Here is a 57,671-nt window from a genome sequence, read left to right on the forward strand (position 1 = left end):
ATGCCCAAGAAAATCGCGTCTTTTGGTCTAAATTTTATCCGCAGTGCTCGGGCAAAAGTACTGCTGATCCTTTTTTTTCTCAATTTATTGATTTGCATCGGCCTGACAGCCAGTATTTACCAGCAATTATCCCAAGCTCTTTTTTCTGAGCTTGATGGTCGCTTGCAAACTGCAGCCGATGCCATTCCTTACATTCTACCCGATCATTATATTGAGGCTGCCACCGACACCCCGCCACGGCAGCTGGGCAACTATCTGGAAAATACGGCCCGCCTGCACCAGTACGCGCAAAATTCCGGTTTGCGTTACTTATATGTGCTCAGCCTGGATGCGCACGGTCAGGTTGTCTATCTGGCCGATTCGGCATCGCCCGCAGAAATCGCCAAGCAGCACTTTGGCCACTTTTATCAACGCTATCAAGATATTGAACAGCACACCCTGAACGCATTAAAAACGGGAGAAACCCGCTACGGCCAGCTTAAAGACCAATATGGCCATTTTCGTTCCCTGTCACTGATACGCCAAACCAGCAATGGAAAAAACTATCTGCTGGGCGCAGATTTGGCCTCTAGCACGGTCAATCAACAGTTGTGGGATATCCTCTCCAAGACTTTGTGGCTGGGCTTTGCCCTGTTGATGATAGGCTCGATAGTCTCCTGGCTTTTGGCATCCAAGCTGACAGAGCCGCTACGCCGTTTTAGCCATGCAGTGCAACGCTTTACACTGGGCGAATTCGATTTGCGCATGCCAGTCAAATCGCGTGACGAGTTGGGCAATCTGGCAACTGCTTTTAATGCCATGGGCGACGCACTCACCGCCCGTGAGCACCTGCTCAGACAATTGGCCTTTGTCGACCGGATTACCGGCCTGCCTAATCGCACCCGTTTTGTCGAAATCGTTCATCAGCACATTGGCAATGCGCCACCGCCCTTTGCGATTGCCATGATGAATATTGCCGACTTTCACTATGTCAATGATTGCTTCGGCTTCTCCGAAGGAGACAATGTGTTAAGGGCCGTCGCTGATCGCTTAACTCTACTTAAACCATTACCAGTGCTGGCGCTAGGGCGGGTTTCGGGCAATGATTTTCTGCTTCTGCTCCAATGCCGCGATCAAAATGAGCTAATCGAGATCATTAGAAAAATCGAAAAAATACTGTCAGAAGCGATTGTCATTGATGATCATCGGGTAAATCTGGCCATGCGTTTCGGGGTAAGTTGCTACCCAGAGCACGGCCAAGATCCTGAGGCTCTGCTGCGCCAAGCCGAAATCAGCATTTTTTCAGCCAAGGAAGAGTGTCAATTCTGTATTGTTTACTCGCCATCACGAGAAGTGGACCGGCAAAGCCAGTTCACATTAATGGGGGATTTGCGCGAAGCGATTGAAAAAAATCAGCTGATTGTGCAATACCAGCCCAAAATACTGCTCTCAGACATGCACGTCCATGGGGCTGAAGCACTGGTGCGCTGGCAGCACCCGATCCGCGGATGGATCCCACCCAATTTATTCATCACTTTTGCCGAGCAATCGGGCAAGCTGCGTACCATTACCGAATGGGTGATTAAAGATGTTTTGCGACAGCAACAGGAGTGGCAATCAATAGGGCTGGATATTTGCGTATCCGTCAATGTGGGCGTGGGTGATGTGGAAGACGCGCAGTTTGTCGACTTTATTGCCCGTCAAATTGCCGATTATGAGCGTGGTATCAATTTATGCCTAGAAATTACCGAAACTGGTGTGATGCGACAACCCGATCTGATGCTGCAAAATCTAAATCGCTTGCGCCAGCTGGATATCAAATTATCAATTGATGATTTTGGCACAGGCTACTCCTCGTTTGCTTATCTGGCCAAGATGCCAGTTAACGAGCTTAAAATTGACCAGACCTTTGTAATGGCCATGAATAGCACGTTTGAAAGCATTTCAATTGTTCGATCCATGATAGAACTGGGACATATTCTGGGATTGAAAGTGGTTGCCGAAGGCGTTGAAACGCTGGCTTGCTGGCAGGCCCTTTCGGTGATGGGTTGTGATGAGATACAGGGATACTTTATTGCCCAACCCATGAATGCAAGCCGCTTTACCGATTGGCTACAACATGATTTAAAGCAACTCAATCTGTTCTCACTCCCTAATATGGCCGACAAATTGTGACGCCCATTTAGTTAACGCTAGCGCAATCATCGATAGTCACTGCGGTATACTGGGCGCAAGACCAACTTATCGCAAGGCAATACACAATGCGCCCATCACAACGCCAGCACAATCAGCTCAGAGAAGTTCGCCTCACCCGTCAATATACCTGCCACGCCGAAGGCAGCGTACTGGTTGAATTTGGCCAAACCAAAGTTATTTGCACTGCCAGCGTCGAGGAAAAAGTCCCGCCTTTTCTTAAAGGTAAAGGCGAAGGCTGGGTCACCGCCGAGTACGGCATGCTGCCACGTTCGACAGGGAGCCGAATGAAGCGCGAAGCTGCGGCAGGCAAACAGAGTGGGCGAACTCAGGAAATCCAGCGTTTAATCGGTCGCAGCTTGCGTGCGATCGTTGATCTCAAGGCGCTGGGTGAGCGCCAGATCACGATTGATTGTGACGTCATCCAAGCCGATGGCGGTACGCGTACTGCCAGTATTACCGGTGCCTACGTAGCCTTGGCCGATGCAATCAATGGCCTGGTCAATAGCGGAAAATTAAGCAGCAGCCCCATCCGCGAAGCCGTTGCGGCGATTTCGGTGGGCGTAGTTGGCGACACCGCAGTGCTGGATCTTGATTACATCGAGGATTCAGCCTGCGAAACAGATATGAATGTCGTGATGACTGCCTCGGGTAAATTCATTGAAATTCAAGGCACAGCAGAAGGCGAAGCTTTTAGCCGCCAACAAATGAATGAATTGCTTGATCTGGCAGAGTCTGGGATTGCCCAGCTTGTTCAGTTGCAGCAACAGGCTTTGGTAAGCGCCTAAGCGTTCAGTAAGCGTCGATGAGTGAGCATGACTTTAGCTTAGATCACTCATCACGCCCTGCATGGCTCTTTCAAGCAAGGAGCCTTCCAGAACCAAGCGCTTCATTTTGCCTTCCCTAATCACCGTTTCGAGTTCTGACGCCAAAAAGGCTTGTCCTTTGACATTTTTGTTGGTGAACAAATAGCGGGTACCTTGGGGGCTGATCCATGACAGGCGCAAACGAACAATCTCGCCTTCGCCGAGCACAAACTCAACCCACTCACCTTTTTCGGGCAAGATGGATTTAGCTTCATTTTCCAGCGATGGATCAGGTGCAATACAGTCATCGACTGCGCTTGATGCAGGTATTTCTTTGGTTTGGATTGACTGAGGCGATTGTGTGCCACCCAGTTTAATGCCATTGCGAATAGCTGCCGCATGACATTGGACCAGATCCGAGAAAAAGTCCTGTGCCTGAGCCTTGCTCAAGCCAGCTTCAACGGCGCCCTCTTCCAATGTTTTGAGCATGGTCGGTAGCAAATTTACCATTTTAAACCGCTCATCCGGCCCGGCCTTGGGCAGAACGCTCCAAAGCAAGTCATCCATCGCCTGCAGGCGCTTGGCAAAGCCAGGCGCGGATTCACCCTGCGGGCCATAGGCCAGTTGTAAGGATTTTATCCAGGTGTGAGCCAAAAACCGAGCAATGACCTCCGGAGCATCCTGATGCTGCGCTAAACGCTGTGCAACCAATTGTTCGGCGGTCACCTGCGCCAGCTCAGCACACTCCTTGGCAGCCAATTCATCTGCCTCGGCAGAAATCAATTGCGCTGCAAGTCGCTCTTGCTGCTCGATCAGCTGACGTAGCTGCTGCAATGCATCGCTAAACACGGCTATATCTTTGTCGTACTTGCGCAGTAGTTCGTTAACAATGCCAGTCAGGGCATCGTAGCGCGGCATCCCCGTTTCCAGATCTTGGGCGTCCAACGACGCATAAGCCAGCTCATCGAGAAATAACCGAGCCGGATGTGACTTCTGCGAGAAAAACCCTGTATCGAGCATACCCACTTTGAGCACGGGGATTTGCAAGCGCCCTATCAGGCTCTTCATCAACGGAGAAAGCCGTGGGTCATCAAAAATATGCTCAAACAGCATCGACACCAGCTCAAGCGTCATCGAATCAAGCTGAGGTAATTGCTTTGCCCAACCCGAATCGCGCAGCACTCCCAGCAGATTGTGCGAAATAGGCCCGCCATCTTCATTACTGAACGCGTCATGCGCAGGCGCTTTTCTTTGCAGAATATCCAAAAAAGACAGCCAACCATCGGCGTGGCGTGCGCCACCCATCGCTGATTCACCAGCCTGGGCCGCCAGTATGCGCCGCCCTTGCGACAGCAAATTAAAATGATCGCTTAATTGCTCAAAGCGCTGATGCGCAAGCAAGGCTTCATCGGTAATGTGGCCGGCCTCGGCACTGCTAGCTTGTGTGGCGTTAGGAGTGCTGGCAAGGCCTGAATCACGCGCGTTTTGTGGCGCCGTTTTGCGCGCAGAACGCCTTTGATTGCGTGGCAAAGGCTCTACATTCTGACCGATCAAATACTGATTGATTTGGTGGTAGACATTGGCAACCTGGCTGCTTAGCTCATTTTCGAACTTCTGCATGGCAACCAGCCTAGCATCCACGCCAGTTTCAAGCTGTTTACACGCTTGCAAGAAGGCATCACAAATCGCCTCTGGCGACATTGGATTAGCTGACTCATCGTCTTTGGAAGCCAGCAGCCTTGCAAAGCGCATTTCAAGCTGATCGAGCTCCTCCCCGCCTTGTGACTTGATCCGTTTAACGATCTTGTCCGCAGTCAGATTCTCTTCATATTCTTCATTGGCAACCAGGCTGAGCTGATCCGGATCTGCATTCACATAGAAAAACTTTTGCTCTGCATCACTTTTTTGCTGCACATTCTTGTTGAAAGCAACACTGAGAAAGCTGGCAAATTGCGCAGCCAATTGGGCTCGTTTGTTATGTGTTTCGATCCGCGCGGCAAAGAAATCGTCGCGCTGTTTTCGATCCAGACTTTTGTCTGCCAGCTCAAAATAGGTGTCTTCAAGTTTGGCAAAGAAATGATCCAGCGATTCGGTCAGCATCTTGATCGCTAGATCGCGGCATGCGAGCAGCATGGGATCTTGGGTTTCAAGCTGAGGGTTTCGTGGCATTTTGCTGTGTGGCTTTGGCTGGATCATGGTATCACCCGCTTTTTGACGCATCTGGCATATATTAGCAAACAATAATATACAACAGTCTACCGTTAGTCACGTAGCTTCGCCATTTCAGCGCTTTGAGCAACAATTCTTTGTTCTGGCAAAGAAAAACACATGCCCAAAAGCACGTGCCGTCGCCAACAAAACCCAAAAGGACATACCCAATAATCCTAGTAGAGATTCGCTATTTAAAGCACTAAAGTTCAAGAAAATCTGACCCAAAGGCAGTCACTATGAACAGCGTAGAACGATTCAGTGCATTGATTGAATGGCTGCAACAACAGGGCCTGCAACAGCCGGCACATCTTGTTGAGCAGTATTTTGGCGATATTCCGGACGACGAATGGATGGAGCGCGACATCGCTGACTGGGGAGGCGCATTGCTAGCGCACTGGCGCTTTGGGCAGCATCGTACTGCAGCACAAACACTGATCCGGATTTACAACCCCAATCAGGCCGAACATGGCTGGCAATGCAGCCATACTGTCATCGAAATCGTTGCTGATGACATGCCTTTTCTGGTTGACTCGGTGGGTATTGCGCTGAACAGCTTGAAATACAACGCCTTGACAGTCATACACCCCGTACTTCGTTTATCGCGCGATGAGACGGGCCTAGCCGACTCCTTAAAGGCCACCGGCATTAAAGAGTCCTGGATGCACTTCGAGATCACCCGGATCAGTCAGCCAGAGCACATTGCCGCGCTATACGAGCAAATTGCAACGGCGCTCGCGGCAATTGGTGCATCGGTCAGTGACTGGAAAAAAATGGCTGATTGTGTCACCGACCTGCTCGAAGACTATAGACACAAGCAACATGCCCAACCCCAAGCCATTCTGAAGGAAAGCATTGCGTACCTGGAATGGCTGCTGGCAGGACATTATGTCTTTCTTGGTCTGCGCAAATACCAGTTCGTTGACGGACAATTGATGTTGCAAGCCAATAGCGGGCTGGGCATTTTGCGCGATCAGGGCGCACCCGAAGTCTCCAAAATATGGTCAAACCTGAGCGATGAATTGCGCTCGATCGCCTACGCCAATGAGCGGGTACTGATGCTCACCAAATCGGATCGGCGCTCGATCATCCATCGTCCGGCATATCTGGATACTGTCCTTGTGCGGCAATACGATGAACAAGGCCGCATCGTCGGCGAAACCAGAATCGTCGGTTTGTACTCTGCCAGTGCCTATACGGCTCAACCGCGCCAAATTCCGGTGTTGCGGCAAAAAATCGAATCGGTTATCCAACAAAGTGGCGCTGATTTGTCAGGTTACCGGGGAAAAACGCTGCTCAACACGCTGGACACCTACCCGCGCGACGAGCTGATTGAAATCGAAGTCCCCGAGCTGAGCCGGATTGCACAAGGAATTGTGTCGCTTCACGAGCGCAGCCGGGTTCGCGCCTTTTTCCGTGATGATATTTACCGGCGCTACGTTTCGGTCATGGTGTTTGTGCCACGTGACAATTACAGCACTGAAGTGCGCGTCAAGATTGAAAGCCTTTTACTGGAAAAACTCTCGGGCTATAGCGCAGAGTACACCGTGCTTTTGGGGGATGCGCCGCTAGCGCGGATTCAATACATCATCCGCCGTCCGCCAGAAGCCCGCAGCGCTTATGACGCCCCGGCCATCGAGGCACAGATTGCCCAGCTGGCGCAGCGCTGGACCGATGCACTGCACCGCGAGCTGATCCATGCACACGGCGAAGAGCGCGGCGCCCAACTGTATCAGCTTTATCATGCGGCATTTAATGCCGCCTATTGCGCTGATTTTCTACCCAGAATTGCAGTGCACGACATCGATGCACTTGAACAAAGCCGAAACCAGAAAAAACTGACCGTATCCTTGGGCGCAGGCCATGTGCTCGACGCCAATATCTGGCGCATCAAGCTGTACCGGCATCAGGCCATTGAATTATCAGACTGCCTGCCTTTGCTCGAAAACCTGGGCTTGCGCGTACTTGATGAGCGCCCTTACCAGATTCACCTACCGGATGGCGAGTCAATGTGGATTATGGATATTGGCGTTCGGCTGCCCAAAGAAGCTTCACTGGAAACGCCACAAGAACGCCAAAGACTGGCCGACAGCTTTATCGCACTATTTAATAACGAAGCCGAAAATGACAGCTTCAACCGCCTCACCCTGCTCGCTTCGCTCAACTGGCGCGAAGTGCTGGTGCTGCGTGCCTACGCCCGCTTTTTAAAACAGCTGGCGCTGAAATATGCAGTCGAAACCATCGCCGACTGTTTGATCAAATACACCGTGCACAGCAAACAGCTGGTGAATGCTTTTATGCTTTTGCAGCACCCTACCGAGCATCAGGAAGGGGTAGCCGAAATTGTACTGGAAGAAATCGAGCAGGCCGCTAAAGTAATGCCCAATGTGGATGAAGAACGCATCCTCAGCGGATTTGTGCAGGCAATTCGTGCCACAGTGCGCAGCAATTTCTTCCAGCTCGCCAATGGGGCCCACAAACCCTACCTGTCCTTAAAAATTGCCTCGCCCCAGATCAGCTTTATGCCGCAACCGGTTCCCATGTGCGAAATATTTGTCTATTCGCCGCAGGTAGAGGGGGCGCACCTGCGCGGTGGCAAGGTGGCTCGTGGCGGCTTGCGCTGGTCGGATAGGCGCGAAGACTTCCGCACCGAAGTGCTGGGCCTAGTGAAGGCACAAATGGTTAAAAACACCGTTATTGTTCCTGTTGGCTCCAAAGGCGGTTTTATCGTCAAAAATCCACCACTCGAGCGGGATGCCTTAATGGCTGCGGGTGTGAGCTGTTACCAAACCTTTATCAGCGGCCTGCTTGATCTGACCGATAATCTGCAAGATGGCACAGTCATTCCACCCAGCAATGTTCGTCGCCGTGACGGCGATGACCCCTACTTGGTGGTGGCAGCGGACAAAGGCACGGCCACCTTTTCCGACATCGCCAACCGCATCGCCCAGGATTATCAATTCTGGCTTGATGATGCCTTTGCCAGTGGTGGCTCGGTTGGCTATGACCATAAAAAAATGGGCATTACCGCCCGTGGCGCCTGGATTTCAGTCGAGAGATCATTCCGCGAGCTGGGGCTGAATACCCGTAGCGAGCCATTTACCGTTGTCGGCATTGGCGATATGTCGGGCGATGTATTCGGCAACGGCCTGTTGCGCTCGCCGCACACCAAATTGGTGGCCGCGTTTGATCATCGCCATATTTTTATTGACCCGAACCCTGACCCGGTGAGCAGTTTCATTGAGCGTGAGCGCCTTTTTGCCCTGCCCCGCTCAGCCTGGGCCGATTATGACGCCAAGCTGATCTCCTCAGGTGGCGGCATCTGGCCGCGCAACGCCAAAAGCATTGTTCTTTCGAGCGAAATGAAGCAACTGCTGGATACTGACGCCGAGCAGCTCGAACCTAATGCGCTGATCCAGCTTCTTCTAAAAGCACCGGTTGATCTGCTCTATAACGGCGGCATCGGGACTTACGTGAAAGCCAGCACGCAAAGCAACGCCGAAGCAAACGATAGGGGTAACGATGCTGTGCGTGTTGATGGCCGCGACTTGCGCTGCCGAGTGATTGCCGAAGGTGGAAATCTGGGCTTTACCCAATTAGGTCGCATCGAATACGCCGCCAACGGGGGGCGCATTCATACGGATGCAATCGACAATTCCGCCGGGGTTGATTGCTCAGACCATGAAGTCAACATCAAAATTCTGCTCGGCAATCTAATCACCAGTGGCGACATGACGCTTAAGCAACGCAATGAGTTGCTGGCCAGCATGACCGATGAGGTCGGGCAGCTGGTCTTGCGCGACAACGAGTTGCAAACGCTGGCTATTTCGCTTGAGCATCGACACGCCAAATCATTGCTCAGCGTCCACGCACGCATGATGCAAATACTGGAAAAAACCGGAAAACTTTCGCGCAGAATAGAATATCTGCCCAGCGATAGCCAGATCGCAGAGCGTCAGGCTGCAGGCCTTGGTTTGTATCGGCCCGAACTGGCGGTGTTGCTGGCCTATGCCAAGCTGGTTTTAAACCAGGATTTGCTCGCAGAAACACTGGTCGATCAGGAGCGCTGGAATGAGCGGCTGCAATTCTACTTCCCTAGTCCGCTCAGAAACCAGTTTGCCGACGCCATCACGCGTCACCCATTGCGGCGCGAAATCGTGGCGACCCTGTTAACCAACCATGCCATCAACCGATTTGGCATTAGTTGTGTTTTCAGGCTGCAAGAAGAAACCGAGCACAGTGCCAGCGAAATTGTTGATGCACTACTCACTGCACAAAACCTACTGGATGGCGAACAACTCGCTTGCGATGTTGAGGCGCTGGATGGCAAGGTGCCCTCGGCGGTGCAAACCGAGCTGCAACTGCAAATTCGCCGCTATTGCGAACGTGTCGCTCGCTGGCTGCTGCAACACCCACTCACACCTGCAGAAAGTGATCATCTGCACGCCTGCGCTGCACTGACACTACCCAAAGCGCCGGAGTGGCTGGCGTCCAGTCCGCGCTATGAAACGCAAAAAGTCCAGCTCTTGGCCGATGGAGTTCCCAGCGGATTGGCGATGAATGTGCTGGTTCTGCAAGAAATCCAACCCCTGCTTGAAATGGCGCGACACGGCAATGACACCGGACAATTGGCAGAAAGGCTTAAATTGCATCTGGCGCTGGGCGATTTACTGGAATTTAACTGGCTGCATGGTGCAATCGAGCAATTACCACGCGACAACCGCTGGCAAACTTTGGCACGCATGGCCGTACGGGACGATCTCAGCCAACTGCAGGCATCGCTCACCAGCCATGTCTGGCAATGTCACGGGCAGGCCGATTGCCTGATGCAATGGCAAGGCGAAAATAAAGCCGCCATTGACCGCATTCTGGCCATGTTCAAAGAGTTGCGTAATCTAACCCCTGATCTGGCGATGATTTCTGCCGCGATCAGGGAGCTGCGACACCATTTATGCGCCTGAAAAATTGCCCACAAAAACAGGCTCCGGGCTGATATAATTGACGGTTTTGCACCAGCGGAAAGCGGATCATCGCATGGAAAGCGAACAGCTAAACCAGATTGAAAATCAGCTCAAAGAGCTAGCATCACGCGCAGACGAACTCAAGCGTTACCTTGATTACCCGACCAAAGTTGATCGGTTGGAAGAGGTAGTACGCCTGTCTGAAGCACCAGAAACATGGAACGACCCGAAAAAAGCCCAGGAAGTGGGCCGCGAGCGCAAATCGCTGGAAGACATTGTTCTGGTACTCGATCGTGTCACCGGCGGCGTTGCCGATGCGCTTGAGCTATTTGAAATGGCCAAGATGGAAGATGACTTTGGCACCGTCGAAGTCATCGCCGGGGATTACGCCGAGCTGGAAGCCGAAATTGCCAAGCTGGAATTCCGCCGCATGTTCAGCAATCCGATGGACCCGATGCCGTGCTTTATCGATATCCAATCGGGCGCTGGCGGCACCGAGGCGCAGGATTGGGCTGGCATGCTATTGCGGATGTACGTCCGCTACGGCGAGCGCAAAGGCTTTGGCGTTGAAATCATGGAGCAATCGGACGGCGATATCGTCGGCATCAGTCAGGCCACGATCAAGCTCACGGGCGACTACGCCTACGGCTTCCTGCGCACTGAAACCGGCGTTCACCGTCTGGTTCGCTGCTCGCCGTATGACTCGAACAACCGCCGCCACACCTCGTTTGCCTCGGTATTTGTTTACCCGGAAGTGGACGACAGCTTCGAGATTGAAATCAATCCGGCTGATGTGCGGACCGACACCTATCGCGCATCAGGCGCGGGTGGTCAGCACATTAATAAAACCGACTCGGCAGTTCGCTTGACGCACATTCCGACCAACACCGTCGTGCAATGCCAGAACGACCGCTCGCAGCATAAAAACCGCGACGAAGCATGGAAAATGCTGCGTGCCAAATTGTACGAGCTCGAACTGCGCAAACGCATGGAAGCGCAGCAATCACTGGAAGCGACCAAGTCCGACATCGGCTGGGGCCACCAGATTCGCTCGTATGTCTTCGATCAAAGCCGCATTAAAGACCTGCGCACCAGCTACGAGGTGGGCAATATCAAAGGCGTGATGGATGGCGACCTGGATGGCTTTATTGAAGCGAGCTTGAAGCAAGGCGTTTAAGACTTAATAATGTGGCAGATACATGCAGGTGTATCTGCCGCAAGACTATACATACACTAATTTGCAGGGATATACCCCATGTCAAACCCAATTACAGAAGATCAAATCGTTCAGCAGGACGAAAACCAGATTATTGCCGAGCGCCGCGCCAAACTGGCTGCGATTCGCGAGCGCGGCATTGCTTTTCCGAATGACTTCAAGCGCGAACATTTAGCCGCCGATCTGGCTGCACAATACGGCGAGATTGAAAAAGAGCCGCTCGAAGCGCAAAAAGTTGAAGTCGCCGTTGCTGGCCGCATCATGCTCAAACGTGTGATGGGTAAAGCCAGCTTTATCACCATTCAGGACGTTTCTGGCCGCATTCAGTTTTACATCAGCGGTCAAGCCGTTGGTGAAGACGTGTATGCCGACTTCAAAACCTGGGACATGGGCGACATCGTAGCCGCACGCGGCACGCTGATGAAAACCAAAACCGGCGAATTGTCGGTGCACGTGTCTGAATTGCGTCTGCTGACCAAATCGCTGCGTCCATTGCCGGAAAAATTCCACGGCCTGACCGATCAGGAAACCAAATACCGTCAGCGTTATATCGACCTGATTACCAACGAGCAATCGCGTAACACCTTTATCAAGCGCAGCAAAATCGTTCAACGCCTGCGCGAATTCATGGTTGAGCAGCGCTACCTTGAAGTTGAAACGCCGATGATGCACAGCATCCCAGGCGGCGCAACGGCCAAGCCATTTGTAACGCACCACAATGCGCTCGATATGCCGCTCTACCTGCGGATCGCACCTGAGTTGTACCTGAAACGTCTGGTCGTTGGCGGTCTGGAGCGCGTGTTCGAGATCAACCGCTCTTTCCGTAACGAAGGCATGAGCACGCGCCACAATCCGGAATTCACGATGATCGAATTCTACGAAGCGTACGCCGATTACCAACGGATGATGGACATGTCCGAAGGCATTATTCGTGCCTGCGCGATTGAAGCCACCGGCCACGCCGTCGTTGAATATCAAGGCAAAACGGTTGATTTGTCTAAACCGTTCGCGCGCTTCACGATTGCCGGTGCGATCAAGCACTACAACCCAGAGTACACCGACGAACAACTGAACGATCGCGCTTTCCTGAAAGCCGAAATCGCACGTCTGGGCGGCAAACCCGTGTTGACCGACGGCATCGGCGGCCTGCAACTGAGTCTGTTTGAAGAAAACACCGAAGGCAAACTGTGGGAACCAACGTTTATCGTTGATTATCCGGCTGAAGTGTCGCCACTGGCACGCGCCTCAGACACCCAAGCGGGCATTACCGAACGCTTCGAGCTGTTTATCGTTGGCCGCGAACACGCCAACGGCTATTCAGAGTTGAACGATCCGGAAGATCAAGCGGCACGTTTCCAAGCGCAGGTTGATCTGAAAGAAGCTGGCGATGACGAAGCGATGCACTTTGACGCCGACTATATCCGCGCGCTCGAACACGGCATGGCGCCAACGGGTGGCTGCGGCATTGGCATCGACCGTCTGGTGATGTTGCTGACCGACGCGCCAAGTATTCGCGACGTGATTTTGTTCCCGCAAATGCGTCTGGAAGACTAATACATCCAAGGGTATTGCCCTGCAGGGCAATTCTGAATTGATTTTCAAAGCAATACCTAGCAAAAAACCGGCCTTGGCCGGTTTTTTTATTGCCACAACTTCAGCGACATGGAGCTAATCTGTCGCGCCTTGCGCGCCAAAAGAGCCGAAAATTATTCGGCGGCTTGAGCGGTTTCTTGTGAGGCCACCGCGTCTTTCAGTGCTTTGGCGGGCGTGAATTTCAAGACTTTCTTGGCTGGAATTTGCACCGCTTCGCCTGTGCGCGGGTTGCGCCCTACGCGTGCGTCGCGGGCCTTGAGCGCGATCTTGCCAACATTGGGCAAGGTTACATCGCCGCCGCCACTCACCGTGGCCGTGATCACTTCAGACAGCGTATCGATCAATGCCGCAACGGATTTTTTACTCAGCTCCGGGTGCTCGATGCTGGCCAGATTATGCACAATCGCGATCAGCTCTGTTTTTGTCATCTTTGTTCTACCCTTGTGAATTGATATGGGCAATTATGCCGCAGCGCCTCTGGCTTGCGGTAAAGTTTCTAGAATAATTCGCGCCTTTTTTGCTCAAAACCATGTCATTGTAATTTTTACCAAGCATTCTGCTCCTGATGCTGGGAAAATAGCGCTTTGCTTGTTCGAGTGCTTCATGGCAACTGCCTCTACCCCCTCCCATCTGAGCTGGTCTGCGCTGCTGTTTCCGCTGGCGCTGGTCTTGTTCGAATTTGCCACTTATATCTCCAACGACATGATTTTGCCCGGCATGCCCGCCGTGGTACGCGAGTTTGGCGCCAACCCCACGCTAATTCCTTCTGCCATGACGGTTTGCCTACTCGGCGGCGCGAGTCTGCAGTGGCTGTTGGGACCATTGTCAGACCGAATTGGTCGCCGCCCCGTCATGCTCGGCGGCGCGATCTTTTTTACGCTGTCGTGTTTGGGCATTTTGTGGTCACAATCGTTCTCGGTCTTTCTGTTTTTCCGTTTTCTGCAGGGTATGGGGCTGTGCTTCATTGGTGCTGTGGGTTACGCAGCAATACAGGAGAGTTTTTCGGAAGCTATGGCGGTTCGCGTCATGGCGATGATGGCCAATGTGGCCTTGATTGCGCCGCTGATCGGCCCCGTCGCAGGCGCTGCCGTACTGCAGATTGCCGACTGGCGCTGGATTTTTATCGTCGTGGCCATCACCTCGGCGCTTTCGCTAATTGGCTTATGGCTCAGAATGCCGGAAACATCACCCAAGCTGGCCTCGCCGCTGCGGATCGGCACGCTGTGGCAAGACTACAAAATGGTCTATCAGAATCGCCGCTTTGTGTTTGGCGGGCTGGCGCTGGGGCTCAATTGCGTGCCACTGCTGGGCTGGATTGCGCTCGCGCCAGTGATTCTGATGCAAAACGCCGGGCTTTCGACGCTGGATTACGGCCTATGGCAAATCCCCGTTTTTGCCGGGCTGATTGCGGGCAATATTATTCTGGCGAAATTTGTCACGCACATTCCCATTCAACGACTGATCCAGCTAGGCACCTGGCCAATGATGCTAGGGCTTTTTGCCGCACTTTACTTGCTGTACGACGCGCAAAACTGGCTCTGGCTGGTGTTTGCCATGGGTCTGGCCTCGGTGGGCATGGGTATGATCAATGCAGCGCTTTACCGGCTAACCCTGTTTGCCAGCGACCAAAGTAAGGGCACGGTCGCTGCAGCGCTGGGCATGTTCAATATGGTGGTTTTTGCAGCTGGCATCGAGCTGTTAAAATGGAGCTACGCCCACTGGGGTAACGCCAGTTTTACCCTGATTTGTTTTGCTTGCGGACTGATCGCCGTGTACGCCCGGCGTGAATTTCTACGCGATACGCCCGCTCACAGCACCGATTGAACGACACCGATGACCATTACTCCTGCCTCGCTGGAATACGCCTCCGACGGCACCACGCTTTTTTCCAGCCGCTTTGACGATGTCTACCACGCGGCGCACGGCGCAAGCGCGCAAGCGCACGCCGTTTTTCTGGCTGGCAATCAGCTGCCGCAACGCTGGCAAGGCAAAAAATCCTTCACCATTATTGAAACCGGCTTTGGTCAGGGGATCAGCTTTCTGTGCACCTGGCAGGCCTGGCGCAATGATCCGCACCGCTCGGAACGGCTGCACTTTCTATCAATAGAACAATTCCCGTTCCAGCGGGACGATCTGGCCATGCTGCATCAGCAGCACCCCGAGTTTGCCGAGCTATCGGCACAGTTGCTCGCACACTGGCCGCACCTCACGCCCGGCTTTCATCGCATCTGGCTTGACGATGGCCGCGTTAGCCTGACTTTGCTGTTTGGCGAGGCACTCGGCATGCTGCATGAGGTTGTAGCAAAAGTGGATGCCATTTATCTGGATGGCTTTTCACCGAGCAAAAATCCGGATATGTGGTGCCTACCGGTATTCAAAGCGCTATGGCGGCTCTGCAAGGCCGACACCACACTGGCAACTTACAGCGTGGCAGGTGATGTACGTCGAGGCTTAATTGAAGCTGGTTTTAGCGTGAACAAAGTCAGTGGCTTTGCTAATAAGCGGCAAATGCTGATCGGTCAGTGTGCCCGCCTACCTCGTCCGCCGCGCATTGTGGCCCCCAGCAAACCTTATGCACCCAAGACACAGCACGCAATTGTCATCGGCGCTGGCATTGCTGGCTGCTCAATTGCGGCCAGCCTGGCTCAACGCGACTGGAAAGTGCAACTGATCGAGGCCGAATCAGCCATTGCGCAGCATGCCTCAGGCAACCATGTCGGCCTGTGCCATCCGACATTTAGCAAGGACGACAATGCGCTGGCACGACTATCCCGCGCAGGCTTTGCACTGACTCGCCAGCAATTGCTGCGTCTGGGCACACAGGCAAACTCCGTGGTTCACTTTGGCCAGCAAGGGCAATTTCAGGTCGCCAAGGATGACGAGCAGGAAGCGCTGATGCGTGATACAGCAGCCACGCTTAATTTTCCGCCCGAGCTGCTGCAGTATCTGAGCGTTGATGAAGCCAGTAAAAAATTAGGCAGCCGCCCCAGCCGTGGCGGCTGGTGGTTTAGTGATGCAGCATGGGTTAATCCGGTCAGTCTATGCCATGGGTATATTCAGCAATGTCAATCCAGCATTGATCTACAGCTCAATACCCATGTAGAAAATATCGAATACACCGCCGGATTGTGGCGGCTGTTTGATGCCAAGCAGCAGCTGATCGCCCAAACCGAAACGCTCATTCTGGCCAATGCCACTGCGGCAAATGCGTTAATTCCGAGTCATACGCTGCCGCTAAGCCAAAGCTGGCGTGCCGTTACGCAAATCCCCGCGTCGGCGGTGAGCGATGAGCTACCCGGCTGCTCCGGCTCAGCTTATCTAACTCCGGCCTGGCAAGGCTGGCGCAGCTTAGGGGCCGCTGCTTATCAAGTCCCCGATCTAGCGGGCGCCCGCCAGCACAATCTGCACAATGTGCGCCATATCCTGCCCGAGCTGGCAGCGCCCTCACCAGAAAACACCAACACCCGCATCTGCGCGCGCCCCAATTCGCTGGATCGCTTGCCGCTGATTGGCCAGCTGCATGCCGCCGTGGAAGATGTCCAGCAAAGGCAAGCCATTCACCAGCTGTTTCAAATGCCGCGCGAGCCCGGCTTGCTGCTTGCGCTGGGCTTTGGCTCGCGCGGCATGAGCTGGCATGCACTGGCAGCCGAAGTGATTGCCTGTCATCTCAATCAGGAGCCACTACCGCTGGAACGTAGCCTGCTTAACGCTATCGATCCGGCGCGTTTTATGCTGCGGCAACTGCGCAAAAATGGCGCCACGCAGGGCTAAACAGCAAAGCTGTCAAAAATTGTAAAACAGTACTACTGCGATTTCATGGTTACAGTTGCCGATTTCTGCGTAAGTGTTATCGCTGCAGCGATACAGTTTTGCGTCTGATCAGCACGGCCTGATCAGCGTATTCTCTTTACATCGCCACCAAGCTTTGTACGACTCAGAGGAGAACGATCATGCACGCCTTTCAATTACCCCAAGCCAGCCTGTCCACCCTGAATGGCCACGCCCAGCAATGGATTGAATGCGAGCAAGGCATGATCTGGCTGAGCGACGATGGTCATGATGTGGTACTTGAACGTGGCCAGCGCTGGCAAATCCGCAGCGACAATACCGTCGTCATCGAAGCATTTGCCCATAGCCGTATCAAGCTGGAACAAGAAGCAGGCCTGGTTCCCGGCGTTGCACAAGCGGCAAAACGGCAGTTGCAACAGTTTTTGCAACCTTTGCTGCAGCGCCACAACACCAAGACTGCATAAAACCTTGCAAATCAGCACCCTATCACCGCCCTGCCACTGATCGGCACTTTGCCGCCGACCACACAAAAAAGCTTACTTAGCACCAAAAAGCGCCGATAGTGAAATCACTGATCGGCGCTTTTGCATTGATGCCAATCCCCGGCGCAGATCGAAGGAGGCATCATGTCACGTCTTCTCACTCCGCTGCTGGCCCTTGCCTTGCTCAGTCCCGGCGCTACCCGGGCCGAAAGCATGATCGAGCTGTTACTCCATATGAATTCGGTGATTGAAGAGCGCTGCGGCAACCGGCTCGATGTAGTCTGGGTTGACGAGCGCGGCCAGAATCCACCGTGCTATATGGCTTACTCAATGTCCTGCGTTGAATTTCAGACCCCGCACCCGCAAAGTTGCCTGGTCATGATGCAGAACCTGCCTGATTAGGCAATCAGATCAGGCAGTCAGGTCACTCGAGTGCGGCTGAGCCAATTGTAGGCGAGCCAATTCGCCCAGGCGCGCAATGGCTTTTTCGTGCTTGGTCGTCCAGGCTTCAACACAGCAAATTCGCAAGCAGTTGCGGTAGCTGTGGCTGGGTGAGAACAACACGCCAGGCGTAAAACTGATTCCTTCAGCCAGCGCATGCTGCAGGAGGGTAATGGTGTCTATGCCTTTGTTTAGCTCGACCCACAGTACATACCCCCCTTGCGGCATATTCAGCCGCGTATCGCTGGGAAAGTGCCGCTGGATGGCATCGACAGCATGATTCACCTGCTCGGCACAGCTTTTGCGCAGGCGGCGCAAATGGTGATCGTAGCCGCCAGTTTCCAGAAACTTGGCAATCGTTCTTTGCAGCAAAACCGGCGTTGAATAGGTATTAATAAACTTCAGCTGTTCGATTTTCTTCTGCCATTTTCCCGCCAGCACCCAGCCAATCCTAAAACCCGGTGCCACAATCTTGGTAAACGAGGAAATCAGCATGACATTGCCCGTCTGATCAAACGCCTTGGCCGGGATAGGCCGATCGCCGCTATAGCAGAACTCGCCATAGATATCGTCTTCAATCAGCGGAATGCCACGCTCAGCCAGCAGTTGCACCATTCTTTGCTTGTTTTCATCGGGCATCAGACTGCCCAGCGGATTGGCAAAATTGGGCAGCACGACACAGGCTTTGACTTCGCCATTGCGCGTCGCCAGCTCCAGCGCCTCAATCGAAATGCCGGTTTTGGCATGGGTGGGGATTTCCAGCGCTTTTAGCTCAAAGCTTTCCAGAATTTGCAGTAGACCAAAATAAGCAGGTGACTCAATCGCCACCACATCGCCCGGTTTAGTCACCGCGCGCAAGCACAGATTCAGCGCCTCAATCCCGCCTTGGGTAATAATGATCTCATCAGCTTCAACCTGCCCGCCCCAAAGCAGCGAGCGGCGGGAAATTTGGCGACGCAACTCGATGTCGCCTTGCGATTCGCCATAATCGGCGATCAAGTCAGGCTCTTGCCGCCCTACTTGAGATAAAAGACGCTGAATTTGCTGATTGGGGAATAGTTTGGGCGACAGAATGGCCATCCCCAGATCAACCCTGATCTCTTTATTCAAGCGCCACAGCGCTGATGGCGTGAGCAGCGGATCAATAAACACATGCGATGGATTTTTGGGCGGCGCGGTAATTTCGGGAATTGCCATGCTACGTTTTTGCCGCACATAAAACCCAGACTGCGGCCGCGCCTCGATCAGGCCGCGATCTTCCAGTTCGCGATAAGCCTCCATCACGGTTGAGAGGCTGAGCTGCCGTTGTCCCGACAATTTGCGGATCGAAGGCATTTTCTCGCCCACACGCAAAACCCCGGTTTCAATGGCTTGTGCCATTTCTTCAGCAAGCTGGATATAGAGTGTCTTGCGTTGCAAAGGGGCTTGGATTGTCTCGGACATGGTGTACTCCTTAAGTCAGAATACTATAACCGAAGTCCAGCGGGGATAACAGATAGCGAGAGGTGGCAGTTGAATGAAAAATGTTACGGTACAGTTTTACCCTGCTCGGCCACTGCAGCATCACTGCTCTCACTGGCTGCCGATGCCGGTTTTTTTGCAGCGGCGCGATCAAGCACCTGAAAGAACACTTCATCGCCACGAATCATGCCCAGCTCATTGCGTGCACGCTCTTCAATCGCTTCGGTGCCGGTTTTCAGATCTTTCACCTCGGCATCCAGTGCAATATTGCGCTCTTTCAGTTTGGCATTTTCAGCCTGGCGCTGAGTCAGCTGGCTATCGAGCTGCCAGACTCGCATCCAGCTGCCCTTGCCTATCCACAATGGCCATTGCAGGGCAATAATCAAAACTGCAAATACCAGCGCTAAAATTCGCATTGAAATGACAAAATCCGCTTAAATTCTAAAATCATTGATGTAAAAAACCGGAGCACTGGCCCCGGTTTTGATCTTACTACAACTGGCAGCGAGCGTCGAAACGCTCACCGCAGATGCTGATTCACAGCAACAGACCCAAACAACAAGCGCTTTCAAAAAACACGTCACCGCAGCAATACGGCAGCGTCATCCAGCGCAAGTGTTTAGCCCATTAGCCTTTCAGCTGATAAAAAGCGCCGATACCTGGGTAAACCGCTGCATCACCCAATTCTTCTTCGATACGCAAGATTTGGTTGTACTTAGCGATACGGTCAGAACGGCTCAATGAACCTGTTTTGATTTGCATGCAGTTCGTTGCAACGGCCAAGTCAGCAATTGTTGCATCTTCAGTTTCGCCAGAACGGTGGCTCATTACTGAAGTGTAACCGCTGCGTTTAGCCAATTCTACGGCAGCTAATGTCTCAGTCAACGAACCGATTTGGTTTACTTTGATCAAGATTGAGTTACAAATGCCGCGTTTGATACCTTCCGCCAAGATTTTGGTGTTGGTTACAAACAAGTCATCGCCAACCAGCTGAACTTTCTTACCCAAACGGTCGGTCAAGACTTTCCAACCGTCCCAATCGCGCTCGCCCATGCCATCTTCAATCGAGATGATTGGGTATTTGTTCACCAAGCTTTCGAGGTAATCAACCATTTCGATTGAAGTGAAAGTACGGCCGCCCGATTTTTTGAATACGTAGTTGCCAGTGGCTTTGTCGTAGTATTCAGACGCAGCGCAATCCAGAGCAATACGGAAATCGCTGCCTGCTTTGTAACCGGCTTTTTCGATCGCTGCCATGATCAAGTCCAGCGCTTCTTCTGGGCCAGCTACGTCAGGCGCAAAACCGCCTTCATCACCCACCTGTGTTGGCATGTGTTTGTCGTGCAGGATTTTTTTCAGGTTATGGAATACTTCTGCGCCGTAACGCAGTGCTTCACGGAAAGTTGGCGCGCCCACTGGAACAATCATGATTTCCTGGAAGTCCAGGCTGTTCGATGCGTGTTCGCCGCCATTGATCACGTTCATCATCGGCACTGGCAAAGCCATCGGGCCTGAGCCGCCCACGTAACGGTACAGTGGCAAGCCCGCTTCTTCAGCAGCAGCTTTAGCCACAGCCATAGAAACTGCCAAGATCGCGTTTGCACCCATGCGTGCTTTATCTTCAGTACCGTCCAGATCCAGCATGGTCTGGTCGATGAAAGCCTGATCAGCAGCGTCAAGGCCGATGATGGCTTCACAGATTTCGGTATTGATGTTTTCAACGGCTTTCAATACGCCTTTACCCAGGTAACGGGCTTTGTCGCCGTCACGCAGTTCCAGCGCTTCGCGCTCGCCAGTTGACGCGCCAGACGGCACAGCCGCACGGCCCATTACACCAGATTCCAACAGGACATCAGCTTCTACAGTCGGGTTGCCGCGAGAATCCAGAATTTCACGTGCAATAACTTCAACAATTGCGCTCATGGGCGTTACACCTTAAGTTGGTTTGAAGACAAAAAGACTATATACAGGAAAAATGATACTGGCTGTTAATGATTACAAGCAATTAGATTACAACAATTTGCAGCCAAATCATGAAACTTTACTACAGCGTATGCTCAATCAGGGAGTGTGCCTTAACCGCACGGTCGATGTCCTTGAGCGTGATCAGTAATTCCTTGATCCGGCCCAAAGGCATTGAATTAGGGCCATCGGACAGCGCTTCGCACGGATTCGGATGCGTTTCCATGAACACACCGGCAATTCCGGCTGCCATGGCTGCGCGCGCCAGCACAGGCACCATTTCACGCTGCCCGCCTGAGCGATCGCCCTGACCACCTGGCTGTTGCACCGAATGCGTTGCATCAAAGACCACCGGGCAGCCGGTTTCACGCATCGTCATCAGACCACGCATATCGCTAACCAGCGTGTTGTAGCCAAATGATGTGCCACGATCACAGACCATCAGATTATCCAGCCCGCCATTAGCCTGCTTGCCCTTGGCAATCACATGCTTCATATCCCAAGGTGCCATAAACTGGCCCTTTTTGATATTCACCGGCTTGCCCGTTGCACAAACGGCATGGATAAAGTCGGTCTGGCGTGCCAGAAACGCAGGGGTTTGCAACACGTCGACCACTGAGGCCACCACCGGCGCTTCGGCCTCGGTGTGCACATCGGTGAGCACCGGCACGCCCAGCTGCTTTTTGACTTCCGACAAAATGCGCAGGCCTTCATCAATACCTAAACCACGGAACGACGTACCTGAGGAGCGATTGGCTTTATCAAAACTGGATTTATAGATAAACGGGATATTCAAAGCCGCGCAAATTTCTTTCAGCTGACCAGCCGTATCAAGCGCCATTTGCTCGCTCTCGATCACGCAAGGGCCGGCAATCAGAAAAAACGGCTGGTCTATACCAACCTCAAATCCACACAGTTTCATAATATACCCCGAACAGTATTACTTTAGAGACAACAAGGGGCATTGCCTTGCGAGCAATACCCCCGGAGTGCTTAGCAGCTCAAGCCTTCACGACCATTGTCGCGGGCATAGCTGATTGCCGCTTCAATGTAGGATTTGAACAATGGATGACCATCACGTGGCGTCGATGTGAATTCCGGATGGAACTGACATGCAAAGAACCAGCGATGCTCAGGCAGCTCGATGGTCTCGACCAGTTGCTCAGCACCAACTGATTTGCCACTGATTTTCAGGCCAGCCGCTTGCAGACGCGCCAGATAGTAATTATTCACTTCATAACGATGGCGGTGGCGCTCGGTGATGACTTCATCACCATAAATTTTTGCCGCCAGCGAACCCGATTCAAGGCGACATTCCTGCGCGCCAAGGCGCATGGTGCCGCCCATATTCGAGTTCTCATCGCGTTTTTCAACTTTACCGTCGTGATTCACCCACTCGTCGATCAAGGCTACCACCGGATATTCGGTTTCCAGATCAAACTCGGTCGAGTTTGCACCCGTCATGCCAGCCATGTCGCGGGCAAATTCGATCAGCGCAATCTGCATCCCCAGACAGATGCCCATGTACGGGATGTTATTTTCACGCGCAAAACGCACCGCAACAATCTTGCCTTCCACGCCGCGCTTGCCAAAACCGCCCGGCACCAAGATTGCATCCATGTCTTTCAAGCATGACGCGCCTTCGGTTTCCAGCGATTCGGAGTCAACAAAATGAATTTTGACTTCGGAGCGCGTATGAATACCGGCGTGACGCAACGCTTCGATCAGCGATTTGTATGATTCGGTCAGATCAACATACTTGCCAACCATGGCGATATTGACGGTTTGTTTCGGATTCTGGATCGCGTCAACAATGCCATCCCAGACCGACAGATTGGCTTTAGGCAAATCAAGGCCGAATTGCTTGCAGATAATGTCGTCGATACCCTGCTCGGAGAGCACGCGCGGGATTTTGTAAATCGAATCCAGATCTGGGCAGGAAATCACCGCTTTTTCCGATACATTGGTGAACAGCGCAATCTTGCGACGCTCTTCGTCCGGCACCATGCGATCGGCACGGCAGATCAGCACATCAGGCTGGATACCGATTTCGCGCAATTCCTTAACGCTGTGCTGGGTCGGTTTGGTTTTGATCTCGCCCGCTGCGGCAATATAAGGCACGTAAGAGAGATGCACAAAACAGGTACTCTCTTTGCCCAGCAAGACGCCCATCTGGCGAATAGCTTCCAGAAACGGTAACGATTCGATATCGCCAACGGTACCGCCCACTTCGATGACGGCAATGTCGGCACCTTCGGAACCGCGCTCGATAAACAGGCGCATTTCGTCGGTGATATGCGGAATCACCTGTACGGTTTTACCGAGGTAATCGCCGCGACGTTCTTTCTTGATGACCGAATCGTAGATCTGGCCAGTGGTGAAATTATTGCGCTTTTGCATTTTTGCAGTGATAAAGCGCTCGTAGTGCCCCAGATCCAAGTCTGTTTCGGCGCCGTCTTCCGTTACGAATACCTCACCATGCTGCATCGGGCTCATGGTGCCCGGATCCACGTTGATATAAGGATCCAGTTTCATCATGGTCACTTTGAGACCGCGAGATTCGAGGATGGAGGCCAGAGAAGCGGCTGCGATGCCTTTACCGAGAGACGATACAACGCCGCCGGTAACGAAGATATACTTGGTCATGTTGATAGCGCACAAGTTTGAATCCCGCATTCTACCTGAACCACAGCCGCCAGCTCAATTCTGGACAAATTAAAAATATTATGAATGAGGCGATTTTTTACGCTTTTCGGCCTTGCGGCCATAAGAAAATCCGGGCTCATCACCCGATGCAGCCAGTAACAAGCGTTCCAACCAGCGGCTGGGCAACAGGCGCTTGAGATACCAGAAAACCTGGCTGGGCACGGTGACGCGGTAACGCACACGCGGCTTTCTGGCCTCCAGCGCATGCAGTAAAACCTTGAACACCGCCTCTTCGGGCAAAGTAAATGGCACTGCCGCCCCTTTTTTGTTCAACCTGGCCTGCATTTGCTCGTACGCTGGCCGATGAAAACTACCTTCGGGCTTGATCCAGCGAAAAAACTGCTCGGCAGCATTGGCCCGAAAACGGCTAACAATTGGCCCAGGCTCAATCAGGCTGACGTGAATGCCGCTGCCGTATAATTCCTGACGCAATGTATCAGCGAAACCTTCTAGCGCAAATTTGCTGGCATTGTAGGCGCCGCGATAAGGCATGGCCGCAAAACCCAGCACCGAGCTATTGAAAACCAGTCGGCCAAAGCCCTGCCGACGAAATAACGGCAACACTGCATTACTGAGCTCTATTGCGCCAAAGACATTGGTTTCAAACTGATGACGCATGGCGTCGCGGCTCAAGTCTTCCACCGCACCAGGTACACCGAATCCGGCATTATTAAATACGGCATCGAGCCGCCCGCCGCTGGCCGCCAGCACCTGCGCAAGCCCTTGGGCGATTGATTCACTATCGGCCACGTCCAATTGCACTGCATCAAGCCCCAAGCCCTGTAAACGCACAACATCGTCGGCTTTACGAGCACTGGCAAACACCCGCCAGCCCTGTTTTGATAAGCGTAGCGCGGCATCAAGGCCAATCCCACTTGAGCAGCCGGTAATCAGAATATGTCTTGGTGTGTTCGTCATAAAAGTGTATCCATTCTGTCACTAAGCCCACAATTTACATTTACATCAGGGTTACCCCTTAGCTACGCTCTGCAAGCCTCACAAAGGCTTCGCGCAAGAATCTGCGTATTTAATCGCAATCGTACAGCAACAATTAAAATCAACAAGGATATACAAGAATGGCAAAAGTAGCTCTCGTCACTGGTGGTATGGGCGGCATCGGAACCGCAATCTGTCGCAAACTGGCAGATGATGGCTTTACCGTCGTCACAACCTATTCTCGCCCTGGCAAAGAAGCTGCATGGCTGGCGGACAATGCTGCAGCCGGTTATCAATTTCAGGCTTTCGAGTGCGATGTCACCGATTTTGACGCTTGCGTAGCACTCGGGCAGCAAGTCACTGCGGCGGTCGGCCAGGTTGATGTGCTGGTGAACAACGCCGGCATCACCCGCGACGCCAGCTTTAAAAAACTGGGCAAAACCGACTGGGATGCGGTGATTGGCACCAACCTAGACTCGGTGTTCAACGTCTCGAAACAGTTTGTTGACGGCATGGTTGAGCGCAACTGGGGTCGCGTCATCAATATTTCCTCAATCAATGGCCAGAAAGGCCAGTTTGGTCAGACCAACTACTCGGCAGCCAAAGCGGGTATGCATGGTTTTAGCATGGCTCTGGCGCAGGAAGTGGCGCGCAAAGGCGTGACGGTCAACACCATTTCTCCAGGCTATATCGCCACCGATATGGTGATGGCGGTCCCTGAAGACGTTCGTAACAAGATCGTTGCGCAAATTCCGGTGGCGCGCCTGGGCAAGCCGGAAGAAATCGCCGGTTTGATCAGCTACCTGGTATCAGATCTGGCCGGCTTTATGACTGGCGCCAATCTGGCCATCAATGGCGGTCAGCACACCTGCTAAAACTGCAATATTCCATTCAAAGGCCGTGCTATGCACGGCCTTTTGTTTTTTCTGCGGCAGTTTTATACGCAGACCTTATGAATTTGTGCACAAACACCGGCGACATGGATACTGCATAATTTTTGACTAAACTGAATCCGTAATCTGTCCGCAATACTTTGCAAGAAAAATACATACCCATGTATCGCTCGCTATACCAATGCAGACAACACTCCCAACACAATACCCATCACGGAGAAGGCAATGCCTCAAACCGGCTTACGCACCCCCATCTGGATTAGTTCTGCCATCGTGGTTTCCAGTGTCCTGCTTGGCGCTTGTAGCGAGAAAGCAGCCCCGCCTGCCCCACCCCCTGCTCCGGTCACCGTAATCAAAATCAGCCCTGCTCCGGCTCCGATGTCATTTGAAATGATCGGTGAAACAGCAGGCTACCGCGATGTTGAGGTGCGCTCGCGCGTCAATGGCATTTTGTTAAAACGCACATATATCGAGGGTCAATCAGTCAGTGCTGGCCAAACCCTGTTTGAAATCGACCCCGAACCGTACCAAGCCGCGCTGGATCAGGCCAAAGGCGGGCTTTCAATTGAAGTGGCCAAGCTGGAAAAAGCCCGCGCCGACCGCGACCGGATTATTCCGCTGTTCAAAGAAAACGCAGTCAGCCGCAAGGACTACGACGACGCCATGTCGGCGTACGCGGCAGCCGTCGCCAGCCATCAGGCCTCACAGGCCAAGGAGCGCGAAGCCCAGCTCAACCTCGGTTACACCAAGGTGGTGGCCCCTATTTCGGGCATGACCAGCACTGTTTCGCAATCAGAAGGTAGCCTGGTGAGCACCAGCGGCGACTCAGGCAAGCTCACGACCATTTCGCAGCTGGACCCGCTCTATGTCACATTCTCCTACTCGGAAGAAGATCGTCAGCGCCTTGAAGCCCTGCAGCGCAGCAAAAAATCACGCTCAATGATCAGAAAAACCTCGCTGCCCGCCTGCAGCTCTCGGACGGCTCGATGTATGAGCAAGTCGGGCGGATTGATTTCTCCGACAATCGGGTTGACCCCAAAACCGGGACCATCCGGGCGCGGGCCATTTTCAGCAATCCCAAAGCGCAGTTATTACCTGGCCAGTTTGTCCGCCTGCATCTGGACTTTGGCACGATCAAAGAAGCCATCCTGATTCCCGAGCGCGCGATTGTGCAATCGCAAGCCGACAAAATGGTGATGACCGTCGACAAGGACAATAAAGTCGTCCCGCGCACCATCAAAACCGGCCGCGCCAATGGTGCCGGGCTGGTGCAGATTGAATCGGGGCTGCAAGCGGGTGACACCGTGATTGTTGAAGGGATTATCAAAGCCAAGCCAGGCAGCATCGTCAAGCCCGTGCCAGCCAGCGCGCCACAAGCCGCCCAATAATCAGGCGAGGACACCATGTTTTCAAAATTTTTCATCGAACGGCCCATTTTTGCCAGCGTGATTTCCATCATCATCGTGCTGGCAGGTTTGGCGGCCATGCGCTCGCTCCCGGTCGAGCAATACCCGGGCATCACCCCACCCGTTGTGTCCGTCACCGCGTTTTACCCCGGCGCAACACCCGATGTGATTGCACAAACGGTCGCCGCTCCGTTGGAGCAGCAGATCAATGGCGTAGAAAACATGATCTACGTCCAATCGGGCTCGGCTTCCAATGGGCAGATGTCCTTGAATGTCTATTTCGAAATCGGCACCGACCCTGATCAAGCCACGATCAATGTCAATAACCGTGTTTCTGCGGCGATGGCGCAATTGCCCGAGGAAGTGAAGCGCCAGGGCGTCACCGTCAAGAAAAAATCGACGTCCATTTTGAATGTGGTCGCGCTCAGCTCGCCCTCGGGTGCGTTTGACACGACATATATGTCCAACTACGCGCTGCTCAATATTGTTGATGAAATCAAGCGCATTCAGGGTGTGGGCGATCTCACGCTATTTGGCGGCACCGATTACGCGATGCGGGTCTGGCTCAGGCCCGACCGGATTGCCCAGCTGGGCATCACCACCTCCGACATTCTGGCGGCCATTCGCGAGCAAAACGCGCAGTTTGCCGCAGGTAAAATCGGCGCTCAACCTACCTCGGGGCAAGTGGACTTTACCTTCACCGTGAACACGCAGGGCCGACTGAAAAGCGTTGAAGAATTTGAAAACATCATCGTACGCTCCACGCCGGACGGCGCAAAAACACGACTTAAAGATGTCGCACGCGTTGAAATGGGCGGCAAGGATTACGATCTGCTGGCCAAACTCAATGGCAAACAAGCTGTGGCCATGGGGATTTATCTGCAGCCCGGCGCCAATGCCGTCGCCGTCTCACAAGCCATCCATCAGAAAATGGAAACGCTGAAAACCCGCTTTCCTGATGGGATTGAATATTCCATTCCTTACGACACCACCATCTTTGTCAAAGTCTCGATTGAAAAAGTGGTGCACACGCTATTTGAAGCCATCATTCTGGTGTTTATCGTTGTTTACCTGTTTTTGCAAAACTTCCGTGCCACGCTGATTCCGTGTATTGCAGTCCCCATTTCACTGATCGGCACTTTTGCCGGCATGCTGATTCTGGGCTTTTCAATCAATCTGCTGACGCTGCTGGGTATGGTGCTGGCGATTGGTATTGTGGTTGACGATGCCATTGTGGTGCTGGAAAACGTCGAGCGCATTATGGCCGAGAAAAAATGCTCAGCCAAAGAGGCGGCAATTCAGGCGATGGAAGAAGTAGCCGGCCCGGTGGTGGCCATTGTGCTGGTCTTGTGCGCGGTATTTCTGCCGGTGGCCTTTATGGGTGGCATGACCGGCGTGATGTACAAGCAGTTTGCAATTACCATCGCCGTTTCGGTCGCCATTTCAGGGCTGGTGGCGCTGACGCTCACCCCTGCCTTGTGCGCTCTTTTGCTCAAAGGCGGCCACCATCAGCCAGCCCGCTTTTTTGTCTGGTTCAACCGGCAATTTGACCGGCTGACCCATGGCTATGTTGGTGGCGTGGCCTTTCTGAACCGCCGCGTTGGCGTGGCCTTTGTGCTGTTTGGCGCAATGCTGATCGCCCTAGTGCTGCTATTTCGTGCCGTGCCCGGCGGCTTGGTGCCCGATGAAGACCAAGGCTATCTGTTGAGCGCCGTCATGCTGCCCGACGCAGCTTCGCTCAAGCGCACCGGCGTGGTTTCAGCGCAGTATGATCAGCTGGTAATGAACAATAAAAATGTCGAAAACGTCGTCTCTTTTGTCGGCTTTGATATTTTGTCCGGCGCGGTGATGAGCAATAGCGGCATCACGTTTATCACGCTCAAGGACTGGGATGAGCGTCAGGCGAAGGCCGACAGCTCATTTGCCTTGGTCAAAGCCCTGCAAGGCAGCGCCTATATGGGGCTTAGAGACGGCTTTGCCGCCACATTCAACCCGCCTGCGATCAGCGGCATGTCGACGACGGGCGGGATTGAAGGCTATCTGCAAAACCGGGGCACGGGCGACACCAAGCAATTTGCCGCCGAAGTGCAGCGCTTTGTCGAAGAAGCGAAAAAACGCCCTGAGTTTGCTTCGGTATCGAGCACCTTCCGCGCCAATGTGCCGCAGATCTACCTTGACCTGGACCGGGAAAAAGCCAAAGCACTGGGGGTGAGCATCAACACCGTGTTTGAAACCATGCAAGCAACTTTTGGTCAGGTTTACGTCAATGACTTTAACCAGTTTGGCCGCACCTACCGCGTGCAGATGCAATCGGAAGCCGATTTCCGTGCCCGACCAGAAGACATTGCCAATGTTTATGTTCGCTCAAGCAACGGCACCATGATTCCGCTCACCAGTCTTGTGAAAGTGAAAAACTCGGTTGGCTCGGAGCTGGCAGAGCGGTTCAATATTTTCCAGGCGGCCAAGCTGATGATCCAGCCTGCACCGGGAATCAGCTCGGCCCAAGCGATTGCCGCGATGGAAGCGCTGGAAAAAGACGTGCTGGGCAAAGACTACAAGCTGGAATGGACCGGATCGGCCTATCAGGAAAAAGCCGCGGGTTCTTCAGCCGCATTTGCCTTTCTATTCGGTATCGTGATGGTGTTCCTGATTCTGGCCGCGCAATACGAGCGCTGGAGCTTACCGCTGGCCGTAATTACCGCCGTGCCCTTTGCGCTGTTTGGTGCCCTGCTGGCGGTGTGGCTGGTGGGCTTAACCAATAACGTTTATTTCCAGATTGGTCTGGTTACACTGGTTGCGCTGGCGGCGAAAAATGCCATTCTGATTGTCGAATTTGCGGTGATGAAACACGAAGAAGGCATGAGCTTGCTCGATTCGGCGCTGGAAGCCGCAAGGCTGCGCTTTAGGCCAATTGTCATGACCTCGCTGGCCTTTATTCTGGGCTGCGTCCCGCTGGTCATCTCCAGCGGAGCAGGCGCTGCCAGCCGTATGGCGCTGGGTACACCGGTCATCGGCGGCATGCTGGCGGCGACCTTTATTGCCATCTTTTTTATTCCGCTCTTTTTCCGGCTCATTATGCGCTCCGCAGAAAAAACATCGGCAGAGAAAAAACCAGTACATCCAGCCGAGGCTGCCCATGAATAAAAAAATACTCCCACTATGTATATCGCTACTGATCAGCGCCTGCGCTTTCACTCCCGACTATACCCCCCCTTCCACTCAGCTACCGTCTGGCAGCGCCCAGACTGTCATCGCCAAAGACTGGTGGCTGCAATTTAACGACGACGCTTTAAACCGGTTAATCGCCAGCGCACTGCAACACAACCAGAATCTGGCGCTGATTCAGGCCAAAGTGGATGAAGCACGCGCGGTACTGGGCATCACCTCTGCCGAGCAGCTGCCACGCATCGGGCTCAATGGCAGCGCAGGTAGCGCCACGCAATCCAAAGAGCTGGGCGTACCCGCCTACACCAATGCAGAAAACTACAAGCTGGTCGGTCAGGTCAGTTGGGAGTTGGACATCTGGGGCCGCGTGCGCAACCTCAGCGCCGCTGCGCGCGATGAGCTGTTTGCCGCGCAATACAATCAGGACGCGGCGATCACCAGCTTGTCCGCCGAAGTGGCGCAGGCCTATTTTAATCTGCGCGCACTCGATGCCCGGCTGCAGATCACCGAAAACACCATCAAATCCCGGCAAGCGGCGTACGAGCTGCGCAATAAACGCTTTAAAGGCGGCGTCACCTCCGAGCTGGATGTGCGCCAGGCCGAAGTCGAGCTGGCCAACGCCCAATCCGCGCTGCCGGACATCCAGCGCGCCATTGCCAGCGCCGAGGGTGCATTGAGCATTTTGACCGGCCAAACGCCCAAGGCGCTGCTAGAGGGAGACTGGATTGCGGGCAAACCCGCTGATCGTGGTCAAGCCATCGTACCGCATCACCGTGCCTCCCAATATTCCAGCCGATCTGGGTGCCGATTTGCTGCTGCGCCGCCCCGATATTGCCCAGGCCGAGGCCAGCCTGCGTGCGAATCGTGCCCGCATCGAAGCGGCACGCGCCGCTTACCTGCCCCGCATTTCCTTAACAGGCCTGCTGGGTGTGGAAAGCAATCAGCTGAGCAATCTATTCAATAGCGGCGCGCGCACCTGGAGCTTTGCCGGTAATTTGGCGCTGCCGCTGTTTGATAACGGCCTAACCGCCGCGCAGATTGATCAAGCCAAAGCGCGCGAGCGCCAGGCCGCTGCGGCCTACCAGCTGGCGATTCAAAATGCCTTTGCCGAAACGCGCACTGCGCTGACCGCCAATCAGGTGATCGGCAATAAAGTGAGCGCCGTTCAGGTGCAGGTTGACGCCTTGAATCGCCAGCTTAAACTGGCCACCCTGCGCTACGACAATGGTTTTTCAAGCTATCTGGAAGTGCTCGACGCCGAGCGTAATTTGTTCGACGCGCAAATTGCGCTGATCAATACTCAGCGCGATCAGCTCAACTATCGCGTAGAGCTATTCAAAGTGCTCGGCGGTGGCTGGCAGCAATCTACGCCAGGCCTGGCCCGGCAAGAGCGCTAAACTTGGATCAGACAATAAAAAATCCGCCAAGGCGGATTTTTTATTGGGGTATGGCCATCAAAGGCAATCTGTAAAAGCTCTGTGGCTATATACTCAAGCCAGCATTAGTTCCAGCAAATCAGTGCGTAGTTTTTCTTGCCACGACGAATCAGCGTATAAGCGCCAAACAGGCGATCAGCATCGCCAAACGTGTAGTCAAGCGCTTCGACTTTGCCGCCATTCACAATCACTGCGCCGCTCTGAATAAACGTGCGCGCTTCAGAGTTCGATTTCGCCAAACCCGCCGCCACCAGCGTCGCGATCAGTTGATTATCCGCTGCGGGCAGCTGCACGCTAGGCATGCCGTCCTGCGCCAATTGCTCAAAGTCGTTTTGCGTCAACGCCGCCAAGCTATCACTAAACAAGTTCTGGCTGATGCGCTGCGCCGCTTCAACTGCTGAATCACCATGCACAATCGCGGTGACTTGTTCGGCCAGAATGCGCTGCGCTTCGGGCTTTTTGCCGCTGCTTTTGTCCGCTTCTTCAATCGCGTCAATCTCTGCCACCGACAGAAAGCTGAAGTATTTCAGGAATTTATACACGTCTGCGTCGGCAGTATTGAGCCAGAATTGGTAGAAAGCGTAAGGCGAGGTTTTCTTCGCATCGAGCCAAATGGTGCCGGTTTCGGTTTTACCAAATTTGGTGCCGTCCGATTTGGTCACCAGTGGCAAAGTCAGGCCGTACACTTGCTCCTGATTCAGGCGGCGCGTCAGATCAGTACCCGCCGTGATATTGCCCCATTGATCCGAGCCACCGATTTGCAGCTTGCAATCGTAGCGCTTATTGAGCTCGGTAAAGTCATAACCTTGCAGCAGGCTGTATGAGAATTCGGTGTACGAAATGCCCTGGTCTTCGCGCGCGATGCGCTGCTGCACCGCTTCTTTCTTGATCATTTGGTTAACGGAGAAATACTTGCCGATGTCGCGCAAGAATTCCAGCGCGCCCATGCCGCCAAACCAGTCGTAGTTATTCGACATAATCGCCGCGTTATCACCTTCGAAGCTCAGAAATGGTGACACTTGCGCGCGGATTTTTTCCACCCAGGTTGCAATCACGTCGGTGGTATTGAGCTTGCGCTCGGTGGCTTTAAAGCTTGGATCGCCAATCATGCCGGTCGCACCGCCGACCAAGGCAATTGGCTTGTGACCGTATTGCTGAAAACGCTTGAGCACCAGAATCGGCACCAATGAACCAATGTGCAAGCTATCGGCAGTCGGATCAAAGCCGCAATACAAGGTCACAGACTCTTTGGCCAATAGTTCAGACAAGGCAGCTTGATCGGTACATTGGGCGATCAGACCACGTGCTTGTAGGTCCTGGATGAGACTGATAGACGACATTTGAGGCTCCGAAGCTTTGCTGTGCAGCGCAATCGCGCGCACAAAATCATAAGGAAAGTCGCCTATTCTAGCCCAAATGCGCAATCAGCCCAATGGCAGCCCGGCTATCCATCGCTCATTCCACCCTGCTTGGCCGCAAAACCTGCTCTGGCTCGATCGTAAACTCAACGTCAACAGACCCTAGAGTCAAAATCGGATTTGATACAAGAAATTTAACCAGCCAACCAATTCAATTGCTTTGAAATTGAGTTGGGATTGATTCGACACGCAGTTTAATCTCCCCAGTATAAAGTGGGCGAAAACGACACATCAGCAAGCACTCCTTTTGACGCTATCGTTATTTGCACCTATTCTCCACCCATTAACACCTATATAACACTCATTAAATAGGTGTTAGCTACTTGATATCTGGACGAGAAACGCCCAATACGATTGGATCTAAAACTTGTTGAGAGGTGGATGATGAATATGATGCATCAATTAATCGGTCTGGCGGCCTTGCTTGCCAGCACCTGGGTAGTCGCAGGTGAAACAGCTGGGCCAAATGGTGAAAAGCCGACTTCCTACACACAAGTGACGCTTAAACCAGATCAAACCAAGGCACTACAAAGCAAAAAGTATAAAGCGGCGATTTTGATGCACACCACATCAGACTTTTCATCGGCGCTGATCAAGGGAGCCAAAGAAGTCTTTGCCGAGCAAGGCATTGCGGTGGTGGCCGTCACCGATGCTGAGATGGATTCAAAAAAGCAGCGCACCGATCTGGAAACCGTGTTGGCGCTCAAACCCGACGTGATTATTTCGCTAGTGATCGATCCGGTTTCTGGCGCGGCGGCATTTCGGCAGGCCAGTAGTAAAGGCGTCAAACTGGTGTTTATTAGCAATGCGCCGCAAGGCCTTAAAGCCGGCAAAGACTACGCAGGCATCGTGACGGATGATTTATACAGCATGGGCAAGTCGGCGGCTGAGCTAATGGCAGCCAGTATCGGCGGCAAAGGCGATGTTGCCCTGCTCTATCATGCCGCGAATTATTATGTGACCAATCAGCGCGATGCAGCGGTAAAGTCTGAGCTGGCCAAATATCCCGGCATCAAAATTATCACCAATAAGGGCATCGCCAATCCAAATGACGGCGAAGTGATTGCGGGGGCGATTTTGACACAAAACCCCAGCGTAAAAGCGATTTATGCGCCGTGGGATGCGATTGCCGAAGGGGTGACAGCGGCGGCGCGTGCCGCAGGACGTAAGGATGTCAAAGTGGTGACAATGGATTTGGGGGCCGCCACCGCGCTCGATATGGTGAAGGGCGGCAATGTCGCCGGCATTGTGTCTGATTTGCCGTATGACATGGGCAAAACACTGGCGCGGATGGGCGCGCTGGCCCTGCTGAATCAGCCCACCCCACCGTTTGTGACCGTGGATGCGATCAAAGTCACGCCTACCAATCTGGCTACGCAATGGCAAAAAGCCTTGTCACGCACGCCACCGGATGCCATTCAGAAAGCACTGGCTAATCGTAAATAAGGCTGGGTATATCCATCAATGCATTTTGTAGATTGATGTTGATGGATATACCTCCTTTGGAGGTCGCTATGTCACAGCAAGCAGCCATTGTTGCCAAAGGTATATTCAAGCAATTTGACGGCAATGCCGTATTAAAAGGGGTGGATTTTGAACTGGCGCGCGGCGAGATTCATGCGCTCGTTGGGCAAAATGGCGCAGGCAAATCCACCTTGATGAAGGTGCTCAACGGCACGCATCAACCCGATCAGGGCAGCCTGAGTGTTTTTGGCCACGCCGCGAGTTTTAATTCAACCAGTGCAGCGCGCTCGCGCGGCATTGCGATGGTGTATCAGGAGCTAAGCCTCGTGCCGACGATGTCGGTGGCCGACAATATATTCATGAATAACTGGATTATGGTCGGTGGCTTGCTCGACGCCGCTGCAATGCGCGCAGCGGCGCTGCGTCTGCTCGATAAAGTCGGCATAGCTAACGAAATTTCGCCAGATCAATTGGTTGAGTCGCTCAGCATGGGGCAGCGGCAATTGGTTGAAATCGCCAAGGCGCTCTCGAGTAATGCCCAAATCATTATTCTGGACGAACCAACCGCATCGCTATCCGATCAGGAAATCGAGCGCCTGTTTGTGGCGATTCGTCGCCTGCAAAATGAAGGTGTGTCGCTGATCTATATCACGCATTATTTGCGCGATATTTTCAAAATCTGCCAGCGCGTGAGCGTGCTGCGCGATGGCCGTTGTGTACAGCAATGGTCAGTAAACGAGACCTCCGTGCCGCAACTGGTGGCCGCAATGCTGGGTGAAGCGGTGTCGCAGCAAAACAATTGGCAACGCGCAACGGCCGATTGCTCACCAGCTGCGACTCCCTTGCTGGAAGTGGAAAATCTAGCGACATCGCATCTGGACGAAGTGTCGTTCAAAGTGTTTCCGGGGCAAATTGTTGGGCTGGCGGGGCTCTTGGGGAGCGGGCGCACCGAAATCCTGAACGCGATTTTTGGCCTTGACCCACTCGATAGCGGGCAGATCCGCGTTAATGGCCAAGCGGTGCAAATACAATCACCCGCACAGGCCATTGCGCATGGCATTAACCTGGTGCCGGAAGATCGGCGCAGCCAGGGTTTGATTCTGGATTTCAGCGTGATGGACAATCTCTGGCTGTGTGCTTTACGCAAGCTGGCAAATCCTGTCTTTATCGATCAGAATCGGGCGGCGGAGATGGCGCAAGAATTGGTCAAACGCTTGCAGGTGAAAACCACCAGCATCGATCAGGCGGTGCGCTACCTATCCGGCGGCAATCAGCAAAAAGTCGTAATCGGCAAATGCCTGCATACCCAAGCCAAGGTCTTATTGCTTGATGACCCAACGTTTGGTATTGATCTGGCGGCCAAGCACGAGATCATGCACCTTGTGAACGACTATGTGCAGCAGGGTAATGCCGTGGTGTTTGTGTCGAGTGAATACAGCGAAATCGCCAGTTTTTGTGACACGACTTACATCGTAAAAAAAGGCCGTATCGCCGGCCAATTGGCGGCCACAACCGAAGAGCGGCTGCTGGCCGCCGTACAGTGAGGATGCATCATGGATATCGCCCTTAAACGCGCCGCTTTTCCATTCGCCTTCGGGCAATGGCAACGCTTTATTATTTATTTTGTCTTTGTTGGCCTGTTTTTATTTTTCTCGATTTTCCTGCACGACAAAGGCTTTCTTGAAGCCGGTAATCTGATGAATATCGCACGGCAAACGGCGATGATTTCAATTATGGCGGTCGGGATGACCTTTGTGCTCTCTACCGCCGAGATTGATTTATCGTTTGGCGCGGTGGTGGCGCTCTCAGCGGTGACCGTCGCGCTGCTACTGCCTTACGGAATGTGGCTGGCCGTGCCTGCCGCGCTCTCGGTGGGCGCTTTATGTGGCTTGATTAATGGCCTGTTTGTCGCAAAAGTCGGCATTCCTTCGTTTCTGGTCACGCTGGGGATGACTGGCATTATCACCGGCATTACGCGCTGGGTGACCGAGTTGCAGACGATCCCAGTTGATAACGAAACCTTTGTCTTTATTTTTGGCTCGGGCGATATCGGGCCGATTTCGGTGCTGTTTATCTGGATGATGGTGATTGCGGTGGGCGGCCATATCCTGCTGCGCAAAACCAGCTTTGGCAAAGAAGTGCTCGCCAGCGGGGGCAATAAAATCTCGGCTATGTATTCAGGCATCAATGTCAACCGAGTGAAACTCTATGTGTTGGTACTCAATTCCAGCCTGGCCGCGCTGGCGGGCATTTTGTACGCAGGCCGCTTGCAAAGCGCACGCTACACCTTGGGCGAAAGCGATTTGATGATGGTAATTGCAGCGGTGATTATCGGCGGCACCAGCTTGTTTGGCGGCAAAGGCACCGTAATTGGCGCACTGATCGGCGCGCTGATTATGGGCATGGTCAACAATGGCCTGGTGTTGATGGGCTTGAATGTCGATCAGCAATTGATCTTGCGCGGCATGATTATTATTTTCGCCGTCACGATCACCATGGGGACTTTGCGCAAGAAAAAAGCCAAAGCCTAACCCCCTCCGAAGTACCCCCTCCTCGTATATCCGTAAACCCCTTTGGGTATCTATCTATTTGATAGATACCCCAGGCGAAGCTATGCCTGTTTTTTGCTCAGAGGTCTTTATCATGTCGAATTTATTTGAAACTTACCGTGTTCAAGCTGCGGAAATCGTTGCGAGCTGGTCGATTGCGGAAAAAGTAGGTCAGTTATTTATTCTGGCGTTTCCGGGCAAAGACGCCGAAGCCGCCCGCATTCTGGTCGAGCAATATAATCTGGGCGGTTGTTACCTGAGCCAGGACAATGCCGAGACTTTTTCCGAGGCGCGACAATTAACACAGGCGCTGGCGACGATCGTCGCGCAGCGTGCCCGGCATGTGCCGCTCTTGCTGGGCGTCGATCAAGAAGGCGCATGGAGTGTACTGACGCCCGAATCAACAACTGGGCCGGGCAATTTGGCTTTGGGTGCGGCCAATCAAACAACGCTCACGTCGGCGATGTACACCGTGTTTGGCGAGCAAATGCGCTCGGCGGGCTTTAACTGCGTGCTTGGGCCGTGTTCAGATGTCAATCTCAAGCCCAATTCACCCATCATCGACACGCGCGCTTTTGGCGAAATACCTGAGCACGTCGCGCAACATGTCGCGGCGGTACGTACAGGGCGGGCATCGCGGCGGCATTACCGTGTGCGCCAAACATTTTCCGGGCCACGGCGATACCACCGGGGATACGCACCGCGAGATTCCGGTGGTTGATAAATCATTCGCGCAATTAATGCAGGAAGACTTATGGCCATTCAAAGCCGCAGTCGATGCAGGCGTTGATCTGGTGATGACCTCGCACATCCGCTATCCGCAAATCGACGCCGCGCACCCTGCAACCTTGTCAGCGCCAATTTTGCGCGGTGTGCTGCGCGAGCAGCTGGGCTTTGGCGGGATTGTAATTTCCGACAGCATGAATATGGGCGCAATCCGCCGCAATTACGCGCCGGTTGAGGCGGCGCTGCTGGCGTTTAAAGCGGGCATTGACATGATGATGCTGTCTGAAGAGCATTACGATCACGATACCGCGTATCTGGATAATCAATTGGCGATGCTGGACGCGATTGTGGCCGATGCAAGTGCGGGGCGCTTCCCGGAGCTCGATAGCATCGTCAGCCGCGTGGTTGCGTTCAAACTCGCGCGTCTGCAACCGATGGCCTTGTATCAGGATTTTAATCTGCCAGCGCATCTGGAAATCGAACAACAGGCGGCGCAGGCCGCGGTGAAAATATTGCGTGATCCCGCGCGCTTATTGCCGATTCAGGCTGGTCAGCAGGTGGTAGTCATTCAAACCACACCGCTGGCCGACTATGCCAATTTGATGAATCCGCGCGGCATCGGCCCCAATCAGGCGATTAGTGCCTTTGATTACTTTGCCGCAGAAATGAGCCTGCATCTGGAGGCGGATCGTTTGCTGATCCTAGATCATGACGCGGCGCAGGCCTGGCTGCTTGATCAGGCGTCATCATCCACCGCACTGGTGCTGGCGGTAACGGAAAATTACCCGCTACCTGGCGAAGACTTTCAACAAGCGGCGTCACGCGAGATGGTAGATGGCTTGAGCCGCGCAATGGGGCCGCGGCTGCTGGTCGTGGGCTTGCGCAGCGGCTACGAGGCGATCAATAGCGATGTACCGTATCTGTGCGCCTATTCCAGCCGCGAATGCAGTGCCCGTGCGGCTGCAAGGGTATGTATTGGCAGGGCTTAACCAGGCTTAATTTTCAGGCTATACCCCTGGGTGAGAGCCCAGGGCGATCAGATAATTGCGCAGGTTGATGCCTTTATTGGTAATGCCCAATTTGGCGCGCAGGCTGTTGCGATGGTTTTCAACCGTCTTCGACGCCACGCTCAGGCTGGTCGCAATCTCCTTGGTCGACATACCCAGCTTGATAAACTTGGCCACCTGTACTTCGGACGGCGTCAACAGCGCATACAAGCTGGCATCAATGTCGGCGTCGTCGTTCAGTGTAGACACCACCATGCCTTCAATTAAATCAAGGCACATGCTCAAAATCGGATCTGTGATCGACGCTTTGATCTGGCGGATTTTGGGGAGATGCACACTACGAATCCGTTCAAGCAATTCGTCCATTTCCCCGCCATCCTGCCATTCGCGCACATCGCTCAGCGTTTCGGTCAGGCTATAAAACTTCTCAAAATCCGGGTTGCTCAAATGCGCATCGTTTTCTTCCTCTTGCGAGCCTACTTCCAGATTCCACAATTGCGCATTGACGCGAAATAAATGCAGTTGCAGATTGCGATTATAAAATTTCCAACCGTCAGCGCCGGTAACCGAGGTTTTGCTCAGCGCACTAATGGCAAGCAGATTGTCTTTGCCAATCAAAAAAGCAAAGTCTTCCAAGCGCTTGGCATTGTCGTGCGAGGGGTAATTGTGCGACAGAATTTCGCCCGAACTAAAAAAGCTGATTACAAATATATTTCGATAAGACAGCACGTGTTGCAGCGCAGTCAGCTTGAGCTGTAAGGTCTCATTGGGTAAATCGGCTTCACTGGGCAAATCAGCATTCAAGTTATTCATTGATTCACATGTTTTAAGTGCGTTGAGCAAATAGTATCTCAGGGTTCGGCATGAAACACGGTGGCGTGCTCAATTCATGGCCTTGCTTTTCAATCTTCCGCTGGCCGAAAAACCGGAGCCTGCCCCCTATTATGACTGACTTGCCTGAGTTTTTTGCGCTGCACGCACCGCCACTGCCCAAGCTGCGGCACCAAAGCGCGGCCAGCCTGCGTTTTGCTGGACGCATTGGCGGCAACGCGCCATAATTTACCCGCATCAACGATGCCGTCTGCACCGACACCACGCCCGGCATCAGCCACGGGAATCAAAGCGGGGATCATTTGGCGGCGCAATACGACGCACTACACACCAGCGAACGAAAAACCGTGTAATAAACCGTGTAACAGTTCAACATTAACAAAGGCAAGCCCAACAAAATCAAGGGCTGGAGACTACAAATGCTCTTGATGATCGATAACTATGACTCGTTCACCTACAATCTGGTGCAATATTTTGGCGAACTAGGTCAGGACGTTCATGTCCACCGCAACGATGAAATTACGCTTGAACAGATCGAAGCGCTTAAGCCGAAATATCTGGTGATTTCCCCAGGCCCCTGCTCGCCGCTGGAAGCCGGCATTTCTGTTCCGGCGATCAAGCATTTTGCTGGCAAGCTGCCGATCATGGGCGTCTGCCTGGGCCATCAGTCAATTGGCGAAGCCTTTGGCGGCACGGTATTGCACGCCAAAACCCTGATGCATGGCAAGGTATCGCCCGTTATCCATAACAATACCGGCATGTTCAAAGACATACCCTCCCCGGTAACGGTGACGCGCTATCACTCGCTGGCGATTGAACGTGAATCTTTGCCCGATTGCCTAGAAGTGACCGCCTGGACTGAAGATGGCGAGATCATGGGCGTACGCCACAAAACACTGGCGATCGAGGGCGTGCAGTTTCACCCCGAATCGATCCTGACCGAGCATGGGCATAAAATGCTCAATAACTTCCTCATCGAATTTGCGTAAAAGCCCAAGGCCGCGGACTGCGGCCTTTTGCATGCTAAAAATGAAATCAATCCACGCCAGCGTCATTGTTTTGTGTTTATCTCTGTCTTTGGCCAGCACAGCCGCACACGCCCAGACGCCCTCCACGCGCACGCACATTCAAACCCTGTTACTCGCTGAGCCAGGCGCCGAACAGGACTGTGCGGCAAGCAAAGGCAAACTGGACGGCTGCGCAGCCAGGCTGTTTGCGCAAGCAGAGCAAGACCTTAAAAATGCCGAAACCGCTGCGATGGCCGCCATGAAGCGATTAGACTCAGCCGCGAAGTCGGATCAGGCCAGCAAGACGCTTAGCCAAGAGATCAAAGCTTATGCACTCTATAAAGTGGCGCATTGCAACTGGATCGCAGCATCGCAAGCGGGGTCAAGACTAAGCTGCGAAACCGATTTGAATCGGGCTCGTGCGCATGCCTTATCAATCTATTACACCCGCTAATCCATTAGCGCCGACTGACAGAGACTCACCATGATCACCATCCAAGCTGCCCTGAACCGCCTAATCGACAATAACGAGCTGTTTTACGACGAAATGCTGCACCTGATGCGCCAGATCATGTCGGGCGAAATGACACAAGCGCAAACCGCCGCACTATTGATTGGCCTGCGCACCAAGGTGGAAAGCGTATCCGAAATCGCCGCAGCCGCCACGGTAATGCGCGAATTTTCGACCAAAGTCGCCGTACAGGACCGCAGCCATCTGGTGGATACCTGTGGCACCGGCGGCGATGGCGCACATACCTTCAATATTTCGACCTGCTCGGCCTTTGTTGCCGCTGCTGCAGGTGCCAAAGTCGCTAAACATGGCGGGCGCTCGGTGTCATCGAGTTCGGGCTCAGCGGATGTGCTTGAGGCATTTGGCGTTAATTTAAATCTGACCGCCGAACAAGTTGGCCAGTGCATCGACGAAGTGGGTCTGGGCTTTATGTTTGCGCCTAACCATCACAGCGCGATGAAATACGTCGCGCCGGTGCGCAAAGAGCTGGGCGTGCGCACGATCTTCAATATCCTTGGGCCATTGACCAATCCAGCCGGTGCCGACAATCAGGTGATGGGTGTTTTCCATCCCGATCTGGTGGGTATACAGGCGCGAGTCTTGAAGCAATTGGGCTCCAAGCACATACTCATCGTGCATGGCAAAGACGGCATGGATGAAATCTCGATCAGCACACCGACGATGATTGCCGAACTCAAAGACGGCGACATTATCGAATACGAGCTAGACCCGCGCGATCTGGGCTTTGAGCTGGCTGACATCAAAGCGCTGCACGCGGGCAACGCGGCTGAATCCAAAGCGATTATCGAAGGCATTCTGGACGGCACAAAGACTGGCCCTTGCCGCGACATCGTACTGCTTAACGCCGGTGCAGCCATTTACGCCGCCAATCTGGCCGTGACACTGGAAGACGGCATTAACGCCGCGAATGAAATGCTGGTGAGCGGCGCAGCCAAAGCCAAGCTGGACGCGCTGGTTAAATTCACCCAAGGCCTCGCCCAGTAATGCAAAGCACACGCCTTTATCGCGGCAGTTGCCATTGCGGCGCAGTGAAATTTCGCATCAGCTCACCCGAAATCACCTCGGGCGTGCGCTGCAACTGCTCGCTCTGCCAACGCAAAGGCGCGCTGATGACACCGCATATTTATTCGCCGGAAGAACTGGTAATTGAATCTGGCGAGGAGCAATTGAGCATTTACCAATTTGGCTCTGGTGTTGCCAAGCATTACTTCTGCAAAGTGTGCGGGATTTATCCATTTCATCAAACAATGCGAAAAGCGGGCTACTACCGCGTCAATGTGGGCTGCTTAGAGGACCTTAATCCACTGACACTGCCGCAAGATGTCTTTGATGGGAAAAGCCTATAGCTGAACAGAATTAGCAAAAGAGATTGGATATCTAGAGAAACCATCATGCCAAGCCTGCATCGAAGTGCCTTTGCAATATTGCTGGTTGTAACCTTAACGTCCTTTGTATTTTTATGGGAAGCACTGACAGCTTGGCAAACCAACTCCATGGATGGACGATGCCTGCAGAAGCACCCTGGGGCGATTTGCACCCATGCACAACGGGTTGGCGAATACTTATTTCAAAATGGCACTGCCGCACAAGGCTATGCCACCTTATTAGCCACAATCGCCTTCGCAATGCTGCTTTGCACGTTCTGGTGCTGGCGAAGATTAAAAGAAAAACACTGATAAATTGTCCCGCACCAATAAATTTTAATTAAGCCATGCTGTTTGCATCCCCTTTACGAGTGAAATACAAATGTCTGACATCCTGAAAAAAATCTGGGCGACGAAGTTTGAAGAAGTCGCTGCAGCAAAAAAACTGATTCCGCTTACTGAGATCCGCGCACAAGCCGAAGCGAACAAGGATCACCGTGATTTTGTCGGCGCAATTCGCGCCAAGCATGCCATCAAACAGGCCGCGGTGATTTCCGAGATAAAAAAGGCGAGCCCGTCCAAAGGCGTGATGCGCGATCCGTTTGATCCAGCTGAAATTGCGCCCGATTACGAAGCGAATGGCGCGGCCTGCCTGTCGGTACTGACTGATGTGCAGTATTTCCAGGGCCATGCCGATTACCTCAAAGCCGCTCGTGCAGCATGTAGCATTCCGGCGCTGCGCAAAGACTTTATGGTCGATGAATATCAGTTTTATGAGGCCCGCGCCTGGGGTGCGGACTGCATTTTATTGATCGCCGCCGAGCTGGATGTGAAGCAGATGCAGGATTTTGAAGCGATTGCACATGGTCTAGGCATGGGCGTGCTAGTTGAAGTGCATAATGCTGCAGAGCTCGACGCTGCGCTGCATCTAAAAACGCCGCTCTTGGGCGTGAACAACCGCAATCTGCGCACTTTTGAAGTCAGCCTGCAAACGACGATTGACCTGCTGCCGCGTATCGTTGCCGATGGCCGCATTGCCGTGTGCGAAAGCGGCATTCACACTGCTGCCGATGTGCAACTGATGCGCGATCACAATGTACACACCTATCTGGTCGGCGAGGCATTTATGCGCCAGCCATCACCTGGCCAGGGCTTGCGCGACCTGTTTCAACCCGTGTACGGCTAACCAAGCAGCTCAGGGCATCAACCTGAGTTGCATATCACCACAAGCTATGTGACCACAATGGTGCAAGCCAATCGCAAAGCAAGCGTCGGGTGGCACTGGTAGGGCCGCGGATTGCTCACTATGCTGAACCATTCGTTTCGGTGAGGGTATCCGCATGCTCAATTGGCTATTGAACAAAATTCTGCCAGAGGCATCGCCGGCCCCCGCTACTGCCGCCTCTGCCGCTACGCCAGCCGTTCCGCGATCGCAAATGCCACCAACCCTGCCCGGCCTGCTGCGCCGGCGGGCGGTTTACAACGCGCATTGGCAAATTGCCGCCTACAGCTTCACCTTGCGCGAGCTCTCTCATCACGAACATCAGGGCGAAGAATACAGCCACGATGAAGTGCTGTTGTGCGAAATAGAGCGGCTACTGGAAGCGCAAACGATGAGCAGCGGCATCTGGCTGGGTGTGCACTGGAAAAATCTGCCACTACTGAGCCAGCATCATTTCAACGGCAGCACGGCCATCACGATTATTGCGCACGGCGAACCGGATTGGACGTCACTCGATATCAACGCTGTACTGGGCGATTTGTCAGCCAGCTACAGCATCGGTGCTACCGCCAAACGCTGGCATCTGAGTCAGCCCCAGCTTGGTGAACGCCTGGCCCTGATTGAACTCAACGTGCAATCGCCTGATTTTGCTGTACTCAGCCAGCAGGTGAACGAGTGCCGGAAAATTGCGCCGAATGCCCAACTCTGGGTCAACGACATCGACAGCCGTGAAGCGGCTGAGGCCTGCTTTCAGCTGGGTGCCGACTACGTCAGCGGACGTGTTTTCAATTGGCCCCAGGCCCAGCAGCTGAGCTTTCCGGACAGCTTTTTGCGGCTAAATCAGGTGCTCAATCTGGTCCGCCAAAACACCGATGCAAAAATCATTGCTGCCGAGCTGAAAAGTGATCCGGCACTGAGCGCACGCCTGCTGCGCTACGTCAATTCTGCGGCGCTGGGTTTGGCGCAGCCGATCAGCAATCTGGATCAGGCTATTGTCGTGGTTGGCAATCAGCGCCTGTACCGCTGGCTGTCTTTACTGCTGTTTTCCTGCAAAGGCGATCAGGAGCTGGACCAGACGCTACTGGAAACCGCTCTGACGCGCGCACGGCTGATGGAGCTGGCAGCGGCCACGCGATTTAGTGCGAGTGAATGTGAATTATTGTTTCTGACTGGGCTATTTTCGCTGCTGGATTTTTTGCTGCGTGTACCACGCTCACTACTGCTGGCAGAGCTAAATCCACCCGCGACCATCAGCGATACACTGCAAGATAAAGCCACTGCATTCACCCCCTACCTGCAGCTGGCTGAATGCAGCGAGCTGGGCTGGCCGCCCGAAGATTTGCTGGCTCAATGCCAGCTCGACAGTGCAGAATTTAACCGGATCCAGATTGATGCCAGCCTGTGGGCGCTATCTGCACTAGCGAGCTAGCGGCGTTTTCTACACGCCAAGATGAGCCTAGATACGATCAGGAGCGGCCACCGCCATTGCCGTTCCCTCCTCCGTTCCCACCACCATTTCCACCGCCGTTTCCTCCACCATTCCCGCCGCCGTTACCATTGCCATTTCCGCGTCCACCACCTTGACCGCCACCTTTTCCGTTATCGGAGCCTGACCCTGGTGATTTCCCGCTGTTCGCCGTGTCTTTGCTGCTGTGATGCTGGCTGGATTTTTTATTCTGCGACTGATTTTTGACCACTTCGCTCCGGCGGTTTTGCTGCGATAAAGCGCGCTCATTGGCACGGCTTTTAGAGACGACACTACCCAGATTAAGCCCCATTGAATTGGCAATCGCTCCCCAGCCCATCCCTGATGCACGTAAAGAAGTAATATTCGACATGGCTTGCGCCAGCTCGGCAGAAGTCGGGTTGCTGATATTGCTCTTTTGCAAGCTGGTTTGCGCCAGCGACAAAGCAATATTCACCTCACCCCAGCCCATGCCTTTTCCTGTTCCGGTGATCGTGCTGGTGGTGCCGGAAGTGCTTGTCAGCGTGATGTTTTGCCCCGAGCGTAATCCGCTCACCAGCGCTGTAGCATTTTGTGTCGAGCCTGCCAACTGCGAGTAATTAGCCGCCAGACGCTCGCCCACTTGCTGGCTATTTTGCTTGGCCGCAATGGTATTGGTACGTTGTGCGCTGTCGTCGAGCACATCGGCCTGCGCAGTTGTCGCACACAACATGGCGACAGAAATCAGCAAGATATTGCGCATGATGGCATCTCCTTTCAAACATGCTGATTCAAGCTATGCTGTCGCCGACGAAATACACGCTTTAAAGCCGCGCCCTGCTGACCAATGGAATGAATTACTCCGAGAGCAAGCGCTCCTTCAGTGCCGCCTGTAGATTAGCAGTCAGCCCCAAGACATCGGCAAGATAATGGGGCATCGAACCGGCCTGCTTTTTCACTTCGTGCATGGCGGCTTTCAAGTATTGCGCCTGCACGCCAAAAATAGCGTGCAGAATACGAATGTCGCCACCAGCCGCCACACAGCGCTCGATCAGCGGCTGGTATTTGGCAATCACTTTGTCGTGGCTGCTCAGATAATCACGCAAAATGGCCTCGTGCGGCACACCCAGAAGACTGAGCAGCAAAACGGATGCCCAGCCGGTACGGTCTTTGCCTGCCGTGCAGTGAATCAGCAAGGGGTATTGCTCTGTAGAGCAGATAGTATTTAGCCAGTGAGCATATACCTGCTGCGCTGTCGGGCTAGCCACCAGATCGCGGTACAGCGCTAGCATCATCTGCTCAGCACCGCCATTGCCCAGATGCCGCTGCAGCAAATCGGGGCGCTCGAGCATTTGGGCGACATCGAAGGCCAAGGTTTGCTCGGTATCGGCGAGCACATCCAGCCAGTAGTTTTCCGCGCCCGGCAGGTGCGGATCTGGATGGCGCACTTGCTCACCATAGGAGCGAAAATCCCACACGCTGCGCAGCTGCAATGCCTGCGCGGCTTTCAAGCTTGACTCAGGTAAGCCAAACCATTGCTCGGAGCGAAACACCATTCCCGTTTTCACCGTGCGGCCATCGGCAGTTTTTAGTCCGCCCAGATCTCGCAGATTATTCAATCCTGCAATCTCAATATCCCGGCTGGTTTTTTTCTGCGCGGCTCGGCGCTGGGCAAAAAAATCGCCCAACAAGGCACTGGCTTCATGCTGGCACAAGCCAGATTCGATGTGCGTCTGGTGATTGAGTTTGGGTTCGGCGAATGGGTTGATTACGCTGCCCGCCGCACCGGTTTTGGCATCATTTGTGGCGTAAACCACCCGCTTGAGGCGTGAGTGCAAAATCGCGCCAGCGCACATGATGCAAGGCTCGAGCGTTACATACAGCTCGCAATCGCTAAGGCGGTAATTGCCCAGCTGCTGGGCAGCGGCGCGGATCGCCAGCATTTCGGCGTGCGCACTCGGGTCGTGCGTCGCAATCGGTTGATTATGCGCGCGGGCGATGATTTGCCCCTGATGCACCACCACCGCACCAACAGGCACCTCGCCCTGCGCCGCCGCTTTAGCGGCCTCGGCCAGAGCGGCCTGCATAAACTCAAGATCACTCATCGGGTATCAAACGCCTTCATCAAGCCGACTATGATACCGCCAAGCTACCTACCTAAGCCAACATCTCGGCCGCGTGCTGACGCGTCGTATCGGTGATTTCGAGCCCACCGAGCATGCGCGCAATTTCTTCAATGCGCTCTTCATGGCTTAATTGCGCAATACTGCTGCGCACGCCGTCTTTGGCTTGCGCTTTGGCCACTTGCAAATGCTGCGCGCCGCAGGCGGCCACTTGCGGCAAATGTGTGATGCACAGCACCTGACGGCTTTGGCCAAGCTCAGACAACAGCCGCCCAACAATTTCGGCCACACGCCCGCCGATACCAACATCGACCTCGTCAAAAATCAGCGTTGGCACATTCGCCACCTGGCTGGTCACCACTTGCAGCGCCAAGCTAATGCGCGACAATTCGCCGCCTGAGGCCACTTTGGCCATTGGCCGCAACGGAGAGGCGGGGTGATTCGCCGTTTGCAGCTCGATTTGCTCTAGGCCAAATGCGGCAGGCTGCGTTTGTTCAATTAATACCACTTCGCAACGGCTACCCGACAGTGCTAGCGTTTGCATTTGTTCAGTCACGAGCTTGGATAAGGTCTTAGCCGCTTTGGCGCGTTGCTTGGATAAGTTTTCCGCGTGTTTGCGGAACTGGCTTTCGGCTTGCGCGACCTGTTTACGCAAGGCATCGAGCCCTTCTGCGCCGCCCAACTCGGCCAAACGCGCCTGCCACTCGGCCAATTGCTCAACCAACATGGAAGGATCAACGCGGTATTTACGCCCGGCGCGATATAGCGAATCCATCCGCGCTTCAACATCGGCCAAGCGGCTCGGGTCGAGCTCCAGTCGATCAGCATAATGGCGCAAGCTTGATACTGATTCGGATAGCTGTGCCTCTGCGCCAGCCAGCAATTCCAGCGTTTCATTAATCGCCGGATCGAACTCGGCGAGCTGACTCAGGCGATGGGCAACGGTAGCCAGCCAGCTTTGGCAATTGTCATCGCCATCGGCCAATGCATCCAGGCCGCTTTGTACACCTTCAATCAGGCTAGCGGCGTGGTGCAGGCGTTTATGTTCGGCCTGTAATTCCGGCCATTCATCTGCGGCAATCGCCAAGCCGCCAATTTCATCAATTTGCCATTGCAGCCGCTCGCGCTCCGCCTCGAAACGATCGGCATTTTGCTCAGCCGATTGCAGCTCGTTCGCCAGGCTATGCCAGTGTTGGTAATGCTTGGCGACCTCACGCGCCAGATTTGTCGCGCCAGCATAGGCATCGACCAATTCGCGCTGCGCGTCGTGTCGCAATAGCGATTGATGCGCGTGCTGACCATGAATATCGACCAGCCACTCGCCCACTGCTTTGAGCTGATTTAAGGTTGCTGGGCTGCCATTAATGAACGAGCGCGATTTGCCGCTGGCGTCGATAATGCGGCGAATCAGCAACTGATCGCCCTCATCACTAAAGCCTTGCTCCGCGAGCCACGCAGCCACTTGCGGCAGATTGCTGGTGGCAAACTCCGCAGACAACTCGGCACGCTCGCAACCATGACGCACCACACCCGCATCGGCGCGCTCGCCCAGCAACAAGCCGAGTGCATCGATAATGATCGATTTGCCCGCGCCGGTTTCGCCGGTGAGCACCGTTAGGCCGTTGGCAAAATCCAGATCAAGTTCACGAACAATAACAAAATCGCGTAAATGCAGAGCAGACAGCATGGAGCGGCGCGCCTCAATAAGAACGAACGTTCACTTTAAGGAAAGTTTGGATTTTGGGCAAGAGGGAAAAACAGGATGTGGGCGATTAACTGCAAAATCAGTTTTATCGACCGACTAGAAAAGAATAAAAAGCGAGCTGGAAACGTAGCGAGAAACTTGAGTACAAGGCAAAAATCGACGAAAAACCGGAATTTACCGAGGTAAATGAGGATTTTGAGGAGATTTTTAACGCAGTAATCAAGCTTCGCAGTAGTTTCCAGCGGTGATTACAATAACTTCTCACCCCAGCGCAACTTAGCCCGCAACATATCGTAGTAGCTATACCCATGCGGATGCAGAATGCGCAGCGAGTTGGTATAGCGGCGGATCAGGACTTTATCCATTTCCTGTAGTTCAAAATCGGATTGATTGTCGAAATACACCCGAGCGTCTTGGCCGCGGGTGAGCAGAAATTCGACTTGGGCGTTTTCAGACACCACAATCGGGCGATTCGACAGTGATTGCGGGCAGATCGGCACCAAGGTAATCGCCGGTAGCGATGGGTGCAAAATCGGGCCGCCGGAGGCCAGCGCATACGCGGTCGAGCCGGTTGGTGTTGAAACGACTAAGCCATCCGAGCGCTGACTGTAGACAAACTGGCTATCAACAAAAATCTCGAATTCAATCATCGAACCTATCGAGCCACGGCTAAATACCACATCGTTAAACGCCAGCGAGGTATTAATGGTTTTGCCCTCGCGCAAAATGCTCGCTTCGAGCAAGATGCGCTCTTCAGGGACAAATTGCCCGGCCAGAATATTGGGGACCGATTTTTCCATCTCATGCAATGGAATATCAGTCATAAAGCCCAGCCGCCCCTGATTAATACCCATCAGAGGTATACGGTACGGTGCCAATAACCGTGCGACTGACAGCATGGTACCATCCCCCCCTAGCACAATCACCAGATCGGCCAGCTTACCGATGTGATCGCGATCAACGCATTGGTAAGCGCTAATTTCATGCTCTTGCGCAATTTTGCCTTCGATCAGGACTTTGACATCGCACGATTCGAGCAGGGCCGCGAGGCGGCGGATCGGGTCGCCCAGCGATGGCGTATTGAGGCGCCCCACAAGGGCGATGGTTTTGAATAGGCTGTGCATGGCGTTGAAGGCTTGAATTTATCGGGGAGCAGCCGCATTAATATACCAAAGAGCAGGTAAAATCCAGCGAAAAACGGCTGCAAAGCATGAATTGCTGCTAGCTCTGCACTCGCTACGCATCGAAAAAATGGCTCAAAATCCTCATTTACTCGAGTAAACTCCGGTTTTCGCCATTTTCTGCCTTGCACTTCATACTTTTCGCTCGTTTTTGACTTAGGTAATCCCATGCATCTGAACGACCGATCTCAAATTCTGCTCAAAACGCTGGTCGAGCGCTATATCGCCGACGGCCAGCCGGTGGGCTCGAAAGCCTTGTCGCAATTTTCGGGGCTGGATGTCAGCAGTGCGACGATCCGCAATGTGATGGCCGATCTGGAGCATCTGGGTCTGGTGGCCAGCCCGCATACTTCGGCGGGGCGGATTCCCACCGCGCAAGGCTATCGGCTGTTTGTCGATACGCTGCTGGCAGTGCAGCCGCTGGAGCAAATCCAGATCACCACCACGCATGCGCTACCCAATGATAATCCGCAGCACAGCATTGTGGCGGCGTCGCAATTATTGTCACAGCTGACGCAATTTGCTGGCGTGGTGATGACGCCCAAGCGCAGCGAGCTGCATTTAAAGCAAATCGAATTTTTGCCACTCGGTGATAAGCGCGTGTTGCTGATTTTGGTGACCAATGATGGCGATGTGCAAAACCGCATCGTGCAAACCGAGCGCCATTTTGCGCCCAACGAGCTCATCAACGCTGCTAACTTTTTAAATGAGCATTGCGCCGGAAAAACGCTGAGCAATCTACTGGGCTGGCTGCAAAGCGATGTCATTCGCGTCAAACAAGACCTGACCAGCCTGATGAATGCCGCTGTGGCAGTCAGCAGCAATCTCAATAGCGAACATATGGTGATTGCTGGCGAGCACCAATTATTAGGCCTGCATGATTTTTCCGGCGATATGCAGCGCATGCGTCAGCTATTTGAACTTTTTGAACAAAAAACCGCCCTATTGCAATTACTTGAGCAAGGCCACCACGCCGAAGGCGTACAGATTTATATTGGTGGCGAGTCGGGCCTAGCGCCGCTCGATGAATGCTCGGTAATTACTGCGCCCTATCAAGTCAATGGCGAAGTCGTTGGCACGCTGGGCGTGATTGGCCCAACGCGAATGGCGTACGAGCGCGTGATACCGATTGTGGACATCACCGCCAAGCTGCTGAGCTCGGCCCTCTCTAATTAAGTACTCATTAAGCGAACTAACCCAATTAATCCGGCGCAGGTGAATCACCGACCTACGCCCCGTTCAGCGCCAGCGCGCCGAATCCGACCCCAAAACTGAGCGAACCATGAATTTCAAAACCCTAGCCGCGACCCTCCTCCTCACCCTCAGCAGCACCGCCGTCTTGGCCGACGACGAATTAATCAGCCGCCCTGAAGTGCAGCAATACATCAACAAAACTGCACTGGATCATGGCTTTGCCCCCGAGGAAATCGCGGGCTGGCTGCAACAGGCCGAATTCAAAGGCAATATCATCACGATCTTGGACAAGCCCTCCACCAGCCGCCCATGGCATGAATTTGAAGCCAATTTCGTTAACAAAACCCGCATTAACAATGGCGCCAAATTCTGGCGCGAAAATGCGATTTTGCTTGGCGACATCACGCGCAAATACCAAGTTGCCCCCGAGGTATTGCTCGCCATCCTAGGCGCAGAAACGAATTACGGCCGATACACCGGCTCATTCCGGATTGTCGATGCGCTATCAACCATTGCATTTAATTACCCGCGCCGCGCTGAATATTTCCAGGGAGAGCTCACCCAACTATTCCTACTGGCGCGCGAAGAGAAGAAAGACCCACTGAGCTTTAAAGGCAGCTACGCCGGCGCGATGGGCTGGCCCCAATTTATGCCCACCTCGTTTCGCAAATGGGCGCAAGACTGGGACAAAGACGGCTTTCACGACATCTGGAGCAACCCCGGCGACGCGATGGCCTCGGTGGCCTACTACCTGAATCAGCACGGCTGGCAAGACGGCGGCGACACCTACACCGCGGTCAACTTCAATGGCGATCCGACTCAATTGGTGGCCGATAAATTCAAGCTGCACTACACCGTGGACGAGCTGATCGCCAAAGGCGTGGCACCGATTAATGAAGTCAACACCAAGCAGCAAGCAGTGCTCTACACACTGGAAACCGAGCCGGGCTTTATCCAGCACTTTTTGGGCTTTAACAATTTCTACGTGATCACCCGCTACAACAAGAGCACGCTGTACGCGACTGCGGTGTTGCAATTGGCCGATGAAATCAAGAAAGCCTATGTCAATGGCGACGATCTGCCCAAACCGGCAGCAGCCAAAAAGCTTGCCAAGCAAGTGGACAAGGCCAGAAAATAAGCCATGGGTATATGCCTACAGCGGAATATAGACAAGACCTGCAGACAGATACCCATTAAAGCCAATTCAATCTAGCGCAGAAAAACCGCAAGTCCCTGAAAGCAAATTGACAGACTGCGCAAATAAACCCAAAGTAAGCAGCATTCACTCCACGCAGCAATAAGGACAAGTCGATGAATGCTTGGTTTTTCAGTTTTGGATTGCCGTTTCTGATTCTGGGTGCGCTGCTCGGTGGCGGGCTGTATGCCCTGTTTGCGTCAATGATGTATAGCTACCTCAAAGACAACTACAGCGACGCCCTGCCGCCACGGATTGACGTTTTTCTGAATGATTACGAAGCCATGGGCGGTTTTATGGCCGGGATCTGGTACGCGCAAAGAACCGGGGGCTGGAAAAGAATAGAAAGCCGTGTATGGCGCTATTTCTTTGTCGCCACACAATCGCTAGGCTTGTTTGCCATGTTGTGTTGCGTTGCCTTTTGCGCGGCGTTTTTATTTATGCCGCGCTAAATGGCGCATTTCGGATACCAGAGGCCTGAAACTCAGGCTTCGAGCTGAGCCAGTAGTGCGGCAATATCCACCTCATCGACCTGGCTTTGATTCAAAAAGCGCGTGGCATAGTCAAACCAGACCCGCTCACGCAGAAAGATTTTGAGTAGTTCCTTGTCGACGTGCTGCTCGCACGCCATGCGCGTCAGTATTTTTAGCGCCACCGAGAGCTTCATCCCGTCTTTATACGGTCGATCACGCGCGGTCAGGGCTTCAAATACATCGGCAATACCCATAATCCGTGCCTGAACACTCATTTGCTCGCGCCTCAGACCGCGCGGATAGCCCTTGCCGTCCATGCGCTCATGATGCCCGCCTGCGTATTCGGGGACGTTTTTCAGGTGCGCGGGCCAAGGCAGCGCTTCGAGCATCTGGATGGTGATTTCAATATGCCGGTTGATAATGTCGCGCTCGGCAGCCGTCAGGGTGCCTTTGCGGATTGACAGATTTTCCTGCTCGTTAGCCGATAAAAAATTCTGCGCCGTGCTCGCCAGAGCAGGCTGCCAGCTGCGCGTGGCAATCGCCGCAATCCGCGCAATATCTTCATCGGGCAGCATTTCACCACCCTTGTTCACCGCACGGATAAAATCGCGATCAGCTAGCAGATCCTGGCGCTCCTGCTCGTAGCGCTCGGCGGTGATCACTCCGCGCAGCAAGGCGATTTCCAGATCGCGCAGCAGCACTTCAAAGCGCGTATCGATCAGCTCGATCCGGTCAAAAATGGTTTGTAATTTGGTGGCTTTATCGACCACATGCACCGGCGTGGTGATTTTGCCGCAGTCGTGGAGCAAGCCTGCAATTTTCAACTCATAACGATCGCGTTCGGTCATTGAAAATGAGGCCAATTCGCCCGTTGTACAGCGGTTGACTGCATCAGCGAGCATCATGGTCAGCTCGGGCACGCGCTGACAGTGGCCGCCGGTGTAGGGCGATTTGTCGTCAATCGCCAGATTGATCAGATTGATAAACCCTTCAAAGAGTTTCTGCAGCGATAAAATCAGCCGCCGATTGGTGAGCGCAATCGCCGCTTGCGACGCCAGCGACTCGACCAGATGCTGATCATTGAGGGTAAAAGCCTCAATTTCATGCTGATCATTCAGGGCATTGATCAGCTGCAACACGCCAATAATGCGCCCTTCATGGTCGCGCATCGGCACCGACAGGAACGATTTGGAATGATAGCCCGAGTGCTGATCAAAACGGCGAGTGCCCGAAAAATCATAGTCCGCACTGGTATAGGCATCGACAATATTGATCGTGCAATTTTGATTAACAGCGCACGCCACCACATTAGCCAGATTGGGGCGACCGTCTGCCAGCGTCAACGGCACTGGAGGCAGCGTGACAGGTATGCCGCTGGTGCCGCCTTGCGCCAGCCCCAGTGTGGTATTGAGCAAAATCTCAAAATGCAGCGCATTGTCTTTAAGCAGATACAAGGTGCCCGCATCAGCGCGTACCAGATCGGTCGCGGCCACCAGAATGCTCTCGACCAGACGCTTGATCTGCGTTTCACCCGATAAGGCCACACCAATCGCATTAAGTTTGTTCAGGCGCTGCTGTAATTCTTGTTCGTTCATTTAATACCCCCATGGGGTCACTTGATGCAGACCTTCCTGATCTGGGCCATGTCGGTCATACCCTGCATGACTTTTTCAATGCCATCCTGTTTCAAGGTGCGCATGCCTTCGTCCAGCGCGCAAGACAATAGCTCGGCCACACGGGCGTGCTCCTGAATCAGCTTTTTAGCCGCATCCGTGCCCACCATCAACTCGTGCAAACCGACACGCCCTTTATAGCCCGTGCCGCCACATTCGTCACAACCTTTGGCTTTATAAAGCTGATACCGGCCTTTGGGTGCATAGGCTTGCTGCCATTCGGCGTTCAACTTTTGACTCGCCGCCTCCGGGTCGGCCTGCCACTGCGGTGTACCGAGCAAATCACTGCTGTATTCAGCCAGCATTTGCTCAATTTCCTTTGCGTCTGGCTCATAAGCCGTTTTGCAATGCGGGCACAAACGCCGCGCCAGCCTTTGCGCCAGAATGCCCAGCAGGGCATCGGCAAAATTGAAAGGGTCCATCCCCATATCCAGCAGGCGGATAATCGATTCCGGTGCGCTATTGGTATGCAGCGTAGCCAGCACCAAATGCCCGGTCAGCGATGCCTCAATACCCACACTGGTGGTTTCGGCATCGCGCATCTCGCCCACCATAATGACATCGGGGTCGGCGCGCAGGAAAGAGCGCATGATGGAAGCGAAACTCAAACCAGCCTTGCTATTGACCTGCACTTGCCGCAGGCCTTGCTGGGTAATTTCCACCGGATCTTCTGCAGTCCAGATTTTGGTCTCTGGCGTGTTGAGGTATTTCAATACCGAATGCAAGGTGGTGGTTTTACCCGAGCCCGTAGGGCCGCAGACAAAAAACAGGCCGTATGGCTTGTCTATCACCGACTTCAGACGCTGCAGATTGCGCTCGGATAAAGCCAGCTTTTCCAAAGGCAATGGCTCACCAGCGGCCAGAATACGCATTACCACGTCTTCAAGACCACCAGCCGTTGGCACTGTCGCAACGCGCAGCTCAATATCCAGCGTAGGGACGTATTTTTTGAGCTTGATTTTGCCATCCTGCGGTTTGCGCCGCTCGCTAATATCCAGATCGCACATGATCTTGATCCGGGTCACCAGCGGATTGCGGTAAGCCGAAGGCACCTCGCGATAATGCACCAACTGCCCGTCACGCCGGAAGCGGATTTGCGTTTTGGCCGCGCCAGGATAGGGCTCGATATGAATATCCGATGCGCCCTGCTTGTGCGCGTCGACAATAATCTGGTTTACCAAGCGAACCACCTCATTATCCTGTGCTGCGCTGACTTCATCGACCGTCAGCGGGGTAGATTCGTCCTCGGCATTCATGTCATCGAGCAGCGTGTCGATACTGCTGGCATCAAGCACGCCAAAAAACTGCTCCAGCGTTTGCAAAAATTCCTGCCGGGTTGTGACACGAATCTGCAGTTTGCGCGTACCGAAAAACTGCAAGGCACCGCCGCGCACGCGCTCCGGATCGGTCGTCATGACTACAACGCCCTCAGCCGATTCATCAATCGGTATCCATTGCTGCTCGGCCAGATATTCGCGTTTGAGGTTTTTCAGAATGTCGAGCGGCTTGATGCGCTCGCGCCGGAATGGCTCGTAAGGCTGGCCAAAAAACAGGGCTAGCGAGGCGCCGATCTGGGCGTTACTGACGCTATACCCCTCCTGCAGCACTTTTTCGATGTCCTGCTGTTTTTTTTGCGCCTCACGCAAAGCCACCTGCCAGGCCGCCGGAGATAGCGCCCCCGAAACGACCAGCTGCTGATATTTATGCTGCGGAACAAAAGGATAAGCCGTACTCTGCCGCTGCCTGAAAGCCACCGCCAAGGTCTTGGCGAGCAAGCCAACACCTTGCAGCATGGGCTCAACAAATGGCTGTTGAGTCCGGTTATTGATCAGCTGAACCACGCCCAGCAGCACGCCATCGCCGTCATTCAGAATCGGGGCAACCAGCATTTCCCGGGTATGAAAACCGGTTTTCTGATCGACCAGCTGCAAAAATTGCAAGCTGCTCGAATAGGATTGCAGCTCGGCCTCGTCATACACATTGGCAATATTGAGTTGCTGCTTATGATTGGCGACAAAACCGGCAATGCTGCGATCATTAATCGGGATGCGCAGCTCCTTGACGCCTTCCAGACCCGTTTTCACCTTGGCTAGCAAATCCTTGCCATCATCACTGACGGTGTAGAGCGTAATCCGCTCACACGCGAATACCTGACACATCGGTGCGCTGATCTCGATCAGAATTTCGTCCAGATGGCTCGTTGCATGTATTTTGGTGGTCAAACTTTGCAACGCTTGCATAAAGTCGAGCGTCAACGCGGAAGGTGAAGTGGTCATAATCAGAACTCGATAATTTCGCCCTGCAATAAACGACGAATGGGGTGGAGGTGATCCAGTTGCAGCACTTCACGGATTGTCAGCTCGCTGTCTGCGGGCTTTAAATGAGTGATCAGCACTTCCGCACCGCCCCGCCATTGCTGCAACTGCTCGGCCAGCGTACTGGAGCAAAGGTGTTTGGCGGCATCGGCAATCGCGTGCTCTTTATCGGCAAATGCAGTTTCAATAATTAGCGCCTGCAAATTGTCGATTTGATTGACGGCGCACCAGAATTCATCACCCCCAATCGTATCGCCACTAAATACAATAGACGCAGAATCGGAGCTCAGCAAAAACGCGACGGCCGGGATGGTATGAATTGCAGGCAAAGGCGTAATGCACAACTCGCCCACTTGACAGGGCTGGCCTAATTCATGTTCGACAAAAATCAGGCTGGGCTGCTCAACGCTGGGGATGGTAGAGAAATCAGGCCAAATCAGCCAGTTGAAAACATGCTTGCGCAGCAAGTCGATGGTTTGCGCGCTGGCATGGACATAAATCGGCTCAGTGCGCGAGCCAACCACCGAATCGAGCAGCAAAGGCAGGCAGGCAATATGGTCAAGATGAGCATGAGTGAGGAAAACATGGTCAATCGCCAATAGCTCAGCGTGTTGT

The 57,671-nt window shown here is 53.6% G+C and carries 47 protein-coding genes and 1 pseudogene (1 of these 48 running past the window's edge); 30 read left to right on the plus strand and 18 right to left on the minus strand.

Translation table 11 applies throughout. The features are described 5' to 3' along the window. Window positions 1-162 precede the first annotated feature (162 nt). Together ABHF33_RS00005 and rph are read left to right on the plus strand one after the other, a co-directional pair. Window positions 163-2,154: an EAL domain-containing protein gene (locus ABHF33_RS00005; RefSeq protein ID WP_348945041.1), complete on the plus strand. Its 1,992-nt coding sequence runs from the start codon at window positions 163-165 to the stop codon at window positions 2,152-2,154. Between the two features lie 86 nt (window positions 2,155-2,240). Continuing rightward, the gene (gene rph, locus ABHF33_RS00010; RefSeq protein ID WP_348945042.1) at window positions 2,241-2,960 is read left to right on the plus strand and encodes a ribonuclease PH; all 720 of its coding nucleotides are present in this window, start codon (window positions 2,241-2,243) and stop codon (window positions 2,958-2,960) included. A gap of 33 nt (window positions 2,961-2,993) precedes the next feature. Here the strand turns inward: rph and ABHF33_RS00015 are convergent, their stop codons facing one another. After that, window positions 2,994-5,147 (minus strand): DUF1631 family protein, encoded by a 2,154-nt coding sequence (locus tag ABHF33_RS00015; RefSeq protein ID WP_348945043.1) that lies wholly within the window; start codon window positions 5,145-5,147, stop codon window positions 2,994-2,996. Between the two features lie 278 nt (window positions 5,148-5,425). Here ABHF33_RS00015 and ABHF33_RS00020 point away from each other — a divergent pair, with 278 nt between their 5' ends. From ABHF33_RS00020 to lysS, 3 genes are all read left to right on the plus strand, one after another. Further along, window positions 5,426-10,147 (plus strand): NAD-glutamate dehydrogenase, encoded by a 4,722-nt coding sequence (locus ABHF33_RS00020; RefSeq protein ID WP_348945044.1) that lies wholly within the window; start codon window positions 5,426-5,428, stop codon window positions 10,145-10,147. A 73-nt stretch (window positions 10,148-10,220) separates the two neighbouring features. Beyond that, window positions 10,221-11,324 carry a peptide chain release factor 2 gene (gene prfB / locus ABHF33_RS00025; RefSeq protein WP_348945045.1) on the plus strand — a complete coding sequence of 368 codons (1,104 nt, stop codon included), beginning with the start codon at window positions 10,221-10,223 and terminating at the stop codon, window positions 11,322-11,324. Window positions 11,325-11,402: 78 nt separating this feature from the next. Continuing rightward, window positions 11,403-12,917: a lysine--tRNA ligase gene (gene lysS, locus ABHF33_RS00030; RefSeq protein ID WP_432803945.1), complete on the plus strand. Its 1,515-nt coding sequence runs from the start codon at window positions 11,403-11,405 to the stop codon at window positions 12,915-12,917. A gap of 152 nt (window positions 12,918-13,069) precedes the next feature. Here the strand turns inward: lysS and ABHF33_RS00035 are convergent, their stop codons facing one another. After that, window positions 13,070-13,384 (minus strand): HU family DNA-binding protein, encoded by a 315-nt coding sequence (locus ABHF33_RS00035; protein ID WP_348945046.1) that lies wholly within the window; start codon window positions 13,382-13,384, stop codon window positions 13,070-13,072. A 175-nt stretch (window positions 13,385-13,559) separates the two neighbouring features. Between ABHF33_RS00035 and ABHF33_RS00040 the strand changes: the two genes are divergently transcribed. The 4 genes from ABHF33_RS00040 to ABHF33_RS00055 all read left to right on the plus strand — a co-directional run bounded on the left by ABHF33_RS00040 (window position 13,560) and on the right by ABHF33_RS00055 (window position 17,629). Beyond that, the gene (locus tag ABHF33_RS00040) at window positions 13,560-14,780 is read left to right on the plus strand and encodes an MFS transporter (RefSeq protein ID WP_348945047.1); all 1,221 of its coding nucleotides are present in this window, start codon (window positions 13,560-13,562) and stop codon (window positions 14,778-14,780) included. Between the two features lie 9 nt (window positions 14,781-14,789). Further along, complete coding sequence (gene mnmC / locus ABHF33_RS00045) at window positions 14,790-16,727, plus strand: bifunctional tRNA (5-methylaminomethyl-2-thiouridine)(34)-methyltransferase MnmD/FAD-dependent 5-carboxymethylaminomethyl-2-thiouridine(34) oxidoreductase MnmC (RefSeq protein ID WP_348945048.1); 1,938 nt, start codon at window positions 14,790-14,792, stop codon at window positions 16,725-16,727. 179 nt (window positions 16,728-16,906) lie between these two features. Then, complete coding sequence (locus ABHF33_RS00050; RefSeq protein WP_348945049.1) at window positions 16,907-17,209, plus strand: DUF2917 domain-containing protein; 303 nt, start codon at window positions 16,907-16,909, stop codon at window positions 17,207-17,209. A gap of 162 nt (window positions 17,210-17,371) precedes the next feature. Then, on the plus strand, window positions 17,372-17,629 hold the full coding sequence (locus ABHF33_RS00055; protein ID WP_348945050.1) for a hypothetical protein: 258 nt from the start codon (window positions 17,372-17,374) through the stop codon (window positions 17,627-17,629). A 9-nt stretch (window positions 17,630-17,638) separates the two neighbouring features. On the opposite strand, the gene ABHF33_RS00060 is transcribed toward ABHF33_RS00055, so the two are convergent. From ABHF33_RS00060 to ABHF33_RS00085, 6 genes are all read right to left on the minus strand, one after another. Further along, on the minus strand, window positions 17,639-19,111 hold the full coding sequence (locus tag ABHF33_RS00060) for a PLP-dependent aminotransferase family protein (protein WP_348945051.1): 1,473 nt from the start codon (window positions 19,109-19,111) through the stop codon (window positions 17,639-17,641). Between the two features lie 83 nt (window positions 19,112-19,194). After that, the gene (gene ftsB, locus ABHF33_RS00065; RefSeq protein WP_348945052.1) at window positions 19,195-19,545 is read right to left on the minus strand and encodes a cell division protein FtsB; all 351 of its coding nucleotides are present in this window, start codon (window positions 19,543-19,545) and stop codon (window positions 19,195-19,197) included. Between the two features lie 211 nt (window positions 19,546-19,756). Then, window positions 19,757-21,052 (minus strand): phosphopyruvate hydratase, encoded by a 1,296-nt coding sequence (eno, locus tag ABHF33_RS00070; RefSeq protein WP_348945053.1) that lies wholly within the window; start codon window positions 21,050-21,052, stop codon window positions 19,757-19,759. Window positions 21,053-21,173: 121 nt separating this feature from the next. Beyond that, a complete protein-coding gene (gene kdsA / locus ABHF33_RS00075; RefSeq protein ID WP_348945054.1) occupies window positions 21,174-22,013 on the minus strand; it encodes a 3-deoxy-8-phosphooctulonate synthase in 840 nt (279 codons plus the stop codon). A gap of 71 nt (window positions 22,014-22,084) precedes the next feature. Continuing rightward, entirely contained in the window at window positions 22,085-23,737 is a 1,653-nt protein-coding gene (locus ABHF33_RS00080) for a CTP synthase (protein ID WP_348945055.1), read from the minus strand. Between the two features lie 78 nt (window positions 23,738-23,815). Beyond that, window positions 23,816-24,715 (minus strand): SDR family NAD(P)-dependent oxidoreductase, encoded by a 900-nt coding sequence (locus ABHF33_RS00085; RefSeq protein WP_348945056.1) that lies wholly within the window; start codon window positions 24,713-24,715, stop codon window positions 23,816-23,818. 158 nt (window positions 24,716-24,873) lie between these two features. On the opposite strand from ABHF33_RS00085, the gene phbB reads away from it, so the two are divergent. From phbB to ABHF33_RS00115, 6 genes and pseudogenes are all read left to right on the plus strand, one after another. Continuing rightward, entirely contained in the window at window positions 24,874-25,608 is a 735-nt protein-coding gene (gene phbB, locus ABHF33_RS00090) for an acetoacetyl-CoA reductase (RefSeq protein WP_348945057.1), read from the plus strand. 408 nt (window positions 25,609-26,016) lie between these two features. After that, window positions 26,017-26,469, plus strand: a pseudogene (locus ABHF33_RS00095) (efflux RND transporter periplasmic adaptor subunit); the annotation flags it as partial. Window positions 26,470-26,612: 143 nt separating this feature from the next. After that, the gene (locus ABHF33_RS00100) at window positions 26,613-27,014 is read left to right on the plus strand and encodes an efflux RND transporter periplasmic adaptor subunit (protein WP_348945058.1); all 402 of its coding nucleotides are present in this window, start codon (window positions 26,613-26,615) and stop codon (window positions 27,012-27,014) included. 15 nt (window positions 27,015-27,029) lie between these two features. Next, window positions 27,030-30,176, plus strand: a complete 3,147-nt coding sequence (locus tag ABHF33_RS00105; RefSeq protein WP_348945059.1) for an efflux RND transporter permease subunit — start codon at window positions 27,030-27,032, stop codon at window positions 30,174-30,176. Further along, window positions 30,169-31,161, plus strand: coding sequence for a TolC family protein (locus tag ABHF33_RS00110; RefSeq protein WP_348945060.1), 993 nt, complete (start codon window positions 30,169-30,171; stop codon window positions 31,159-31,161). The genes ABHF33_RS00105 and ABHF33_RS00110 overlap by 8 nt, the downstream gene beginning before the upstream one ends. After that, window positions 31,070-31,594, plus strand: coding sequence for a TolC family protein (locus tag ABHF33_RS00115; protein WP_348946668.1), 525 nt, complete (start codon window positions 31,070-31,072; stop codon window positions 31,592-31,594). Before ABHF33_RS00110 ends, ABHF33_RS00115 begins: the two co-directional genes overlap by 92 nt. A 104-nt stretch (window positions 31,595-31,698) precedes the next feature. Here the strand turns inward: ABHF33_RS00115 and tyrS are convergent, their stop codons facing one another. Continuing rightward, window positions 31,699-32,964 carry a tyrosine--tRNA ligase gene (tyrS, locus tag ABHF33_RS00120; protein ID WP_348946670.1) on the minus strand — a complete coding sequence of 422 codons (1,266 nt, stop codon included), beginning with the start codon at window positions 32,962-32,964 and terminating at the stop codon, window positions 31,699-31,701. Window positions 32,965-33,441: 477 nt separating this feature from the next. Between tyrS and ABHF33_RS00125 the strand changes: the two genes are divergently transcribed. The 5 genes from ABHF33_RS00125 to ABHF33_RS00145 all read left to right on the plus strand — a co-directional run bounded on the left by ABHF33_RS00125 (window position 33,442) and on the right by ABHF33_RS00145 (window position 38,779). After that, the gene (locus ABHF33_RS00125) at window positions 33,442-34,497 is read left to right on the plus strand and encodes a substrate-binding domain-containing protein (RefSeq protein ID WP_348945061.1); all 1,056 of its coding nucleotides are present in this window, start codon (window positions 33,442-33,444) and stop codon (window positions 34,495-34,497) included. A 68-nt stretch (window positions 34,498-34,565) separates the two neighbouring features. After that, window positions 34,566-36,059, plus strand: a complete 1,494-nt coding sequence (locus ABHF33_RS00130; RefSeq protein ID WP_348945062.1) for a sugar ABC transporter ATP-binding protein — start codon at window positions 34,566-34,568, stop codon at window positions 36,057-36,059. Between the two features lie 9 nt (window positions 36,060-36,068). Further along, a complete protein-coding gene (locus tag ABHF33_RS00135; protein WP_348945063.1) occupies window positions 36,069-37,046 on the plus strand; it encodes an ABC transporter permease in 978 nt (325 codons plus the stop codon). 112 nt (window positions 37,047-37,158) lie between these two features. After that, window positions 37,159-37,785: a glycoside hydrolase family 3 N-terminal domain-containing protein gene (locus ABHF33_RS00140; RefSeq protein ID WP_348945064.1), complete on the plus strand. Its 627-nt coding sequence runs from the start codon at window positions 37,159-37,161 to the stop codon at window positions 37,783-37,785. Continuing rightward, entirely contained in the window at window positions 37,670-38,779 is a 1,110-nt protein-coding gene (locus ABHF33_RS00145) for a glycoside hydrolase family 3 N-terminal domain-containing protein (RefSeq protein ID WP_348945065.1), read from the plus strand. Before ABHF33_RS00140 ends, ABHF33_RS00145 begins: the two co-directional genes overlap by 116 nt. Before the next feature lie 18 nt (window positions 38,780-38,797). On the opposite strand, the gene ABHF33_RS00150 is transcribed toward ABHF33_RS00145, so the two are convergent. Then, window positions 38,798-39,610: a helix-turn-helix transcriptional regulator gene (locus ABHF33_RS00150; RefSeq protein ID WP_348945066.1), complete on the minus strand. Its 813-nt coding sequence runs from the start codon at window positions 39,608-39,610 to the stop codon at window positions 38,798-38,800. Between the two features lie 89 nt (window positions 39,611-39,699). Beyond that, complete coding sequence (locus ABHF33_RS00155; RefSeq protein ID WP_348945067.1) at window positions 39,700-39,930, minus strand: hypothetical protein; 231 nt, start codon at window positions 39,928-39,930, stop codon at window positions 39,700-39,702. A 117-nt stretch (window positions 39,931-40,047) separates the two neighbouring features. On the opposite strand from ABHF33_RS00155, the gene ABHF33_RS00160 reads away from it, so the two are divergent. The 7 genes from ABHF33_RS00160 to ABHF33_RS00190 all read left to right on the plus strand — a co-directional run bounded on the left by ABHF33_RS00160 (window position 40,048) and on the right by ABHF33_RS00190 (window position 45,182). Beyond that, window positions 40,048-40,617 (plus strand): aminodeoxychorismate/anthranilate synthase component II, encoded by a 570-nt coding sequence (locus ABHF33_RS00160; RefSeq protein WP_348945068.1) that lies wholly within the window; start codon window positions 40,048-40,050, stop codon window positions 40,615-40,617. A 40-nt stretch (window positions 40,618-40,657) separates the two neighbouring features. Beyond that, window positions 40,658-41,089 (plus strand): lysozyme inhibitor LprI family protein, encoded by a 432-nt coding sequence (locus ABHF33_RS00165; protein WP_348945069.1) that lies wholly within the window; start codon window positions 40,658-40,660, stop codon window positions 41,087-41,089. Between the two features lie 30 nt (window positions 41,090-41,119). Continuing rightward, on the plus strand, window positions 41,120-42,151 hold the full coding sequence (gene trpD / locus ABHF33_RS00170) for an anthranilate phosphoribosyltransferase (protein ID WP_348945070.1): 1,032 nt from the start codon (window positions 41,120-41,122) through the stop codon (window positions 42,149-42,151). Continuing rightward, window positions 42,151-42,513, plus strand: coding sequence for a GFA family protein (locus ABHF33_RS00175; RefSeq protein WP_348945071.1), 363 nt, complete (start codon window positions 42,151-42,153; stop codon window positions 42,511-42,513). The genes trpD and ABHF33_RS00175 overlap by 1 nt, the downstream gene beginning before the upstream one ends. 45 nt (window positions 42,514-42,558) lie before the next feature. Next, entirely contained in the window at window positions 42,559-42,843 is a 285-nt protein-coding gene (locus ABHF33_RS00180; protein ID WP_348945072.1) for a hypothetical protein, read from the plus strand. A 70-nt stretch (window positions 42,844-42,913) separates the two neighbouring features. After that, entirely contained in the window at window positions 42,914-43,717 is an 804-nt protein-coding gene (gene trpC / locus ABHF33_RS00185; RefSeq protein ID WP_348945073.1) for an indole-3-glycerol phosphate synthase TrpC, read from the plus strand. Window positions 43,718-43,967: 250 nt separating this feature from the next. After that, window positions 43,968-45,182, plus strand: coding sequence for an EAL and HDOD domain-containing protein (locus ABHF33_RS00190; RefSeq protein ID WP_348945074.1), 1,215 nt, complete (start codon window positions 43,968-43,970; stop codon window positions 45,180-45,182). Window positions 45,183-45,219: 37 nt separating this feature from the next. On the opposite strand, the gene ABHF33_RS00195 is transcribed toward ABHF33_RS00190, so the two are convergent. From ABHF33_RS00195 to ABHF33_RS00210, 4 genes are all read right to left on the minus strand, one after another. Next, the gene (locus tag ABHF33_RS00195; RefSeq protein WP_348945075.1) at window positions 45,220-45,960 is read right to left on the minus strand and encodes a hypothetical protein; all 741 of its coding nucleotides are present in this window, start codon (window positions 45,958-45,960) and stop codon (window positions 45,220-45,222) included. A 94-nt stretch (window positions 45,961-46,054) separates the two neighbouring features. Next, entirely contained in the window at window positions 46,055-47,302 is a 1,248-nt protein-coding gene (gene tadA / locus ABHF33_RS00200; RefSeq protein WP_348945076.1) for a tRNA adenosine(34) deaminase TadA, read from the minus strand. A 52-nt stretch (window positions 47,303-47,354) separates the two neighbouring features. Next, window positions 47,355-49,007, minus strand: coding sequence for a DNA repair protein RecN (gene recN, locus ABHF33_RS00205; RefSeq protein ID WP_348945077.1), 1,653 nt, complete (start codon window positions 49,005-49,007; stop codon window positions 47,355-47,357). Window positions 49,008-49,273: 266 nt separating this feature from the next. Beyond that, window positions 49,274-50,149, minus strand: coding sequence for an NAD kinase (locus tag ABHF33_RS00210; RefSeq protein WP_157669373.1), 876 nt, complete (start codon window positions 50,147-50,149; stop codon window positions 49,274-49,276). 225 nt (window positions 50,150-50,374) lie between these two features. Between ABHF33_RS00210 and hrcA the strand changes: the two genes are divergently transcribed. The 3 genes from hrcA to ABHF33_RS00225 all read left to right on the plus strand — a co-directional run bounded on the left by hrcA (window position 50,375) and on the right by ABHF33_RS00225 (window position 53,047). Continuing rightward, window positions 50,375-51,382 carry a heat-inducible transcriptional repressor HrcA gene (gene hrcA / locus ABHF33_RS00215; protein WP_348945078.1) on the plus strand — a complete coding sequence of 336 codons (1,008 nt, stop codon included), beginning with the start codon at window positions 50,375-50,377 and terminating at the stop codon, window positions 51,380-51,382. 106 nt (window positions 51,383-51,488) lie between these two features. Continuing rightward, window positions 51,489-52,538, plus strand: a complete 1,050-nt coding sequence (gene mltB, locus ABHF33_RS00220; RefSeq protein ID WP_348945079.1) for a lytic murein transglycosylase B — start codon at window positions 51,489-51,491, stop codon at window positions 52,536-52,538. A gap of 173 nt (window positions 52,539-52,711) precedes the next feature. After that, the gene (locus ABHF33_RS00225; protein ID WP_348945080.1) at window positions 52,712-53,047 is read left to right on the plus strand and encodes a hypothetical protein; all 336 of its coding nucleotides are present in this window, start codon (window positions 52,712-52,714) and stop codon (window positions 53,045-53,047) included. Window positions 53,048-53,079: 32 nt separating this feature from the next. On the opposite strand, the gene ABHF33_RS00230 is transcribed toward ABHF33_RS00225, so the two are convergent. The 3 genes in view from ABHF33_RS00230 to ABHF33_RS00240 are tightly spaced (at most 17 nt apart) and all read right to left on the minus strand, a layout consistent with a single transcriptional unit that may run on beyond the window. Then, window positions 53,080-54,663, minus strand: coding sequence for an HD domain-containing phosphohydrolase (locus ABHF33_RS00230; RefSeq protein WP_348945081.1), 1,584 nt, complete (start codon window positions 54,661-54,663; stop codon window positions 53,080-53,082). Between the two features lie 17 nt (window positions 54,664-54,680). Next, window positions 54,681-57,017: a GspE/PulE family protein gene (locus ABHF33_RS00235; protein ID WP_348945082.1), complete on the minus strand. Its 2,337-nt coding sequence runs from the start codon at window positions 57,015-57,017 to the stop codon at window positions 54,681-54,683. A gap of 2 nt (window positions 57,018-57,019) precedes the next feature. After that, window positions 57,020-57,671: the 3' portion of a 3',5'-cyclic-nucleotide phosphodiesterase gene (locus ABHF33_RS00240; protein ID WP_348945083.1), read on the minus strand. 119 nt of this gene lie beyond the right edge of the window; the window shows 652 of its 771 coding nt (coding positions 120-771); the start codon falls outside the window, past its right edge — the gene reads right to left on this strand; it ends in the stop codon at window positions 57,020-57,022.

It is taken from the genome of Chitinibacter sp. FCG-7 (assembly GCF_040047665.1).
Lineage (GTDB): Bacteria > Pseudomonadota > Gammaproteobacteria > Burkholderiales > Chitinibacteraceae > Chitinibacter > Chitinibacter mangrovi.

Coding starts and splice junctions, on each gene's coding strand:
- hrcA (WP_348945078.1), top strand. CDS start 50,375: ATGCATCTGAACGACCGATCTCAAATTCTGCTCAAAACGCTGGTCGAG.
- ABHF33_RS00050 (WP_348945049.1), top strand. CDS start 16,907: ATGCACGCCTTTCAATTACCCCAAGCCAGCCTGTCCACCCTGAATGGC.
- ABHF33_RS00015 (WP_348945043.1), bottom strand. CDS start 5,147: ATGCCACGAAACCCTCAGCTTGAAACCCAAGATCCCATGCTGCTCGCA.
- ABHF33_RS00150 (WP_348945066.1), bottom strand. CDS start 39,610: ATGAATAACTTGAATGCTGATTTGCCCAGTGAAGCCGATTTACCCAAT.
- ABHF33_RS00105 (WP_348945059.1), top strand. CDS start 27,030: ATGTTTTCAAAATTTTTCATCGAACGGCCCATTTTTGCCAGCGTGATT.
- kdsA (WP_348945054.1), bottom strand. CDS start 22,013: ATGAAACTGTGTGGATTTGAGGTTGGTATAGACCAGCCGTTTTTTCTG.
- ABHF33_RS00125 (WP_348945061.1), top strand. CDS start 33,442: ATGATGCATCAATTAATCGGTCTGGCGGCCTTGCTTGCCAGCACCTGG.
- mnmC (WP_348945048.1), top strand. CDS start 14,790: ATGACCATTACTCCTGCCTCGCTGGAATACGCCTCCGACGGCACCACG.
- trpC (WP_348945073.1), top strand. CDS start 42,914: ATGTCTGACATCCTGAAAAAAATCTGGGCGACGAAGTTTGAAGAAGTC.
- ABHF33_RS00190 (WP_348945074.1), top strand. CDS start 43,968: ATGCCACCAACCCTGCCCGGCCTGCTGCGCCGGCGGGCGGTTTACAAC.
- ABHF33_RS00235 (WP_348945082.1), bottom strand. CDS start 57,017: ATGACCACTTCACCTTCCGCGTTGACGCTCGACTTTATGCAAGCGTTG.
- ABHF33_RS00135 (WP_348945063.1), top strand. CDS start 36,069: ATGGATATCGCCCTTAAACGCGCCGCTTTTCCATTCGCCTTCGGGCAA.
- ABHF33_RS00140 (WP_348945064.1), top strand. CDS start 37,159: ATGTCGAATTTATTTGAAACTTACCGTGTTCAAGCTGCGGAAATCGTT.
- ABHF33_RS00230 (WP_348945081.1), bottom strand. CDS start 54,663: ATGAACGAACAAGAATTACAGCAGCGCCTGAACAAACTTAATGCGATT.
- ABHF33_RS00020 (WP_348945044.1), top strand. CDS start 5,426: ATGAACAGCGTAGAACGATTCAGTGCATTGATTGAATGGCTGCAACAA.
- trpD (WP_348945070.1), top strand. CDS start 41,120: ATGATCACCATCCAAGCTGCCCTGAACCGCCTAATCGACAATAACGAG.
- ABHF33_RS00225 (WP_348945080.1), top strand. CDS start 52,712: ATGAATGCTTGGTTTTTCAGTTTTGGATTGCCGTTTCTGATTCTGGGT.
- ABHF33_RS00130 (WP_348945062.1), top strand. CDS start 34,566: ATGTCACAGCAAGCAGCCATTGTTGCCAAAGGTATATTCAAGCAATTT.
- rph (WP_348945042.1), top strand. CDS start 2,241: ATGCGCCCATCACAACGCCAGCACAATCAGCTCAGAGAAGTTCGCCTC.
- lysS (WP_432803945.1), top strand. CDS start 11,403: ATGTCAAACCCAATTACAGAAGATCAAATCGTTCAGCAGGACGAAAAC.
- prfB (WP_348945045.1), top strand. CDS start 10,221: ATGGAAAGCGAACAGCTAAACCAGATTGAAAATCAGCTCAAAGAGCTA.
- ftsB (WP_348945052.1), bottom strand. CDS start 19,545: ATGCGAATTTTAGCGCTGGTATTTGCAGTTTTGATTATTGCCCTGCAA.
- ABHF33_RS00155 (WP_348945067.1), bottom strand. CDS start 39,930: ATGATCCCCGCTTTGATTCCCGTGGCTGATGCCGGGCGTGGTGTCGGT.
- ABHF33_RS00210 (WP_157669373.1), bottom strand. CDS start 50,149: ATGCACAGCCTATTCAAAACCATCGCCCTTGTGGGGCGCCTCAATACG.
- eno (WP_348945053.1), bottom strand. CDS start 21,052: ATGAGCGCAATTGTTGAAGTTATTGCACGTGAAATTCTGGATTCTCGC.
- ABHF33_RS00040 (WP_348945047.1), top strand. CDS start 13,560: ATGGCAACTGCCTCTACCCCCTCCCATCTGAGCTGGTCTGCGCTGCTG.
- ABHF33_RS00195 (WP_348945075.1), bottom strand. CDS start 45,960: ATGCGCAATATCTTGCTGATTTCTGTCGCCATGTTGTGTGCGACAACT.
- ABHF33_RS00145 (WP_348945065.1), top strand. CDS start 37,670: ATGTCGCGGCGGTACGTACAGGGCGGGCATCGCGGCGGCATTACCGTG.
- mltB (WP_348945079.1), top strand. CDS start 51,489: ATGAATTTCAAAACCCTAGCCGCGACCCTCCTCCTCACCCTCAGCAGC.
- ABHF33_RS00180 (WP_348945072.1), top strand. CDS start 42,559: ATGCCAAGCCTGCATCGAAGTGCCTTTGCAATATTGCTGGTTGTAACC.
- ABHF33_RS00110 (WP_348945060.1), top strand. CDS start 30,169: ATGAATAAAAAAATACTCCCACTATGTATATCGCTACTGATCAGCGCC.
- ABHF33_RS00160 (WP_348945068.1), top strand. CDS start 40,048: ATGCTCTTGATGATCGATAACTATGACTCGTTCACCTACAATCTGGTG.
- ABHF33_RS00175 (WP_348945071.1), top strand. CDS start 42,151: ATGCAAAGCACACGCCTTTATCGCGGCAGTTGCCATTGCGGCGCAGTG.
- ABHF33_RS00060 (WP_348945051.1), bottom strand. CDS start 19,111: ATGTCCGAGACAATCCAAGCCCCTTTGCAACGCAAGACACTCTATATC.
- ABHF33_RS00085 (WP_348945056.1), bottom strand. CDS start 24,715: ATGACGAACACACCAAGACATATTCTGATTACCGGCTGCTCAAGTGGG.
- phbB (WP_348945057.1), top strand. CDS start 24,874: ATGGCAAAAGTAGCTCTCGTCACTGGTGGTATGGGCGGCATCGGAACC.
- tadA (WP_348945076.1), bottom strand. CDS start 47,302: ATGAGTGATCTTGAGTTTATGCAGGCCGCTCTGGCCGAGGCCGCTAAA.
- ABHF33_RS00165 (WP_348945069.1), top strand. CDS start 40,658: ATGAAATCAATCCACGCCAGCGTCATTGTTTTGTGTTTATCTCTGTCT.
- ABHF33_RS00080 (WP_348945055.1), bottom strand. CDS start 23,737: ATGACCAAGTATATCTTCGTTACCGGCGGCGTTGTATCGTCTCTCGGT.
- ABHF33_RS00100 (WP_348945058.1), top strand. CDS start 26,613: ATGTATGAGCAAGTCGGGCGGATTGATTTCTCCGACAATCGGGTTGAC.
- recN (WP_348945077.1), bottom strand. CDS start 49,007: ATGCTGTCTGCTCTGCATTTACGCGATTTTGTTATTGTTCGTGAACTT.
- ABHF33_RS00035 (WP_348945046.1), bottom strand. CDS start 13,384: ATGACAAAAACAGAGCTGATCGCGATTGTGCATAATCTGGCCAGCATC.
- ABHF33_RS00055 (WP_348945050.1), top strand. CDS start 17,372: ATGTCACGTCTTCTCACTCCGCTGCTGGCCCTTGCCTTGCTCAGTCCC.